This window comes from Specibacter sp. NPDC057265 (assembly GCF_042668835.1).
Lineage (GTDB): Bacteria > Actinomycetota > Actinomycetes > Actinomycetales > Micrococcaceae > Specibacter.
Genome location: NZ_JBHUYE010000003.1, coordinates 1 through 55,651, shown reverse-complemented (window position 1 = coordinate 55,651; position 55,651 = coordinate 1). Strand labels below are relative to the sequence as shown.

Genomic DNA, 55,651 nt, shown 5'->3' with positions numbered 1-55,651 from the left:
TTGCTCGGCGTGGGGCCGTGGATTTCGGCAGCCAGCAGCTGCACTCCCGTCAGAGCCCGGCGCAGCTGCGTGGCGCCGTCGTCGGCCGCCAGCGCCGTCACCAGTGTGACATCATGGCCGTCCGCCAGCAGCAGGGAGGCCACGAGCCCGGCGCCGCCGGCCCGGATCTGCTGCCGCTGCAGGTCAATCACGGGCACCGGCGCATCCGGGCACAGCCTGGTGGCCGCGCCGTCCCAGTCCTGATCCAGCAAAACGTCCCCCACCACACAGATCTTCATCGTGGCCCCCCGGGTCCGGTGCAGCCGAGACGTTCAATTTCGGCGTCAAAGCAGGCGCACAGGGCATGAATGGCCACCAGTTGGGCTTCCTGCACGCTGGCGCCCCTGCCCACCAGGGCCAGGTGCTGCCCGGCAAGCTCCGCCAAGGGATTGGGTGCCGGTCCGGTCATGGCCCAGGTCTGGAGCCCGCGCCGTTGTGCCTCCCGGGCGGCGTGCAGCAGGTTTTCGCTGCAGCCACTGGTGGAGAGCAGCATCAAAATGTCTCCGGCCTTTCCATGGGCTGCCACCTGGCGGGCAAAAACCTGTGCAAAGCCGTAGTCATTGCCAATGGCCGTCACCGCCGAGCTGTCAGCATGCAGGGCAATGGCCGCGAAGGCGGGACGGTCCTTGAGGTACCTGCCCACAATTTCGGCGCTCAGGTGCTGGGCCTCGGCGGCGGAGCCGCCATTGCCGGCCACCAAAAGCCGTCCCCCGCTCCAGAGCTGCTGCGCCAGGGCAGCACCCCAGGTGGCCAGCAGCCCGGACTGGGCGCTCAGGGACGCCAAGGTGGGGCCCAGTTCGCGCACATGCCTGTCCACCACTTCCTGCAGCGGCCGGGACAGGGTCAATGACGCCTGCTGGTCGATGCTCATTGGGCCCACCCTTCCCAGCGGATGCCCGCGGCCGCACCCTCGGCACGCACTGTGCCGCGGTGCCGGGCAGCCACCATGCGGGCATATATTTTCTCCGTTGCCGCCGCCACGTTTTCCCAGGCGTACCGGGAATTTACCCGTGCCACACCGGCGGCGCCGAGCTGTTGGGCCAGCGCCGGGTCCCCCAGGATGGCAGCGAGCGCCTGCGCCACGGCATCCGGATCACGCGGCGGCACGTGCAGACCCGTCCGGCCATGCACCACCGAGTCCTTCAAACCGCCCACGGCCGCAGCCACCACCGGCCGTCCGCAGGCCATCGCTTCCAACGGCACAATGCCAAAGGGTTCGTACCAGGGCGTGCAGACCACGGCATCGGCGCTGCGCAGCAGGGCCGGAATTTGGGACCGGGACAGCTGTCCACGCAGGGTGACCTGATCGGCCACGCCCAATTCGGCGGCCAGGTCCATTAACCGCCGGGCCTCCGGATCCGAGGCAATGCCGCCTTCGGCCCCGCCCACAATCATCAGTTCCACATCGGTGAAGCCCAGGGCCGCCAACGCGGCCAGGGCGCTGACGGCGGTTCCCACGCCCTTGCGCGGCACCAGCCGGCCCAGGGTGACAATGCGGTGGCTGCGGCCCCGCACCTCCTGGGCTCCCTGGGGTGTGAACAATGCGGTGTCCACTCCACAGGGCGCCACGGCAATGGTCTTGGCGGCCACACCCATGGCCTTGAGTTCAAAGACCTCGTCGGAGCAGGTGGCGATGGTCATGTCCACGGTCCGTCCCACCCACGGCTCCAGCTCCACCCGTTCGTCCGGGCTGGTGTCCGCCACGCCCTGGTGCCGGCGCTTGACGGTGCCCAGGGCGTGGAAGGTTTCCGCCACGAGGGGACGCTGCAGGCCGGCGCGTTGGCATTGCGCAGCCGCTTCAAGGCTGGCGACGCCCGACATCCAAAAATGGCCGTGGACTATCTCGGGCGGGCGCACCTGCCAGTGATCGACAATGCCGTTGGCCAACTCCTGCATCCAGGGCAGGAGTTCGTCCTTGGACAGCTGCCGCGCGGGCCCGGCGTCCACATGCACCAGTTCCACGCCCGGGCCAAAGCGGGTCACCGAGGGCAAATGCGGGTCATCGCGGCGGGTGAAGACGCTCACCTCATGCCCGCGGCGCACCAGGGCCGCCGACAGTTCCGCCACATGGACATTCTGGCCGCCGGCATCAACTCCCCCGAGCGCGGCCAGCGGGCTGGCGTGCTCGGAAACCATTGATATTTTCAAGGGAACCTCCTAGGTCAGGACAGTCATGACAGTCAGGCAAGCAAACGAAGGGGGCAAGGGGCGCCGGGGCCGGCGCTAGGTGCACTCATGCAGCAGCACATCCCAGTCCCGGAGGAAACGTTCCAGGGAATAATGGGCCAGTGCCGCTTCGCGGGCAATCTTGCCGCGCCGTGCAGCTTCCCCGGGGTCGTTGAGCAACAAGGTGGCGGCATTGAGCAGCTCCGCCATGTTGCAGGAGACCGCTCCGGCCTCGGGCGGGACGGCCCGGCTGGCCTCGGTGGCATCCACCACAATGACAGGCATGGCCAGCAGCATGGCCTCAATGAGTGACAGGCCCAGGGACGTCCAGCGCAACGGGTGCAGATACAGCCTGTGTCGGGCCAGTCCGGCATGCAGTCCACTGGCGGGCAGGTCCCCGCCCCAGCGCAGCCGGTGCTCCGGCAGCCCGAGGCTGCCGGCCAGCTGTTCCCCACCCATGCCGTAGACGGTCACCGGTGCCGCGGCCGTGAACTGTGGCAGCAGATCGGTGCCCGTGACCCGTCCGCGCCGGACCGGCTCATTGACCACCACCGCCTGTTCCGCCAACACCCCGGTGTACAGCGCGCCCGGATCCGGCACGCCATGTTCAATCACCACCGTGGGCGCCCGGCCCGAATACCACATCATTTGGTTGAAATGGGTCACGTGGGCCACCACGATCCCGCGCTGGTCCGCGAGCGGGTGGATGCTGTGCGGAACGGCGCCCTTGGGCGTGTTGTGTTCAACAAAGATCGCTGGCATGTCCCGTCCGGGACGGCGCCCGGTAAGAAGTTCAACGGCGTCCATCTCCTCCATCCGCTGCAGGACCACGACGTCGATTTCGCTGTGGCGCAGCTGCTCCACGGGAACTTCCTGCACGGTCTCCGGCCAGGGACGGCCCGCCCGGCCCAGACCCCACGGGCCGCCCCGGTCCGTGGTGGGCAAAAGGTAGTGATGGCCGCCGCGGACAAAGGCATCCATCCAGCCGCCGTGGACATGCCACACAAGAATCTTCACTGATCAACCTTTCGGGGTAGCCCCGTTGTTTTTCTCTGCAGGAGCAAAGCCTCCACGGCGGCAATGACCTCGTCCGCCGTGACATTGTTCAGGCAGGGATGGCCCGGGACGGGGCAGATGCGGGCACGGGAATTGCGGCAGGGCGCCTGCTGATCCCCCAGCACCGTCACCGGCACTCCATAGGGTGCCCACTTTTCGGCCGGAACCACGGGGGAGAACAAACTCACCACGGGGGTGCCCACCGCCGCCGCCAGATGGGCCGGGCCCGTGTTGCCCACCACCACGGCCTGCGCGCCCTGGAGCACCGCGGCCAGTGCCGGCAGGTCCAGCAGGCCGCCAAGGTCCAGGGCACTGTCCCCGGCCACGGTGGAGGTGAGCCGGGTTTCCTCTGCCGAACCCGTCACCACCACTGCATGGCCGCGCTGGGCCAGCAGGGCCACGGCCTCCCGGTGGGCCGAGGCGGCCCAGGCCCGGGCCTCGGCATCGGCGCCGGGGTGGACCACCACATAGGGCTTCGCGGGACGGAAGGGCTGCAGGGGTGGGATGCCGCGCACGGCCAGGGTCCCGGCGTCGTCCGGGGGCAGCGTAAATCCGGCCGCCTTTGCAATGGCCAGGGCCCGCAATGGTTCGGCGAGGTTTTCCGGGAAGTCCTCCCCCGGCCGCAGCCGCACATCGAGCAAGGTGCCGGGATAGTCCACGGAGGCGGCGGTGATGAGGTTGACGCCCGCCAGCCGCAGCAGCAGTGCCAGCGGAAGTGGGGACTGGTGGAAGGAGGTGAGGATGATGGCTTGATCCACGTCTTCCTGCGCCAGCAGGGCCAACAGGGTGTCCATGTGGTTTTGGGTGGCGGGCGGGGCCGGATCGGTGATCCAGGGCGCGTCCCAGACAATGATGGAATCCACTCCGGGCAACAGGGCTGCCGCGGCACTGCCCCGGGGCCCGGCCAAAAACGTCACATGGTCGGCGTTGGCGGCCACGGCACGCACTGCCGGGCCGGCCAGCAGCACATCACCCATGCTGTCCTGCCGCGCCACCAGCACCCGTCCGCCCCTCACACCGCAACCTGCTGCGACCGGGGCGTGGATGCGTTGTCCAGCAGTGCGGTGACGGCCGCGGTCAAATCAGCTGCCACCTGGGGTGCCCAGGCCACTTCCGTCTGCAGGGTCACAGCCGTCGGCACCAGCACTGAACGGCAGCCGGCAGCCTCTGCTGCGTCAATGTCCGCACCAATGTCACCAATGACCGCCAACGACTGCACCGCCAGGCCCCAGTGCGAAGCGGCCGCCAGCACCATGCCGGGCTGGGGCTTGCGGCAGGGGCAGCCGTCCTCGGGCACGTGCGGGCAGATGAACCAGGCATCCATGGGCCCCAGCAGTTCATCCACTCGGCGGTTCACCGCCCAGAGTTGTTCATTGGTGAACAGGCCCCGGCCAATGCCGGATTGGTTGGAGATGATGCCCACCTTCAAGCCGGCGGCCCGAAGGCGGGCGACTGCCTGCACTGCGCCGGGCATGAGTTCCACCAGATCCGGGTCCCCGTTGTAGGGAACGTCCTTGATCAAGGTGCCATCGCGGTCAAGTAGCACTCCATTGAGCTGCTGGACTGTGTTCTGCGTCATAAGTGTTTAGTTCCCCGCCCGGCAGCTTCTAAACAAAATTTTCCCCAGGCCTCAATCCGCGCCGAGCTGGGCGCGGAGTTTGGCCAGCAATGCTGCCAGCGCACGGGAGACCTGCATTTGGGAGATGTCGAGCACGGCGGCAATTTGCTGCTGGCTGAGGTCCTCCTGAAAGCGCAGGGCCAGCAGCTGCCGCTCCCAGGGGGTCAAGTCCCGCAGGGCACAGCGCAGGCTCAGCACCTCGTCAATCCGGGAGAATACATCCTCCGCCTGTCCCCGCCGGTCTGCCCAGGAGGAGCCATAGGCGGCGTTTTGGGCGTCGAGGGACTGTGGGGTGATGCTGTTTTCGCTCAGCAGCGCCTCTTCCACATCCTTCGTTTTCACTGTCAGGGCATGGGCCAGTTCGGCGCAGCTGGGTTCCCGTCCCAGCTGCTGGGTGAGTTCGGGGGTGAGGCGGAACAGGGACGCCCGGAGTTCCTGGACACGGCGCGGTGGACGGACGGCCCAGCCATGGTCGCGCAGGTGCCGCTTGATTTCCCCGCAAATGGTGGGCACCGCGAATACGGCAAAGGCGCGCTCAAAGCCGGGATCGTAACGCAGGGCCGCGTGCAGCAGACCCAAACGGGCAATCTGCTGCAAATCTGACCAGTCCGAGTTGGCCCTCCGGTAACGGCGTGCCAAGGCATCAGCCAAGCCCAAGTGCGCCAGCACCAGCTCCGTGCGTTCAGCACTGAGCCCCCGGGCCGGCGGGGGAACCTGGATTCCGGGCCTCGCCTGGGCGGAGGAAGATGTACCAACTTGTGTCATGACGGCCACCTACAACGTCATCGCAGTGGGCGCCATGGGCTTGACGCACTCTCCATAGGGAAACAGAAGCCCGCAGAAGAATCAAGGGTTTGACGCAGGGCACCCCCTGCGGCCCTGAAAGGGATCAGGCTGGGTTTGAGCTGGGAACGGGCTGGAATTCAGCTGCCCAAAAGTTCCCTGACGTCGGCCAGTACGGCAGCCACGGGCACCTCGTCAACGAAGGAGCCGTCGTGTCCGCAGGCGGGGGCCACGTGCCCGGCGGCGGGCGCGCCGCATTGCGGGCAGCGGGTGTCCCACGCGATCTGCACCCGGTGCCGCACCCGCTGCAAGGGGCCAGCATTGACCATGTTCGGAGCCCAAAAGACGGATGCCGTGGCCACGCCCAACGCCTGGGCCAGGTGCCGCGGACCGCTGTCATTGGCCACCAGCGCTGCACTGCTGCGCAACAACCCGCACAGGGTTCCCAGATCCAGGGTCCCGGCCACCGACCGCACCCATTTGGGCTCGATCCGGGCGGGCAGGAGCCTGCGGGCGGCACCGGCCACCTGCTCCGACAGTGCCGCCTCGGCACTGTCGCCCACCACCAGCACCTGGTGGCCATCCTGCACCAGCGCGGCGGCCACGGCCGCGAAATTGTCCCCCGCCCACCGGCGCCGGGGGTCCTGCGCCCCTGGATGCAGCAACACCAGCGGCCGTGCCGCACCGGCGGGCGGCAGCAGGGCCGCGGCGCGTGCGAGTTCCGCCGCGGTGGCCTGCCAATGCAGCTCCGGGGTGGTTTGTCCGGCACCGGCGAGCGCCACCACGTCAAAGCCGCGCATGGTCTCGTGCTGGAAATACTGGTGCGGCACGGTGCGTTCCAGGGCGCTGGCATCCGCGGCCCGGCTGCCCACCGTATGGCGCGCCTGCAGGCTGCGGATGAAGGGATTGGAGAACCTGCCCCCGCCGTGCAGCTGCACCGCCAGATCAAAGGCCCGGATGCGCATCCGCTGCACAAACCCCTCCAGTTCCGCCGCGTCGGGGCTGCTGCCGGTCTGTGACCTGATCCCCTCGGCCAGGGGCAGGACTTCCACCTCTGCGATGCAGCTGCTGCGGTCCTGCAGGATGGCCGCATGCGAAGGCATGCCCAAGAGGGTGATGCGGGCCTGTGGATACGTGCGGGCCAAGGAGTTCAGGGCCGGCATAGCCATGATCAAATCCCCCAGCCCCCCACCCCGGACCACCGCAATGCTCTTCACCCCGGGAAAGGGCGCGTGTGTCCGTGCGGCGTTCATGGACCGGCTTCCGGCGCCGGCTCAATGTGCACCACCGTCACCAGGGACATTTCATCCAGCAGTTCCGGGCCGTACCCAAAACCTGCTCCGCTGGCGCGCCGCGGCTGGGCCGCACCTCCCGGGGCGCCGCCAAAGACGTTGTTGATCTTCACGGTGCCCACGTCCAGGGCGGCCACTGCCTGCTGGGCGTGCAGCAGGCTTCCGGTCAAGACGCTTGCTGCCAGACCGTACCGCCCGCGGGCAGCGAGCTCCAGGCCCTGGGCAAAGCTGTCCACCACCTGCACGGGAGCCACGGGCCCGAAGGTTTCCTCCTGCATCACTGCCATTGTCTCGGTGCACCCGCGCAGGACGGTGGCCGGATAGTGGCTGCCCAGCTGCTGCGGCACGGCACCGCCCACCGTGGCGTGCGCCCCCTGGGCCACGGCGTCCTGCACCTGCCGGTGGACGTGGTCACGCAGACGCCCGTCCACCAAAGGCCCCAGGGACAGGGCGGCGTTGATTCCGCCGGCCTCCGCCTCCAACGCCTCAAGAAACGCTTCGGCAATGCCCTGGTGGACATAAATGCGTTCCACCGAGGTGCAGATTTGGCCGCTGTTGCTGAAGGCCCCAATGCTGGCCTGCCGGGCCGCCCAGACCGGATCGACGCCGTCGTCCACCACCAACGGGTCGTTGCCGCCGTTTTCCACAATCACGTGCGCTCCGGTGGTGGCGGCCAGCAGGCGAAGCTTCTCCCCCGTGGCGCTGGAACCAACATGCGCAATGACCCGCACATGGCTGTCCGCGGCCAGTGCCGCACCGGTGGCTGCGGCCCCTGTGAGTGTGAGCAGCACGTCCCCCGGAAGTTCCGCGGCCAATACGCGCCCCAGCTCCTGCCCCAGGTGCGGGCAGCGCTCGCTGGGTTTATGCACCACCGTGTTGCCCATCACCAGTGCCGCGCCAATCAGGCCGCAGGCCACCGCCACGGGGTCGTTCCAGGGGGTCAGCGCCGCCACCACACCGCGGGGCCGCTGCACCGTGTAGTCGGCGGCGATCCCCGCGCCCCGCAGGCTCTTGCCCCGATGCACCGGCCCCAGCTGGGCATACTGCTCCAGTGTGGCCACCCCGGCCAGCACGCCCTCCAGGGCTTCGTCAACGGCGCGGCCGGTTTCCAAGTGTTGGATCTGCGCCAGCGCGCGGGCTTGCTTTTCCAGGGCCTTGGCGCAGCGCGAGAGGGCCTGGCCGCGGTCCCTCGCACTTGTGGCCGCCCATTGTGCACCTGCTGCGGCCGCCGACCGGCACGCGGCGGCGACGCCTTCGGCGCTGCTGGGCTGCACTTGGCCCACCAGGGCTCCGGTGCGGGGGTTGGTCACCACCAGATCTTCCTCCGGCAGTGCCGGCGCCGGGTGGCTTGCAGGGCGGCTTAGGGGTTTCACATCAGGCTCCTAGGCGGTTCACAGTGCGGAATTTGACCTGTCAAACACCACAGCGTGCAGGGGGCCGTGGTGCTGGATGTGTACCCTGTTGCCGGCAGCTTCAAACGCCGGGCTTTAAAAGATCAAGTCGAAGATTCCCACAATGTGGCCCACAATGAACAGGATCAAGAGCAGCACCACAATGCCAATGAGGACCAGCCAGATGGTGTTCACGGCCTTTCCGGCCTTGCTGCCTTCGGCGTGCCCCTGGTCCCCACTCATGGAGCCTTCCCCCGGCGGGGTCTCACCCGGGGGGACGCCGCCGCCAGGCTCCAGGCCGGTGATGTTTTCGTTGAGGGGATCTGGATTGTTGCTCATGATGTTTGCCTCCTTGGAAAGCGTCCTCGGAACTGGACCTGTGCCGCTGATGCCGGAGCGGCCATCGCGTCCTTCTTCCACTCTTGCACAAGCTTTCCGCAACCAACAGCACCCCTTGACGGCTGCGGAGGCTGCAGGCCGGGACAATTGGGCCCGGGCCCGGCCGCGCAGGGGCGGCGTTGCGGCGTTGACGGCGTGCCGGCCGGTCTTGAAGGTGCGCGGAAAATACGTCATCATGCTCACAGGTCCGCCCACCATCTCAGGAGCCGCAACGTGCGCAGCAATCCACCCGCCAAGCCCACAGTTCTGGTGCTGCGGGCCTTGAAGCTTGGCGACCTGCTGGTGGCCGTTCCGGCGCTCAAGGGCATCCGCGCCGCGTTTGCCCACCACCAGGTGGTGTTGGCAGCGCCGCAGTGGCTGGGCCCGGTGGTGGACCTGATTCCCGCCGTTGATCAGCTGGTGCCCCTGGCCGGGCTCGAGTGCACGCTTCCGGAAGCGTTCGACGGCGTGGACGTGGCAGTCAATCTGCACGGCAACGGCGCCCAGAGCCGGGCCCTGCTGGAGGGCCTGCACCCGGTCCGCCGCGTGGGCCACGCCTCCCCGGGACGGGATGGCCCGGGGAGGCGTGGCCCAAAGTGGGATCCCGGGCTGCATGAACGGCGGCGGTGGGTGGAACTGCTGCGCTTTCATGGCATCGCCGCCCATGCCGACGACGTCGGTATTGAGCTTCCATCCCAGCGGCCGGCGCTGACCGGCGCCACCGTGATCCATGTGGGCGCATCCCACGGCAGCAGGCACTGGCCGGTGGAACGTTTTGCCGCCGTGGCACGCACCCTGGCTGGTGAAGGCCACACGGTGGTGTTGACAGGGGATGCCCATGATGCCCCGCGGGCTGCCGCGGCGGCCCGGCTGGCCCAGCTGCCGGAGGTCCGCAACCTGGCCGGCCGGCTGGGGCTTGGAGACTTTGCGGCCCTCATTGCAGCGGCCTCCGTGGTGGTGAGCGCCGACACCGGCGCCGCCCACCTGGCCTCGGCCTACGGCACGCCGTCGGTGGTGTTGTTTGGACCGGCACCCCCCTCGCAGTGGGGCCCGCCACCCGGGCCGCATCTGGTGCTCACGGATGGGCGGCTGCGCCGGGGCGAAGTTTTCTCCGCCGTCCCCGATCCGGCGCTTTTGGCCGTCCAAGTCCGGCAGGTGCTGGCGGCCGTGGCCACTGTGACCAGCCCGGTGGGGTGCTTGTAACTGTTATTTCCGCTCCTGTAAAGGCCCCCCCTGCGCGGCCCCGTTCCATGGGTCCCCTTATGACAGGACCCAATGCCGGGAGCCGCTGGCAGGTCATGTACTGTTTGGTCAACACCGTCGTATCCTGCATACGAGGTACGCACATTCACCAAAATTTTCACTGGAGGACGCATGGAAGTCTGGCCCGGAAGCGCCTATCCCTTGGGAGCCACCTTTGATGGCACCGGCACAAACTTTTCCCTGTTTAGCGAGCACGCCGAACGCATTGAGCTTTGCCTGCTCTCCGATGACCTGGACGAGGTCAGGGTTGAGGTGCAGGAGGTCGACGGCCACGTCTGGCACTGCTACCTCCCCGAAGTCCAGCCCGGACAGCTATACGGCTACCGGGTGCACGGACCCTACGCCCCCGAGCAGGGACACCGCTTTGATCCTTCCAAACTGCTGTTGGATCCGTACGCAAAATCCATCCAGGGCCAGATCGACTGGGACCCGGCACTGTTTTCCTACAAGTTTGACGACCCGGACGCCCGCCAGGAGGCCGACTCCGCACCCCACGCCATGTACAGCGTGGTCATCAATCCATTCTTTGACTGGGACAACGACCGCCAGCTGCGCATTCCGTACCACGAGTCTGTCATTTACGAGGCCCACGTCAAGGGCCTGACCCAGCTGCACCCGGAGATTCCCGAGCATCAGCGCGGCACGTACGCAGGCGTTGCGCACCCGGTCATGATTGAGCACTACAAGAAGCTGGGGATCACCGCCGTCGAACTGATGCCGGTGCATCAGTTCGTCAACGACGGCACGCTGGTGGAGAAGGGCCTGAGCAACTACTGGGGCTACAACAGCATTGGCTTCTTTGCCCCCCAAAACACCTACAGCTCCTCCGGCGAGCGCGAGCACGAGGTGCAGGAATTCAAGGCCATGGTCCGCGATCTGCACCGTGCCGGCATTGAGGTCATCCTGGACGTGGTGTACAACCACACGGCCGAGGGCAACCACATGGGGCCCACCCTGTCCTTCAAGGGCATCGACAACGCCGCCTACTACCGGCTCGTTGAGGATGACCAGCAGTTCTACATGGACTACACCGGCACGGGCAACTCCCTGAACGTCAGACACCCCCACTCGCTGCAGTTGATCATGGATTCACTGCGCTACTGGGTGACCGAGATGCATGTGGACGGCTTCCGCTTTGACCTGGCCTCCACCCTGGCCCGCGAGTTTTATGACGTGGACAAGCTTTCCACCTTCTTTGAAATGATCCAGCAGGACCCCGTCATTTCCCAGGTCAAGCTCATTGCCGAGCCGTGGGATGTTGGCCCGGGCGGGTACCAGGTGGGCAACTTCCCGCCGCAGTGGACCGAGTGGAACGGCAAGTACCGCGACACCGTGCGTGACTTCTGGCGCGGCGAGCCGGCCACCTTGGGTGAGTTTGCCTCCCGCCTGACGGGCTCGGCGGATTTGTATGAAAACTCCGGCCGCCGCCCGGTGGCGTCCATCAACTTTGTCACAGCCCATGACGGCTTTACCCTGCGGGACCTGGTCTCCTACAACGAAAAGCACAACGACGCCAACGGCGAGGGCAACAACGACGGCGAATCCCACAACCGCTCCTGGAACTGCGGCGTTGAGGGCCCCACCGACGACGACGGGATCCTCACCCTGCGTGCACGTCAGCAGCGCAACATCATTGCCACCTTGCTGCTCTCCCAGGGCGTGCCCATGGTGGTCCACGGTGACGAGCTGGGCCGCACCCAGCTGGGCAACAACAACACCTACTGCCAGGATTCCGAACTCAGCTGGATCAACTGGGAATCCATTGACCAGCCGCTGATTGAATTCACCGCCCAGGTCAACAAAATCCGCAGCGAGCACCCCATTTTCCGGCGCAGCCGCTTCTTTGACGGCCGCCCCGTGCGCCGCGAGGAGGGTGCGGAGCTGCCCGACATTGTCTGGCTCAAGGCCGATGGCACCGAGATGGAGCCCGAGGATTGGGACAGCGGCTTTGGCCGCAGCGTGGGCGTGTTCTACAACGGCTTGGGCATCCGCGAACCCGATGCCCGCGGCCGCAGCATCACCGACAAGAACTTCATGATGCTCTTCAACGCCGATGACAACACGGTGGACTTCAAGCTGCCCAACCGTGAGTACTCCCCCCACTGGGAAGTCCTGATCGACACTGCCAGCAGCACCGAGCCGCAACCGGTGAAGGCCGGAGAGGTGGTGGAGCTCCAGGGCAAGTCCACCATGATTTTGCGGGCCTACTCCGGTCCGGAGGAAGTGGTGGATTCCTCGGCCGCGGCGTCGCTGGCCGCCATGGCCGCGGACGACACCCCCGCCGCGGAGGCAACAGAACAGGCCACAGAACAGGCGACAGAACAGGCAACAGAAGGGGAAGCGCCGCAGACAGAAGGAGCAGCCCAGTGAGGACGCCGGCATCAACCTACCGTTTTCAGCTCAACGCCGACTTCACCTTGTTTGATGCCGCCGCGCAGATTCCCTATGTGAAGTCCCTGGGCATCGACTGGGTGTACCTGTCCCCCATTTTGACGGCGGAACAGGGATCCACCCACGGCTATGACGTCACCGATCCCACCACCGTCGACGCCGAACGGGGCGGCCCGGAGGGGCTTGCGGCCCTCTCCCGGGCCGCCCGTGAAGCCGGTCTGGGCGTGTTGGTGGATATTGTGCCCAACCACATGGGCGTGGCCACCCCGCGTCAAAACCCGTGGTGGTGGTCGCTGCTGCAAGAGGGCCGCCAGTCGCCGTGGGCCAAGGCGTTCGACGTCGATTGGGCAGCCGGCAACAACCGTGTCCGCATTCCCGTGCTGGGCAGCGCAGCTGACGTGGATGCCCTGGAAATTGTTGACGGGGAGTTGCATTACTACGACCACCGCTTCCCGCTGGCTGCCGGCAGCTTTGCCCCCGGCGACTCGCCCCGGGACGTCCACGACCGCCAGCACTATGAACTGGTGGACTGGCGCCGGGCCGACGTTGATTTGAACTACCGCCGCTTCTTTGCCGTGAACACCCTGGCCGGGGTGAAGGTGGAGGACCCGGACGTCTTCACCCACACGCATGCTGAAATCCTGCGTTGGTGCCAGGAGGGTCTGGTGGATGGCCTGCGCATCGACCACCCCGACGGGCTGGCGGACCCGGAGGGGTATTTGCGCCGCCTGCGGCAGCAAAGCGGGGGCAAGTACCTGCTCATTGAAAAAATCCTCGAACCCGGCGAGGCGCTCCCGGATTCGTTCGACTGTGAGGGCACCACCGGCTATGACGCCTTGGCGGACCTTGACAGGGTGTTTGTGGAGCCCGCCGGCCAGGCGGAGCTCGACGCCGTGGACGCCGCCCTGCGCGGCGGCCAGGTGCCGGACTATGCGCTCATGATCCACGACACCAAGCGCCGGATCACCGACGGCATCCTGCACTCGGAAATGCGCCGGCTGGGCCGGCTGGTGCCTGACAGCGCCGGCCTGGGTGTGGACGAGGCCGCCGATGCGCTCGCCGAAATCATTGCCGCCTTCCCCGTGTACCGCACCTATCTGCCGCAGGGGGCCGAAATCCTGCGTGAAGCCTGCGCCTTGGCGGGCCGGCGCCGTCCGGAACTGCAGGAGGCGCTGGCGAAGCTCCTGCCGCTGCTGCTCCAGGTGGGCCCCGGGGATGAACTGGGCATCCGCTTCCAGCAGACGTCCGGCATGGTCATGGCCAAGGGGGTGGAGGACACGGCTTTCTTCCGTTACACCCGCCTGGGCACCTTGACGGAAGTGGGGGCCGAACCCACCGAGTTCGCCATCACGCCCACACAGTTCCACGAGCGGATGCGCAGCAGACAGGAGAACATCCCCCTGTCCATGACCACCCTGAGCACGCATGACACCAAACGCAGCGAAGACACCCGTGCCCGCATTTCCGTCCTGGCGGAAGTGGCCCCGGAATGGGGACAGTTCCTGCAGCGTATGCAGCAGCTCGCTCCCCTTCCGGACGGGCCCCTGGCCAATCTGCTGTGGCAGGCCATCTACGGCGCCTGGCCGGCCAGCCGCGAACGGTTGGCCGGTTATGCCCAAAAAGCTGCGCGGGAAGCGGGCAATTCCACCGATTGGCTCAGCCCGAATGAGGAATTTGAGAAACAGCTGACAGCGGTGGTCGATGCCGTCTTTGACAACCCGGAAGTGGCCGGCGAGCTGGAGGTCCTGGTGGAGCGGCTGGATGCCTACGCCGCGTCCAACGCCCTCTCGGCCAAAATTGTGCAGCTCACCGCCCCCGGCGTGCCGGACGTCTACCAGGGCACCGAGTTTTGGGACAGGTCCCTGACCGATCCCGACAACCGGCGGCCCGTGGACTACACCGCACGCCAGGCGGCGCTGCGGGAACTTGACGAAGGCATGGTCCCGGCGTCGCCCCTGGCGCAGGAGAGCAAACTTCTGCTCACCTCCCGCGCCCTGCGGCTGCGCCGCGACCAGCCGGAACTGTTCAGCGGCTACCTGCCCATTGAGGCCGCCGGAAGCGCAGCCGAGCACCTCATTGCCTTCAGCCGCTCCGGCAGCGCCGGTGCCGGCGCCATGACCCTGGCCACCCGCCTGCCCCGCGGTCTGGAGCAAAAGGGCGGCTGGAAACAAACCCGGATCACTTTGGGCCTGGGCATGATCGACCAGCTCACAGGGGAAAGCTACGGTCCCGGCGAGGTTCTGGTGGAGCACATTTTGGGCAACTACCCCGTGGCCCTGCTGGTGCCCGCTGCCTGATGACGGCCCGTCCACCCATTGCCACGCTCAAGAAAGAAGGCTGATGTGACCATGCAGATTCAAGGCACCGGACGCTTTGACGTCTGGGCACCCCTTGCCACTTCCATGACCCTGGTGGTGGGGGATGCGGAATTTCCCATGTCCCCCCGCCCCGATCCGGAACCTGGGCGTGCGGGGTGGTGGATGGCTCCTGCCGCCCCCGCTGACGGTGACGTGGAGTATGGCTACCGGGTGGACGGCGCCGCCGCCGTGCTGCCGGACCCGCGCTCCCGGCGCCAACCACAGGGCGTCCATGAGCGCTCACGCACCTTCGACCCGGGCGCCCATCAGTGGTCGGATCAAAACTGGGCGGGCCGCGAACTAACCGGAGCGGTCATTTACGAGCTGCATGTGGGCACCTTCACCCCGGAGGGCACCCTGGACGCCGCCGCCGCGAAACTGGATTACCTGGTGGAACTCGGCATTGATTTTGTGGAGCTGCTGCCGGTCAACGGTTTCAACGGCACCCACAACTGGGGCTACGACGGCGTGCTGTGGTATGCGGTCCACGAAGGCTACGGCGGCCCCGCGGCCTACCAACGCTTTGTGGATGCCGCGCACCGGGCCGGGCTGGGGGTCATCCAGGATGTGGTGTACAACCACCTGGGGCCCAGCGGAAACTATTTGCCGCAGTTTGGCCCGTACCTGAAGTCCGGGGAGGGCAACACCTGGGGGGACTCGGTGAACCTGGACGGCCCGGGTTCGGACAATGTGCGGGACTACATCCTGGACAACGCGGCCATGTGGCTGCGCGACTACCATGTCGATGGCCTGCGCCTGGATGCGGTGCACGCGCTTAAGGATGAGCGGGCCAAACACCTTTTAGAGGAGTTCGGTGAACTGGCCGACAGCCTCCGTGCCGAAACCGGCCGCCCCATCACCATGATTGCGGAATCGGATCTGAACGACCCCCGCCTCCTTACGAACCGGGACAGCAACGGCTACGGCCTGAGCGGGCAGTGGAGCGACGACTTCCACCACGGTGTGCATGTCAATGTCAGCGGTGAAGCCACCGGCTACTACGCGGACTTCAACTCCGTGGGCGCCTTGGCCAAGATCCTGCAGCAGGGCTTTTTCCACGACGGCAGCTACTCCAGCTTCCGTCAACGCCACCATGGCCGCCCCCTGGATTCGGCATCCGTGCACCCGGCGGCACTGGTGGTCTGCAACCAAAACCATGACCAAATTGGCAACCGCGCCGCCGGTGACAGGCTCTCCCAGACCCTGAATTACGGGCAGTTGGCAGTGGCCGCGGTGGCCACCTTGACCTCGCCCTTCACCCCCATGCTCTTCATGGGCGAGGAGTACGGGGCGAGCACGCCGTGGCAGTTCTTCACTTCCCACCCGGAAGCTGAACTGGGCGAAGCCACCGCCACGGGCCGCTTGAAGGAATTTGAGGCCATGGGCTGGGATCCGGATCTGGTCCCGGACCCGCAGGATCCGCAGACCTTTGTGCGGTCAAAGTTGGATTGGTCTGAAGTGCACGACGGCGACCATGGCCGGCTGTTGGAGCTTTACAAGGCCCTGATTGAGCTGCGCAGGCGCAATCCCGAACTCAGCGGGCTCGGTTTTGCCGGGACGGCCGTGGAGTTCAGTGAAACTGAAAAGTGGCTGGTGTTCCAGCGCGGCGGACTCGATGTTGCCTTGAATTTCTCCGCGCAGGCGGTCCAGGTGCCGGTCCGCGGCGCCAAGGTGCTGCTCTCCACCGGCGACGCCGGGCTTTCCCCGGCGGGTGCGGGCGCCACCTTGCAGCTGCCCGCCCACAGCGCTGCCATCATCGGCGCCTAAACAAGCAGGGGGTCCGCAGCCCGCCGCGGCTGCGGACCCCCTGCTTGTGGCGGTGGCGGTTGGCTTGTGGCGGTGGCGGTTCAGCGGCGCGGGCCGTCATGCAATAGTGTCGATGGATGGCTACCACCGCAACGTCCCCCGCCTTTGTCCCCGCTGACCCCCACGGTCCCACCGGCTTTGTCCAGGTCCGGGGTGCGCGGGAGAACAACCTGAAAAATGTTGATGTGGATGTGCCGCGCGATGCCATCGTGGCTTTTACCGGAGTTTCGGGCAGCGGAAAGTCCTCCCTGGCGTTTGGCACCATCTTTGCCGAGGCCCAGCGCCGCTACTTTGAATCAGTGGCGCCCTACGCGCGGCGTTTGATCCAGCAGAGCAACAATCCGCAGGTCGAGTCCATCACCGGACTCCCACCGGCAGTGGCCATGGCGCAGCGGCGCGGCGCCCCCAGCGCCAGGTCATCGGTGGGAACCGTGACCACCCTGTCCAATTCCCTGCGCATGCTGTACTCCCGCGCCGGCCAGTACCCCCAAGGGGCGCCGATCCTGTATTCGGATTCCTTCTCCCCCAATACCGTCGCCGGGGCCTGCCCGGTGTGCCACGGACTGGGCACGGCCCACACGGTCACGGAGGAACTGGCTGTCCCGAACCCGAAGCTGAGCATCCGCGAAGGGGCCATTGCCGCCTGGCCCGGGGCCTGGCAGGGCAAGAACCTGCGTGACATCCTCACCCATCTGGGCTACGACGTCGACACGCCCTGGGATCAATTGCCGGCCAAGGACAGGGAATGGATTCTCTTTACCCAGGAGCAGCCGGTGGTGGAAATTACGCCGCAGCGGGACAGGGTCGCCAAACCGTACAAGGGCCGGTACTGGAGTGCGCGCAGCCATGTGCTGCATACCCTGGCTGATTCCAAAAGCGCCGCCATGCGTGAGAAGGCCCTGCAATTCATGCATTCGGGCCCCTGTGAAGCCTGCGGCGGCAGCGGCCTGACAACTGGCGCGTTGGCGGTGACCGTGGAAGGGCGCAACATTGCTGCAATGAATGATCTTCCTTTGAGCGAACTGGCGCCGCTGCTGCACACCCTGGCGCAGGCGCCGGCAGGGACCCCGGGCAGCCGGGAGGCGGTGGCCGGCGCCATTGCCCAGGATTTGTTTGGACGCATCAGCATTTTGTTGGAGCTGGGGCTGGGTTATCTCAGCCTGGGACGCAGCACCCCCACCTTGTCCCCGGGGGAAATGCAGCGCCTGCGGATTGCCACGCAATTGCGTTCGGGCCTCTTTGGCGTCATTTACGTGCTTGATGAGCCCTCTGCAGGCCTGCACCCGGCCGACGCCGAACCGCTGCTGAAGGTCCTGAAGCAGCTGAAGGGCTCCGGCAACACGGTGTTCATTGTGGAGCACAACATGGACATGGTCCGTCACGCCGACTGGATAGTGGATGTGGGCCCGGCCGCGGGTGAAAACGGTGGCCGGGTGCTGTACAGCGGGCCGGTGGCCGGGCTGGGCGCCGTGGCGGAGTCGGTGACGCGTCCTTTTCTGCTGCCCGGCGCGGACGGCGCGGCCGACGCCCCGCCGCGTTCCATCCGGGCGCCGCGGGACACGGGGCGGTGGTTGGAGTTGCACAACATCAGCAGGAACAACCTGCAGCATCTTGATGTGCGCCTTCCACGGGGTGCTTTGGCGGCCATAACGGGCGTCTCCGGTTCCGGCAAGTCAACCCTGCTCAATGCCCTCCACACGGTTGCCGACGCCCCCGCCGACACCACGGGGACCAGCTCCGGTTTTGAAGCGGTGGACCGCGTGGTGCAGGTGGACCAGCGTCCCATTGGCCGCACGCCACGGTCCAATCTGGCCACCTACACCGGATTGTTCGACGCCGTCCGCCGGGTCTTTGCGGGCACGGAGGAGGCCAAAAAGCGCGGCTACACCGCCGGAAGGTTCTCTTTCAACGTGGCCGGAGGGCGCTGCGAGACGTGCCTGGGCGAAGGCTTTGTGGCCGTGGAGTTGCTGTTCCTGCCCGGAAGCTACGGCCCGTGCCCGCAGTGCCACGGTTCCCGCTTCAATGATGAGACCCTTGAGGTGACTTATCACGGGCGAAACATTGCCCAAATCCTGCAGCTGACCGTGGATGCGGCAGCGCAGGCGCTGCCGGAGATCCCTTCGGTGTGCAGGGCCCTGGACACCTTGCGGGAAGTGGGCCTGGGCTATCTGCGGTTGGGCCAGCCCGCCACGGAGCTCTCCGGCGGGGAGGCCCAGCGCATCAAGTTGGCCACTGAACTGCAAAGGCTGGGACGCGGGCACACGCTGTACCTGCTGGATGAACCCAGCACCGGTCTGCACCCGGCCGATGTGCGGCTGCTCCTGCTCCAACTCAACCGCCTGGTCGACGCCGGAAACACCGTGGTGGTGGTGGAACACGATCTGGAGGTCATTGCGCAGGCGGACTGGGTGGTTGATCTGGGTCCCGACGGCGGCGCAGCCGGAGGCCGGCTCATGGCCACGGGAACGCCCCAGCAGCTGGCGGCGGAGTTGAAGGGAAAGACTGCACCTTATTTGGCGGCAGTCTTGGCGCAGGGCGGGCACTGAGTTCCTTGGGCGGTGCCGTGGACCCCGCTCAGTGGCTGTGATCGGCAGGGTCCGTCTCATCCGAGGTCAACAATGCCAGATACCGCAAATCCTCCGGATGCAGTCCTGACTGGCCGTGCAGGGATTCGGTCAGCAGTTGGACTTGGCGCCGCAACGGTCCAACATGTTCAGGATGGCCCTGTTCCTGAACATGCTCCATGAGCATGCGGAGAACCCGCAAAAGCGCTGCCGCCACCGGAGGTTGGGTGAGGCAACTTTGCCGCAGCTGTTCAAAGGCATGCTCAATGTATTCCTGATGGTCCAGGTTCCACGGTTGCATGAACACCCGGCCCGCACTGTCACCGAGCGTGGCAGGAGCCAGCGACGTGGTCAGCAGGGTCCGCAGGAGACTGCCCAGGCGCAGGATGATTTCCACTGCCGTGGTGGGATCGTTCACCGCCGGGCTCAGGGCCCGCAAGCCAATGTCCACCAGTTGCCGGATGGCGAAGTCAACGTCCTGCAACATGGTCCGCGCGTCCGCCACTTCCATGGTCTTGGCAAGCCTTTCCTGGCATCCTGCCGGTGGTGGCGGCCAGATGCTGAAGATGACCTCCCCCTTGTGGATGTAGGCGCCCACCCGGCTTTCCAGCCGCACGGTGGTGTTCGCGGGCACTGCACGCAAGGCCTGGGCCCGGTCCACCTGGCTGACCCAGCCGCTGGTTTCGCTCCGCACCACCGCCGCATCCCGGGGTGCGTGGCTCGCCTTTTCAGCAATTTGCCGCAGGCCCGCCGGTACGGTGTCGAAGCCCACCGCTAAATTCTGGCCCTCTGTGGAAATGACCCGGGCCAGGTTTCCCACCTGCAGCCCCCGGGATAAATGATCCAAATGGACAATGATGCCCAGCACCGTCACCAACGTCAGGATCAACGCCACCGTCGGGGACAGTGGCGGTGCCGGATCAGTGGCTTCCCCGCTGAGGCTGGGCAGAATGAGAACGCAATAAAAGAAGGTGGCAACCAGCAAGCCGATGACGCCCTGGCTGACCCGGTCCCGGATGAACGATCTCATGACCCTGGGCGAAAATTGCTCGCTGGCCAGTTGCAGGCTCACCACGGTGAGCGAAAAGACCACGCCCGCAGTGGTCATCATGGCCCCGGCCACCGTGGACAGCAGCCACATGGCGGACTGGCTGCTCATGGACAGTGTCAGCGGAAGGTCCGCAGCGGGTCCCAGCGCCTTGTCAATGGCTGTGGTGCCCAGGGCCAAAAGAATGCCGGCCACCATCATGAGCGCGGGAAAAAGGGCCAGGCTTTCCTTAAAGCGGTAGCGCGCAGCCGCGAGCCGGAGCCCCCAAACCAGTCGTTGACGGCGAATCATAGGGTGCTTTCCTCTTTCCGGGGTGGCTTGTGCGGTGGGAACCAGTCACGGGAACACATGCCCACAAGCATAATCATGGGATAAATGCCCCGGTGTTCAGTGGGCAGGACTGTGCACGGTTTGAAAAGAGGATTAGAGTCCATGGTAGCTTCCTTTTATGGCCCAGCAGCGGGCCAGAGTGCTCCAGCAGCGGGACACAGCGGCGCTGAGCAGCGACGGCAAGGCGGCAGTTGGCCCTGTCCACCTGTCATGGCACGGTGATGGAAAGAGCCGGAACTTGTTCCTGGTTTTCCCATGGTTCACAGCTAAAACCATCCCGGCCGCTAAACCGCAACAGCCTATTGCTGCGCCTGCACCGCAGTTGTTCCGCCCAATCGGGTCATTGACCCAACCAAGACGCTGTGGTTGAGTGAAATAAGTGGCATAACCACAGAACGATCCTAATGTTTTCACTTTGGGAGTTTGATATTGGCAGCAAGGAATCAATGGATTCAGCCAAGCCGTCACGGTCCGGCCGGAACTCGACAGCCATCAACCCCTGTCCGCAATATTGTTCAAATCGATGAAGGATACTGAAAATGTCGAATAACTTATTGGCCCGTTCCGTTCACGATCTCAGCGCCGCAGCCTGGTTTGGCGGCGCCCTTATGGGTGCCGTAGGCCTCAATGGAGCTGCCGCGGAAGCAAAAGACCCCACAGAACGCACCCGCCTGTCCAGCCTGGGTTGGAAAAAGTGGGCCCCGCTTCAGACGGCCGCCTTCGGTGCACATTTCCTGGCTGGCCTGCCGGTCATTGCCGACAACAAGGAACGCGTGATGAAGCAGGACGGGGTGGGTTCGCTGACGCTCCTGAAAACCCTGACCACCGTTGCAGGCGCCGGTGTCAGCCTGTACGCAGGTGTGCTGGGCAAGAAAGTGGACAGCCTCTCCGAGGAGGGATCCGCAGGTGCCACCGAACCGCACGCCGACGCCTCCCCGGAATTGAAAGCTGCCCAAAAGCAGCTCAAATACCTGCAGTGGGCCATTCCGGTCTTTGCGGGAGCCGTCATTGTCATGGGTGCCAAGCACGGGGAAATGCAGCGTCCCAACAACGTCATTGAAGGTCTCTTCAAGCATTAATCCAGCGGCGCCGCTTTATTGCAATAAGGGATATATGCGGCGTTTGCGACTTCTTCACCGAGAGCGCCAAAGCGGAATTCTGGACATGCCTAAAGCAGTTGAATCCCGCCCGGGAGTATGTTTAAGATTTATTCCGTAACCGTGCTTAATGTTTTCACTTGATTGTCCGGACGCCGCAAAGCTTCCAAACAATCCTTTTCGAAAGAGAGCTACGATGACCGAGAACACCTGGCCCCGCACCGAGGGCCTTGACCCCCTTGACACCGATTTTTCCACGTCCCAGGGCACTGCGGGATCGAGCGCCCAACACGTAGCTGTGCCGGCCGGCACCTCCTCCGGCACCCAGTCCACCAAGGAAACGGCGAAGGCTGAAGCCAGCGACATTGCCCATCACGCCTCGGATGCCGCCGCCAACGTCACAGGGACGGCCAAGGAAGAGGCGGCGAACGTCGCCGCCGAGGTCAAAACGAATGCCCGCGACCTCATGGCGCAGGCAAAGTCCGATCTGTCCGAACAGGCAGGCACCCAGCAGCAAAAGGTGGCCCAAGGCTTCCGCTCGGTCTCGGACGAGCTCCACGCCATGGTTTCCTCCGCCGAGGAGCCCGGCATGGCCACCGATCTGGTGCGTCAGGCAGCAGAGCGTGCCTCCTCGGTCGCCTCTTGGCTCGAAGGCCGCGATCCCAGCGGCCTGTTGGCAGACGTGAAGAGTTATGCCCGGCACAAGCCGGGAACCTTCTTGCTGCTGGCGGCGGGAGCCGGCATTTTGGCTGGCAGGTTCTCCCGCAGCCTGAAGGCTGGAGCGCCCCATGCTTCGCAAAAATCCTCGGAAGCAGGCACAGCCTCCACCGCCACGATCCCCCCGGTGCCGGTGGCACCTCCGGTGGTTGATGCACCAATTTTGGGAGTCCCCGACGCCTACCCGCCGAGCACGGGCGGAACAACCGCCGGAGCCGCTGCCGGATTCGGGCTGCCCGGGGAATTGGATACGGAGCCTGTGGCCACCGGCCCACTTCACACCAATGATCCCTTGGGTGACGACCCGCTGGCTGGTGGTCGTCAATGAGCACTGAAATGCCGTACACGGATCCGCACGCCAAGGCCGAAACCGCGTCCCTGGGTGAGCTGCTCGGTGACGTCACACGGGACATGTCCACTTTGATGCGTCAGGAAGTGGAACTGGCCAAGGTGGAGATCAAGGACTCGGCCACACGGGCGGGAAAAGGTGCCGGCATGCTGGCCGGCGCCGGAGTGGCCGGACACTTTGTCCTTCTGTTCCTCTCCATTGCACTGTGGCAGGCCCTCGGTGCCCTCATGGGTCTGGGCTGGTCCGCTGTCATTGTTGCCGTCATTTGGGGCATTGTGGCTGCAGTTCTGGCCTCGGTGGGCCGAAAGGAACTCAAGAGTGTCAAGGGCCTGCCCCAGACCGGTGAAACCTTGCAGGAAATTCCGCCCACCCTCAAGCCCAATTCTTAAGATCAGTGAGGAAAAATCATGAGCGAAAATCCCGATGTCATCCGAGCGGATATTGAAGCGACCCGCGCACGTCTTGGTTCCAATGTTGACGCTGTTGCGGACAAGGTCACGCCGTCGCACATTGTGCAGCGGCAAACCGACAAGGTCAAGGACGCAGTTTTTGGTGTAAAGGACAAAGTCATGGGAGCTGCCGACCACGCCGGCGAAAACCTCAGCAGCGCCGGTTCTTCATTCAGCGACGCCGGCGCGGCCATTGGTGATGCGCCCACCCAGTTGAAGAACAAGACCCAGGGCAATCCCCTTGCTGCCGGGCTGATTGCCTTCGGCGCCGGCCTGCTCATCTCTTCCCTGATTCCTGCCAGTGAGAAGGAACGGGAGGCTGCAGACGCGCTTAAGTCCGCCGCCGAGCCGTTGACCACCGAACTGACCGACGCTGCCAAGGAAGTGGCGGGCGGTTTGCGGGAGCCTGCGCAGGAAGCTTTCGAGAACATTAAGAGCACCGCCACGGAAGCGACCGAACACGTCAAGGCCGAGGGCCAGGATGCTGCCAGCGACGTCAAAGCCAGGGCCGCTGACGCCAAGGACAACGTCCAGCAATCCTGAACCGTGCATCTGGCCGGCCGTCCCTGATTTTTTCCTGGGGCGGCCGGCCGCTTGACTTAACCCCTAAGGAGCTTTTCATGGCGTCCACCGACTCCCACTCCCAGCAAAGCAGCACGGCCAAGGACCGCACGGCTCCTGCCCCCGACGACTCCCGCAAGCCCGATGGCCCCACCGAGGTGAGCAAACCCTCCTGGAAGTACATCACCAAAAAAACGGTCAGCGAATTCAGCAAGGATCAATGCACAGACCTCGCCGGCGCGCTGACGTATTACTCCGTGCTCTCCATCTTCCCGGCACTGCTGGCCATGGTGTCTTTGCTGGGCATCTTTGGCCAGGCGGAAAAAACCACCTCGGCACTGCTGGACATAGTTCAGGAAATTGCCCCCGGCGGCACGGTGGACAATGTTCGTCCCATAGTGGAAAGCCTTGCCAGCTCCCAAAGTGCCGGCTTGACACTGGTCATTGGTCTGGCGGCGGCCCTGTGGTCCGCCTCGGGCTACGTTGCCGCCTTTGGCCGGGCCATGAACCGCGTCTATGAAATTGATGAAGGCCGCGGATTCATTAAATTCCGGGGCACCATGCTGGTGGTCACCGTGGTCAACTTGTTGATAGTGGTGCTGCTGGGCGCGATGCTCGCCCTCAGCGGACCCGTGGCCCAGTCGCTCGGGGATCTCATCGGGGTGGGCGGGACCTTTGTGACAGTGTGGAACATCGCCAAATGGCCTGTCATGCTGGTGCTCATCATCTTGGCCATTGCACTGCTTTACTATGCAACACCCAATGTCCGCCAGCCCAAGTTCCGGTGGATGAGCATGGGTTCGGCCATTGCCTTGCTGGTTTTCCTGCTGGCATCAGTTGGCTTTGCCTTCTATGTGGCCAACTTCAGCAACTACAACAAGACCTATGGCGCCCTGGGTGGTGCCATCATTGCCTTGCTGTGGCTGTGGATTTTGAATCTGTCGCTATTGTTTGGCGCCGAATTTGACGCCGAGGTGGAACGCGGACGTCAACTCCAGGCGGGCATCAAGGCCGAGAAGACCATTCAACTGCCCCCCAAGGACACGAAGAAAAGTGAAAAGCTACAGGCCAAGGAAGAGGAGCAGGTCCGTCATGGCCGGGAGCTGAGGGAACAACACAACAATGATTCCGCCCGTGAATAGTTTCTAAGCCGCTTCAGCAGCCACCCCGCACGGCAGGTGCCTCCCCAGTGGGCACCTGCCGTGCTTTGTCCCAGCCCTGTGGATTGCTGCCGGGCCGGAAACCACGCTGAAGCACCATATGCCGGAACCGCGTGGGGCGGCTGTTCCCCCACCGCCCGAAACGGGGGCAGCGCAGACCAGCCGGCAGAGGTGCCCACAGCCTCCTGGGGTGGTTCAATGTTTTCGCCGCCCGAACTGCACCGGTACCTTGGCCGTGGCCCCCTGCTCCGCTCGCATGGCGGCCCAAGATTGTGGGACAGTAAATTCATGGTCATGTTTACACGCAAGCCCCAGTCCCCCACGCCGCAGGACCCCGCCGCTGGCTTGCCGCCCTCGGCTCCGGCGGTGCTCGCCGCAGTGGTGCGTGCCGGAGATGTGCTGCATTCAGCGCGCACGCGCATTGCCAATTCCGGCGGCGCGCTGCCCACGGTGGTGGGCTACACCGGTTACGGCAGCACCACGTGGGTGCGGGTGCTGGCCCGGGTGGTGCTGACACGCACCACCAGCGTCTCGCCCAGAGGCAAGGTCCGCGGCTGGCAGTCGTTCACCAGCGTCCCCGTGCGCAACAGTGAGGTCCAGGTGCACATCGGGGAGGCAAGCCACACCCTTCATGCCGATGCCGGCGGTCTGGTGGATGTGGTCTTGGAATGCTCCCTGGAACCGGGGTGGCACACCATCACACTGCAGGCCCCTGGTTCGGTGCGCGCGGAGGCCCGCATTCAAATTGTGGACCCAGAGACCACCTTCGGCATTGTCTCGGACATTGATGACACCGTCATGGTCACGGCCCTGCCCAGGCCGCTGCTGGCCTTGTGGAACACCTTGGTGTTGAGCGAACGCGCCCGCACACCCACCCCGGGAATGGCCGTCCTGTATGACAGGATCATGGCCCACAACCCCGGCACGCCCCTGGTGTACCTGTCCACCGGCGCTTGGAACGTGGCGCCGGCCCTGACCCGCTTCCTGGCCCGCAACCTGTACCCCGACGGCGCGTTGCTGCTCACCGATTGGGGCCCCGCCAAGCAGCACTGGTTCCGCAGCGGCCGCGACCACAAACGCAACAACCTGGCCCGCCTTGCCCAGGAGTTCCCGCACGTCCGCTGGCTCCTGGTAGGTGACGACGGTCAACACGATCCTGAAATTTACGCCGAGTTCGCCCGCGCGCACCCCGCCCAGACAGCCGCAATAGCCATTCGCCAGCTCTCCCCCAGCGAAGCCCTGTTGGCCGGTGGCCGGACCGTGGACGACGCCGACAGCGCCCACCTTGGCGGTGCCCAAAAAGTGTCCGCACCCGACGGTGCCGGCCTGGCCCAACAACTGGAACTGCACGGTTTCCTCTAAACTTCACTCCTGCTTTCCGCATCTAAGGACATCATGACCGAGCAACAACAACTATCCAAGCGACGTGCAGCCGTCGTCATCAACCCCAGCAAGGCAATTGACCAGAATTTCAAGACCGACCTGTTGCAGCTTTTTACGCAGGCGGACTGGGCCGAGCCCCTCTGGCTGGAAACCACCGTGGAGGATCCCGGAACGGGGCAGAGCAGGCAGGCCCTTGAAGCGGGCGTGGATGTGGTCATGGCCGCCGGCGGGGACGGCACTGTCAGGTGTGTGGCCGAGGTTTTGGCAGGGACCGGCACCGCCATGGCTTTAGTGCCTTTGGGCACGGGCAACTTGTTGGCCCGCAATTTGAACATTGAAATCAACAGTCCCCTCCGTGCAGCCGAGGATGCGATTTCCGGGACAGAGACAAAAATCGATGTGGTGCGGGCTGTCATCGACCATGGAAAACGTCAGCAGCTGTTCCTGGTGGCCGCCGGCCTGGGTTACGACGCGGCCATTATGGGCGGCACCGTGGACCAGCTTAAGGACCGTGTGGGCTGGCTGGCCTATGTTGAGGCCGGCATCCGCAATTTGCCAGGGAAGGCAGTCACCGCCACCATCACCGTGGACGGCAAACGCACCACCCACCGGCGGGTGCGCAGTGTGATGGTGGGCAACTGCGGCAGGCTCATGGGTGGACTGGAAATTTTCCCTGACGCCCTCGTGGACGACGGCATCCTGGACCTGCTCATTTTGGCGCCACGGGGCCGCTTGGGCTGGCTCCGCGTGGTGGCAGGGGTGTTCAGCAAAGGCAGCAGGGGCAACACCTCGGTTCAAAGCCTCACCGGCAAGGTTGCCGAGATCACCTTGGACCGCCCGCAGGAGTTCCAGCTCGATGGCGACCACGCGGAAACCGCCTCCCACCTGCGGGTGGCGGTTGATCCGCAGGCATTGACCGTCCGCAAGGCGCCGGCGCGGAAGTAGCTGGAGGAAGCCCACCGTCCAAGGCGCCCCCCGCCGCAGGGACCTGCGCTAGTCCGGTCCATCAATGAACGCCTGCGCATGGGCCACGGCCTTTTTAAAAGCGTCGTTGCGCAAGGTCACGTGGCTCTCCTCCGCGGATTCCAGGTAATCGGTGATGCCGGGGCGTAATAACCAAATATCACCGGCCGGTGGCAGGTAGAACACGGCAAAGGACCGCTGTTCCTCATGATTGGACCACACTGGCACCACGGCCAGGGCGGCTCCCGTGTCTGGATTTATCCATTGCGCCCGCGGCAGGGGCTCCTGGTATTCCGGATCCAAAAATGGCGCCGTGCCCTTGCCCCAGCGCTTTTCAAAACGTTCATGGAACGCCGGCAGCAAAGGTGAGTCATATCTGCGCCACGCACTCATGCGTCCCCTCCCCACGGTTTGTGCCCAATAACATCCCCAACAACTCGGACCGTGCCGGTTCGCTTGGCCCGTTGGGCGCAATGCCCGGCTCCAGCTTTGGAACCGGGCATTGCGGTGCAGCCACAGCCCACTTCGCCGCTAGGCGTTGATGGCTTGGCGTTCCCCAGCTGTGCCTTCAATGGAAATCTTGCGGGGTTTGGCCTTCTCGGCCACGGGAATCCGCAAGCTCAATACGCCATTGTCATAGCTGGCGTGGATGTGTTCAGTGTCAAGGTTCTCGCCGAGGACCAACTGGCGGTTGAAGACTCCCCGTGGACGTTCGGCGGCGAGCATTTCCCTCCCGCCATCCAGTGCCGGGCGTTCGGCACGGATGGTGACCACATTGCGCTCCACATCCAGGTCAATGGAATCAGGCTGCACACCCGGCAGGTCAAACTCCACTTGGAAGGTGTCGCCGTCGCGCCAGGCGTCCATGGGCATGGCTGCCGGGCGGGCGGCCGTTCCCAGGACCTGCTGGGCAATGCGGTCAAGTTCACGGAAGGGGTCAGTACGCATCAACATGGCTTCTTCACTCCTTTTCATGCCATCTGATACCGGTCATGGTGGTTTCATTATGCACTTGTGGAACCAGACAATCTATGTTGACTGGTATAGATTTTTTATAGCACGTCTGCCAGACTGGTGCAAGACCATTTATTCGCAGCCACAGCGGCTGACGTCAAAGGAGGCCAAGTGGCAGGGGAATCGCTGTCCCAGGGCGTGTACGCCATATCAGTGGCGGCTGAGCTGGTGGGCACGGGACAGCAAAACCTGCGCCTCTACGAACGCCGGGGTTTGGTGGAACCTGGCCGCACCGAGGGCGGAACACGCCGGTACAGCGACGCCGATCTGGTGACCCTGCGGCGCATTGGTGAACTGCTCACGGCAGGATTGAACCTTTCAGGCATAGCGCTTGTCTTGACCCTCGAAACGGAAAACGCAGCATTGCAGGCCGAACTCGACAGGCTGCGGCGCAGACGCCGGCCAGCTGAATCCACCGCCAACTAAAAACGCCCCGGAACGGCTGCCGCTGGCAGCGTTCCGGGGCGTGGGGGCCATACTGGGGCCGGTTTTCACGGCAGAACCCCCAGATCAAGGTTCCTGGGAGGATCAAGGTCCTGGGAATTTCCTTTCCTTTGCCCGGACTCCTTGCCCGGACAAATTTTGGAAACGGCGGCCTACTTGGTTTTCCCGTCACCTTCGTGGTGCACGGCGTCCCGGCCCTCCCGGCCCTCCCGGGCCACCTGCTGGACATGCGGTTCCTGCGGCAGATGATCCGGGCCATCCTGCTTTTGCGTCTCCCGGTGCGCGGGGGTGCTGGCTCCTGCAGCGTCGGAATGTTTCCCCGCCACCGCATCGGCCGGGCGCCGGTGGTGGCGCGCATCCGGATCCAGGCTTTGGGCCTGGGCCAATTTTTCCTCCGAACGCTTCTCCGCCAGGGCCGCGGCTTCGTGCTGCTGCTCCGATTCCAAGCGCATCCGTTCGGCCTTCACAGCCGCCTGCTCGGCATCGGCTGCAGTACGTGCAGCCATGGCGTGCTTTTCACGGGCATCGAGGTCGGCGGTTCTGGCGGAATCCCGCAGGGCCTCGGCCTTCACCCGGTTTTCCTTGTCCCGCTCCACCTTTTCCGCATTGCGGCGCTTCGTCACCACCGCCAACACTGCCACCAGCACAATCACGGCGATGACTGCTATGACAATCCATACCCACATTGAGGAATCCATTTGTACCAGCCTCCATTATTGGTTTCCACGTTTAGACGCCGTTGCCGGGCCTTTGTCCCATCATGCACGCTGGCGCAGCAAATTCACAGCGCCCCCTGCGCCTCGGGTGAAGCGGTGCGGGGCGGAACGTCCCGCATTTCGGACAGCACCGTGGACAGTGTCACCGGATCTGCCAGAATCCGAAAATGCCCCGCTGTGGGCAGCTGGATGTTCCGGGCCCCGGGCAGCACGCTGCCTTCGGGAATGTGCGGGTCGAAGGGGCCGTACAGGGAACTGATCCGGGCGTTGACCCGCTCTTCCTTCGCCATTTGCAAGGTCAGCGCGTCACGGGGGGAAAATATGCGCAGACTGGGAATGAGCAGGTACCGGGCATAGCGGGAGCCTGCAAAAGGCGTGCAGACGGCCACCATGTGGGTTATGCGCACCTCGCCATCGAACGCCACCATGAGATATTTGCCAATCAGCCCACCCTTGCTGTGGGCCAGCACCGCCACTTCGTCCAATCCCGCCTGCTGGATGTAACGGGCAACGATCCGGGCGCAGGAACGGACATCCAAACGGTTTCTGTGCAGCTCAGGGACCACGTGGACCGGATGCCCGGCCGCATGGAGGCCCGTGATGAGCGGGAGCATGAACTTCCAGCTTTCATAGACTCCCGGGATCACAACCACCGCTTTAAGTTCGCCGGTGCGAAACGACGCCGCCTGCGTGGTGGACACCGTGGCATGGATTTGTCCCGCCACAGCATAAACATAGTCGCGGATCCACCACCCGAGCTTGCGCAGGACACCGTTCATGCAGTGGCCTCCAGCGGTGTGGGGGGACTGGCCACAAACGCCTCAATGGCCGCAGCCACCTCTTCAGGGGCCTTGTGCTGAACCACATGGCCGCAGCCTGGGACCTCCTGCAGCCGTCCCGCGGGTGCCAGGCTTGCCAACTGTGCGCACCAGGGATGCGAAGCCACCGTGTCCCGCACTCCGCGAAGCACCAAAACGGGAACTGTGAGGGCCGTGATGCGGTCTTCGATGGGGTAGCCCAACATCACGGGAAGCTCCCTCAGGTACCAACGCGGACCGCAGCGCCAGTAATCGCTGAACACCATCCAATTGGCCTTCGGCGTCTCGGCAATGACCGAGTCCAGTGCCAGGTCCCAGCCCTGCCGGAGGGGGTTGCGGCGTCGAACATCGGTCACAGGTCCCATCAACACCAGCCGGGCCACCAGGGCAGGGCGCTGGAGGGCGGCCTCAAGCACAAATTGGGCGCCCATGGAATGTCCCACCAGGACGCAGGGCCCCACCTCCAACTGCGCCAACACGGCAAGGATAAAATCCGCATAGTCAGCTATGGAAAGCTGGCGTGGGGGTTTGGGGGTGCCGGCAAAACCGGGCAAATCAATGGAATAGGTGGCGCTTCCCCTGGCCAGGACACTGTGCAGCCGGGCAAGGTAGCGGTGCGAGACGCCTATGCCGTGGATGAGCACGTAGGCCACGCCGTCATGGGATCCCGGCGTCCGGGCCTCCCTGGGCCCTCTTGCCGAGGCGTAAACGCGCCCGGTCAGGCCGTGGGCGTGCACTGTGGAAACTACTGGATCGGCCATTAGCTGAGAATATCCGCCCGCGCGCGGCGACGCCACCGGCTGCGTTGTGCGCGGCCGGCCAAGCCCCGGCCAACCCAGGCCGGTCCGGTCCGCTGGCTTGGACAGTTTTGCCGCGAACGCACCGAGCATAAAAATGCCTTCTCAGTTAGAATAAAAGTTCTAAGACTATCGGCTGCATATATAGAAAGACTGACGCTCCATTGCCGTCTCGCTAGTCACCATTTCCCGGGGAAGCTACCACCGCGGCGAGTTTCCGCAGCCTCCCCAACAGTGCAAGCCAGGTTTATTATGTCCATTGACCGATCGCCCAGTTTCTTCAACGAGTCCGCGGAATCCTCCGCCACCACCATCAGCTGCACCACCTGTAATTCCGCCGAGAAACTCATTATTGAATCCCTCGACTTTGCGGGCCCCAAGCTCCTGGGCCGCCTGGCCCTAAGCTACAGCTGCGGCAACTGCCTCACGCCCTACGTCCACGAATCCACCCCCGTGGACGTGGCCCGGTTCCTGGCCAACCAGCCCGATCCGGCACCTGTGGCCCACTTGGGTGGCCACTACATCCACTGCGGCGAGCCCATGGCAGAGGGCGCGTTGCAGCTGACAGCCATGAAGGTCGACGACGACGACCTGGCCAGTGCCCCGGCGGTGGAAGTGGAAAGCACCGTGCTGCGCTGCCAGTGCGGCTTCCAAATGGCAGTGCCTGCCATCAGCCTCAACTAGCGGCTGTGTCCTGGGAACGGTTCATGGCTTGAGCTTGGAATCAGGGTTGTGGAAGTGGATGGCAGCCACCATTTCAGCTGCCTCCTGCGCGTCATCTTCAAATTCTTCCAGGTTTTCCACCGTCAGGCGCGGCTCGAATGTGGGCGGCTGGAAGTGCAGCCGGGCGCAGAAGCCCCTGCGGATGGTCACCTTGCCCATGGCGTCGAGGTCGGCCAGACTGTCCCGCCATGCCGCCAGGGCCCGGGCAGCATTTTTCCTGCTCTCGTCCAGCGGCACCTCCAGGCCATCGTCGTCGTTGGCACCGTCCTCAAAGTCATCGTCGGTGCCGGCAATGCCCACCGCATAGCTGAGCTGCGGATCCGAAGTGGATGCCCCAATGTGCACGGCCATTTCCGACAGCGGCCAGAGCTCAAGGTGGTCGGCCAGAAACGCCTCCCACGCCTTGGCCAGTTGCCGGCCAACTTCAACAGCCTCCGTGCGTTGCACGCCGGCAACGGTGAAGTTGCCGTAGCGACCGTCCACCGTCAGCGAATGGTTGGGCAACAGCGCCAGCAGGGCGTCATGACCCTGCACCAAGGAGTTGATGGCCTGCGGGCCGGGGTTCTGACCCGAGATGCGCAGCAGCGAAACGGCGCCCTTCCCCCCACTGCCGGTGGTGATGCGAAGATCCACCTCATCGAGCCGTCCCAAGCCGGCAAGGATGGGGGCGGTGCGCGCCAGCAGGATGGGGTATTCGGTGCGGTTGCCGTTCATGTGCAGTGTGTAGGCCGTGAAGATCCCGTCCCGCCCGGTCTCCACGGAAACCCCGGCGCCGGCCGGCAGCACTGCTTTGAAGTCCGCCACACGTTTGTCCATGGCCGCCTTTTCCGCCCGCGCCTGCGCGCGCTTGTCTGCGGAAAGGAAATCGAAGATCCCCATTAGAGCAGTCCCGCCAACGGGCCGGTGAGCAACAACCGGGCGGCGAGCAATACCGCCCCAGCGCCGGCAAACATCAGCAGCGCCGGGCTCACCCGGCTCCTGCGCAAAACCGTCCGTCCCGGCAATGCCGCAGCGGGGGTGCTGCCCGCAAAAGGCGCCAACCGCTCCTCAACGCCGGTGACCATGGCGGCCCCCACGCCAAACACCAGCTGGGAGAATTGTTCCCAGCTCTGGGTCGTGTGCAGATCAAGGTACTTTCGGGTGAAGAAGATGATTTGATCGTCTGCGGTCTCCACATCAAAATCCGGCGCCACGCGGCGGAGCATGTCCAGGACCCCCGGCGTGAACATCTGCAGCGCCTCGGGGGCGTGGCCGTCGGGGGCATACAGCTTGAAGTGGTCCTGCAGTCCATCGGGCAGCGGCACGAGCTGGGATGAGGCCAGACTTGCCGGCACGCTGGAAACCAGCCAGCGATCGTTCTTCTTGGCATTTAGCAAGGTCCGGGGCAGGGATCGGCCGGCCGTCAGGGCAAGATATGTCCAGTTGACCCGGGTGGAACGTTTGCTCCTGTCCCTAAGGACCGGACCTGTCCGGTAGGAATAACGGGCAATTTCAAATGGGAAAGGGTGGCCCGGACCGCTTCTGAACCGGACCTCCGAACGCGGCTCGTCGCCCTGCTCGAAAATGAACCCGGTCAGGCGCGGCCGTTTGGGGTCCTTCACGTACCGCAGGCCGTTGCGCTGCACAAAACGCTCCAGGCGTGCAAGCTGCAGTTCAGGGTCTTCGCCCCGGGACTGCAGGAAGAAACCGATGCCCGCGGCCAGGGCACCGGCAAGGAAGATATAGCTGCCAACGTTTAGAACCGGGCTCCGCAGTGAAAAGGAATCCACCGCCGCTTGGGCCATGCCCAGGGAGCACACCATCCACACGGCGAGGCATACCACCACCAAGGCCACCAGGGCCACACCGGAAAGGCGCTTTTGTGCACCCTGCGCCTGTTGCACGAGTGCCGCCACTTCCTGGGGCGGAATCTCATCGAGCAGTACGGAGGTGTCAAAGCTTGGGATCATGGATGAAGCTTATCGTCCATTCGATGGATTTATAGGACGGACTGCGTCGCTGGCTTGCGTCGGCGGGCAGCGCCGCTACTCCCAGCGCAACAGATCGCCCGGTTGGCATTCCAGCGCTTCACACAAGGCCTCCAGGGTGGTGAAGCGCACCGCCTTGGCACGCCCGTTCTTCAGGACCGCCAAATTGGCCGGGGTAATTCCTATCCGCTCGGCCAAGGAACCCACGGACATTTTCCGCTTGGCCAGCATCACGTCAATGTCCACCACGATCGGCATTAGATCACCTCATTGAGCTCGGAGCGCATGGAGGCCGCCTGAACCAGGAGCTTGCGCATCACCAGGATCACCAGTGCAATGCCGGCCACCAGCAGCGACAGCCCACAAATGAGCAGCACCACTCCCGGCGCCACAGCCTCCCCCGGGGCCAGCACAACGGCCAGGGCAAACACCAGGGCCGCGGCGGCGCCCACCGCAATGATGATGATGTCCACAAAACGGAAGGCCGCGCCACTAAAGACAGTGTCCCGTCCCACCATGGTCACCAGCCGCCAAACACAGGCCACGGTGACCTGCAGGCAGAGGATCCCCAGCACCACTATGAGCACAATCGGCACCACCACCAGTCCCGTGGGAGCCGCCGCTTCATGAAGGTCCACAACCAGCAGCGGAACCATCACCACCTGCACAAACAGGGACCCTGCGAGCGCCAGCGCCAGAACAATGCGCAGAGCCAGGATTGTTAACTTTCCCATAACCACCTCCTATTGAACGTCAATAAGAATGTATCGTTAAACGATAGGTAAAACAAGCGGCGCCGTGGCCGGGGATACCTTGCTGTTTACGCTGCGGCCTCCGCCGTGCCGGGCTCGTCCCCGTCGTCGTCGGTGATTGATTCCGCCAAAGCAGCGGCAGCAGTGAGCACAGCGGCACTGATGGCCATGACCATGCGGGGATTGTCCACCCCACGGCGCAGCAGAAACTGGTGAATGGCGCCATCCAGTGCGAATCCGGCCCTGGTGCCGGCGGCAAGCAGTCCACCCAGCCCCAATGCCACAAACAAGCGGGGCCGGACCCCCGTGGTGCCGCCAGTCCCGAGGCCCGCACCACACCAGGCCGCAAAGCCTCCTGCCGCGCCGGTGCCCAGAATCAACGACCACCGCGCCGTCGCGGAGAATTTTGCGGGGTCCACCAGCGTCACCAGCCCACCGGCCGCGCCGGTGACAAGGGCAGCGCCTACTTTGGATCGCAGATTGGACACGGTGGTTTGCGTTGATTTAGCCATGCCGCCAGCCTAACGGCAGGTGGCACCACACTGCATTGGCACCGGCACCGCCAGGGCGGCTGCGACTGCGGGTCAAGGCAGTGGGGTGCGGCAATCCTTGAAGGCACTGGACGTTCCCTGCCTACAATGGCTGGACAGTTGTTTCCCGGGGTGTCCAACTTCCAAAGGGGCATGTCCGTGCAATTTTCCGCACCCTCCCAGCTTGAAACCACCTATATTTTGCCGCTGCGCTGGAGCGGTGATGAGGGCTTGGCGGAACTGGCCCGCTATCTACAGCAACTAAGCGGGTGGATGCACGTGCTGGTGGTTGACGGTTCCGCCCAGGAACTGTTTGGCCAACATGCCAAGGCATTCGCCCCTCCCATCCGGCATGTGCCACCGCAGCCGCGTGCCGGCGCCAATGGGAAAGTCGCCGGCGTCATGACGGGAATCAAACTGGCAGCAACCGAGCTATTGATCATCGCCGATGACGATGTCAGATATGAATTCAGCACACTTGGACAGATCCTTGAGCTCCTGGCCGCCGCCGACATTGTCCGGCCCCAAAACTATTTTGCACCCCTGCCGTGGCATGCCCGCCTGGACACCGCCCGCACACTGATCAACAGGACGTTTGGCGCCGACTATCCGGGCACCTTCGGCGTGCGGCGCTCAGCGGTGCTGGCCACCGGTGGTTACGACGGCAATGTCTTGTTTGAGAACCTGGAACTGCTGCGCACCATCGAGGCCGCCGGAGGGCGGGAAAGGCAAGCCAGCGGGCTGTTCGTGCGGCGCCTGCCTCCCACCACCGCGCACTTCCTGCGCCAACGCGTCCGCCAGGCGTACGACGACTTTGCCCAACCCCGCCGGCTCCTGGTGGAGCTGATGTTGTTGCCCCTGCTCGTGGTGGTGCTTTGGCGTGCAGTTAAACACGGCAAAGCCGGAGCGCTCCTGCTGGCCCTGGCAGTGCCCTGTGTCCTTGCCGGGTTGGGCCGGTGCCGGAACCGTGGCACCGAGGTGTTTGCCAAAACCGCACCGCTGTGGGCGCCGCTGTGGGTGTTCGAACGCGCCGTCAGCGTCTGGGTGGCGGTGCACTTTCGCCTCCGCGGCGGGATGCCCTACGCCGGTGAAACGCTCTACCAGGCAGCCAATTCAATTAGACGGCTGCGGATCCTCCATGGCGGAAAAATCCGCTGAACCCGCCGCCATGGCGCGACGGGCCGGCTGCGCGTGCGGGCACCAGCCGCAGGGCAATGCCCAGCGCAAAGAAGGTTGGTGCGCAGTGTCCAATGGCCAATGGCCAATGAAGATTCCCCAGCCGTCAAACTGCGCACGGTCATCATCGGGCTGAGGCCCGGCCGAGGCCCGGCCGAGGCCCGGATGCTGCAGTTTTTGCAACATTGCCTCTCCCGCTGTCAGTTTCCCGCAGAGACGTCGGCCTTCGGGTCCTGCACCTGTTGCCGGGCAAAAATAGACCTTCAGGAAAGATCCATGGCCCCGTGGCGGGAAGGGGCTGCGGCGGCCGGGTCGCCGAGGCGGCCATCGCGCATGGTGGCCACGGCGTCGGCCAGCGGCACAAATTCAAGGTCATGGGTGACCATGATGGTGGCCACCGCAAAGTCGTCGGTCACCTGGCGCAGCAACCGCACAATTGAGTTGCTGCGTTCGTGGTCCAGGGCCGCGGTGGGTTCGTCCACAAGCAGGACCTTGGGGTCCCCCATGAGTGCGCGGGCAATGTTGACCCGCTGCCGCTGGCCCCCGGACAGCTGGTGTGGACGCTTGTCCACGCTGCCGGCAAGTCCCACCACATCCAGGCGTTCCAAGGCTTTCACCCTGGATTCCTTGATGTTGGCGCCGCGCAGGTGGTCGGCAAGGATGAGTTGTTCCACGGCTGTCAGCGAAGCCAGCAGGTTTGGCTGTTGAAAAATGATGCCAATTTTTTCCCTCCGCAATGTTGTCATTTCCTTGTCGCTGAGTCCGGTGGCGTCGGTGCCGTCAATGGTGATGACGCCATGGGTGGGGCGGACCAGTGTGGCGGCCACGGCCAGCAGACTGGATTTGCCCGATCCGGACGGACCCACCAGGGCCATCATTTGGCCCGCCTGGACGCTGAGGTCCACCGCATCCAAGGCAGTGGTGATCCCGTCCCCATCCGGGTATTGGAGGGTGACATTTGTGAGCGTCAACGGGTGCCGCAAAGAGGTCTGCAGGGTGAGGGGGTTGGCTGGTGAGGACATGGTGTTGCCTTTCAAAGAGGGGGTGGTCGTCTTAGCGCGTTGAGGAGATTTAGTTGCCGCCCAGGGCAATGAGCGCATCCACTTTGGTGACGCGGAAAACGGCTGCTGCTGATCCTGCCAAGCCCAGCACCACCACCCCCGCGATCGGCAGCAAGGTGGTGGCGGGAGTGACCAGGAAGGGTGCTGCCTGGGCGGCAATGAAGCCGCCCGCCACTCCAATCAAGCCACCTGCCCCCGCCCCGGCCAGCAAGACCATGGCAGCCTGGGTGATGGCGTCGCGCAGGATGTAGCCGCTGGATCCGCCCATGGCTTTCAGGACTGCAATGTCACGGGTGCGCTGCACCGTCCAAACAGTCAGGAACGCCACAATCACCAGGGCCGAAATGCCGTAGAGGAAGGCCTGCATCAGCATCAGGGAACCGTTCTCGCTCTTGTAGGAACCCAAGGCCTGGAAAGATCCTGTCCGGGAGGTGCTGACGGTGTTTGCGGCGTCGTTCACAGCTGCCTCGTCCACGGTTGCACCGTCCTGGTAGGTGATGGCGGCCACTGTGCCCAGCTGTTCCGGGTTGGGCAGGTGCGCCAGTGTGGACCATGTGGGCAGTGCCGTCCAGACCACAGCGGTATGGGAGTACCACTGATCGGCAACCACTGCACTGACCACCAGGTCAACTCCACCCACACTGACCTTGCCCCCCGCTGTCAGGCCCAGCTCCTTGGCCACGGTGTCGCCAATGACCACCGTGTCCGCCGTGACCGGTGACGGTGCGAGCCCTCCCTCCGCTGCCACGCCAAACACCGCAACGTTGGTGGTTCCGGCGCCTTCCCCCGTCTGGGCGTCTACAGCCTGCAGCCGGGTTTGGCTGATGCCCAAAGCCTCCGCGTTCAACACTCCCGCTGCGCGCTGCCAGTGCTCAAGCTGGGAGGCGGTAATTTCACTTTCGGTAAATGATGCCTTCGGCGCGCTGGTTCCGGCAGCACCAAAAGCAATGGCGTCCACCGCCTGGGCGACCCCATTGCCAGGATCGGATTCAAGCTTTTCAAGGGCCGACGTCGACTGGTCACCGAGCCCGGCCGTAAGCCCCGAGAGCATGACCAACAGCAGCGTGATGAGGGCAACCACGCCGCCCATCAGGGCGAAGCGGCCCTTGGCGAAGCGAATGTCGCGGATGGCTAAAAACACGGTGGTTCTTCTTTCAGTAAAGGATGGCTGGGGCCTCAAATGCCCTTGTTTCAACTCTCCCGCGGGAAGGCCCGCAGGCCATCGCGCAGCCGGTTGATCTATCCGGGAAGAATGGTTGATGCCCAGCTCAACCATTTGGTTGATGCCACCGCGGCCGGCGGCGCATAAGCTGATCAAATGCCCGCCACTGACCTTCCGACGCCGACGGAGCGGACCGGCACCACCGATGACCTGCTCCACGGATTGGATGCCGCGCCCTCTGCCGCGATCCTGAAGGTGCTGCGCGTGACCCTGCACGTGGGATTCGCGGTCCTGTTGGCCGTGGCCGTTGTGCGGATGCTGCTTTCGGCAGGTGCAGGTGCCCCGGAGTATCTCTGGACTGCCATCGCAGCGCTTTTGGCCGGCGTATACCTGGCCGGCACCACCGCTGAACAACGCTTTGCCACCGGGCGGACAGGCTTTGACCCGCGCCGCTACGGCATGCTGTGGCTGGGGCTGGTCACGGCACTGTGGGCGGTTCTGCTGGCCGGAAGCGCCGATTTTGCCTGGCTGGCCTTCCCCCTGTTTTTTCTGCAGCTGCACCTGCTGCCGCGGCGTCCGGCATTGCTGGCCATCAGCTTGATCACGGTGGCGGTGGTGGTGTCCCTGTGGTTGGCCAGCGGCCAGCCCGTGCCGCATTTGGCAGCCGTCCTGGGCCCCATGTTTGGCGCCGCGTTCTCCGTGGTGACCGGCCTGGCATACCAGGCGTTGTACAACGAAGCCCGGAACCAGCGCCTGGCGGCCGCGGAGCTGCGCCGCACCCGCGCCGAGCTGGCAGCGTCCCAGCACGACGCCGGTGTGCTGGCCGAGCGTGCACGGCTGGCCCGGGAAATCCACGACACCCTGGCACAGGGTTTTTCCAGCATTGTGTTGGTGGCCCGCGCCGCCGAAAAGTCGCTCAAGGACGGCGACGCCGCCACCGCCTCGGAACGCTTGGCGCTGGTGCAAAAAACGGCGTCGGAAAACCTGGCCGAAGCCCGGACCTTTGTCCGTGGGCTTTCCTCCCCGCAGCTGCAGGAGAGCACATTGATGGAGAGCCTGCACCGGTTGTGCGCCGCCACGGAAACGGGGGCCGCGGCGCGCGGCATCCCGCTGCGCTGCCGGCTGGAACTGGACGGGCAGGAAATCCAACTGCCGCAGCCTTACCGGGCGGCCCTGCTGCGCGCGGCCCAGGCCAGCCTCGCCAATGTGCAGGACCATGCAGGGGCGCACAACGCCGTCGTCAGTGTCTCCTTTCTGGGCACCGAGGTCACCATGGACATTTACGACGACGGTGTGGGCTTCGACCCCGCGGCGCTGGCAACACAGATGGCGGCACGGACCGATGGCAGCGGCTTCGGGCTGCGCTCGCTGCGGGAAAGGGTGGGCGCCCTCCACGGTTCCCTGGAACTGGAATCGGCGCCCGGAGAAGGAACCGTGGTGGCCATCCGGCTGCCCGTGGATGCTGCGGCTGTGGTGGACGGCGCAGCAAAGGGGGGAAGCAATGGATGAGGTTCGGATCCTGTTGGTCGATGACCATCCGGTGGTGAGGGCCGGGCTGCGGGCCATGCTCAGCGGGCTTGAGGGCATCACCATCGTGGCCGAGGCGGCCGACGGCGGCGCGGCCATCGAGGAACTGCAACGGCTCCGGGTTCTGGGCGAGCCGGTGGATGTGGTGCTCATGGACCTGCAAATGGGTGCCGGCATGGATGGTGTGAGCGCCACGGCGCGGATCAAATTGGCCGGGGATGCGCCCTCGGTGCTGATTTTGACCACCTATGACACGGATGCTGACATCATGGCCGCCGTGGAGGCCGGTGCCAGCGGGTACATGCTCAAGGACGCCCCGCCGGAGCAAATCCACCAGGCCGTGGTGGCTGCGGCCGCCGGGCAAACCGCCCTGACCCCCAGGGTTGCCGCGCTGCTCATGGACCGGGTGAGCAATCCCGCCCCCGCGGTGACGCCGCGTGAAGTGCAGCTCCTGGAGCTCTTGGCCACAGGGCTTTCCAACCGCGCCATCGCCAAGCACATGTTCATTTCCGAGGCCACCGTCAAGACCCACCTTGTGCACATTTACGCAAAACTCGCAGTGGACAACCGCACGGCGGCCATTGCCGTGGCCAGCCAGCGCCGCATCATCCGCATTCAGGAGCGCTAACGGGCCGGCACCCCGTGGTGCAGCAGCTGCCGGAGGGTTGACGCCCGCCTGCGGCAGTGCCATCGTGGGTTGGGGGTTCCTTGGAGTCCCCGGCACCGCTTTGTCCTTGTAGACCTTGAACGTAGGGAGCAGCAATGACCACGAAATCCCCCGACGACACCCAGGGCGGGTACGGCACCCCTGCACCCGAAGATGAAGTGCCCGATGCGGGCCAAGGTGGGCAGCAAGGCGGCACGGAGTTGGATCCGGAGGCCTTGGGGGCCAACAATGGCTTGGACAAGGCGGGAAATGAAAGCACCGATCCCATCCTGCAGCCCCATGAGGCCTCGGACGGGCACTTGGAAACCGACGGGGTCTCCGAGGACGATTTGAAGGAATCCACCAGCGTGGAGCCGCCGGATTGACGGACCCGGCTGGCAGCTGCCCCACCCCCTGCCTGATTGATTGGCAGCCGGACACATGCCGCCGGGCTCCCGGCACCGCAGGCGTCAAAGTCCTGCCCGGGCAGTGGCTGGCGGGCGTGCCCGTGCAGCACCCCATCGATCTTCGGTGGCTGCCGTTCGGGCGGGCCTCAACCGTGGCCCCGCGGTGGCACGGGCCTTCCCGGATTGCGCACCACACGGCCTTGGCGCCGATGGCGCAGCCACAGCAGCGCGGCAATGATGAGGGGCAGTTGCGTGAGCCCGTACAGCAGATGGAAGGCATAGTGGAGCACTGACTGTTCCGGGCTGAAGGGCAGTGCTGCCAGCGGCAGCACCGTGACAATGGCACCGGCGAAGTTCAGCAGGGCCCATGCCAGCATCATGGCAGTGGCGGCGCCCCGGCAGGGTGTAAACCAGGCCACCACAAGTGCCACGGTGATCAGCAGCGGGAGCAATGACTCCGAACTGGAAATTGTGTGCGCGGGCAGATCGGCAAGATTATGAATAAACAGCCCGGCCCAGCTGACCATTGCCCACGCCGGCAGCCACCGGGACATCAGTGGAGCCGGCTGGCGCTTGCCACCACCGCGGCGCCCAAGGCGAGCAGTGCCAAGGTGTTTGCCGCAACCCGGAGGCCGAAGAATCTTTCCCAGCCGGTGCGCACCGCACGCCAGTGAGGCGGCGGACTCTCCACCGACCAGTGCGCCATCTCCCTGTTGATGGGAAGGTCACCGCGGACAATGGCCCACAAGGTCACCAGCAGGGCCAAAAGCGCGGCAATGGCGGCAAATTCCACGGCGGGGATGAACTCAAGGGCACCGGCTGTGATGGCAGCTGCCGTAAGGGCCAAACTGGCGAGCATCAGCGGCTTGGCCAAACGCGGTGCTGTGTTGTCAACGCTTTGCTTCACGGGGATGTAGAGCGCCGCTTCCAGGCGCCGCAGGGCCGGATTGAGAATCAGGTAGCCCGTCAAATGCACTCCCAGCAGAAGCGCCACCAACACCAGGGCCATGAGGGAGAAAATGAATGCGACCATGACCGGATGCTCTTTTCGCTGCCGCTGTTTGCGCCTTGTGGCCAGAATGAATGAAATGCCCGTTCCTGTCAATGACAAGCAGCGGCCCGCTCTCTAGCATGGTTCCATGGAGCTGCGTCCTGAGAAGGTCTTGCTGCACTCTGTGGTCCACGGTGACGGCGTGCCACTTGTTGCCCTGCACGGTGCCGGTGTCGATCACCGTGAAATTGCGGCGGCGCTTGAGACCCTGCCAACGGTGGCGCGCTGCCGGCGGATTTATCCGGATTTACCCGGGATGGGGCAATCGCCAGCGGGAGATCTGGGGAGCAACAATGAGGTGGTGCTGCGCTTGGCTGACTTTATTGGGCAGCTGGGACTTGGCCCCGTTTTACTCCTTGGCCATTCCTACGGGGCGTATTTGGCCCAGGGGGTGGCGGCACGGCGGCCGGATCTGGTGCTGGGTCTGGCCTTGATCTGCCCCCTTGCCGCCCAGCCGCGTGATGTGCCTGCGCACCACGTGGTGCACCAGGAAAACGGGGCCCATGATGTTCTTTTGCCCGGGCTGCGGAAGGGCTTCAATGACTACTTTGTGGTGCGCACCCCGGCCACGGCGCGCCGCTACCGCGACCATGTGGTGCCGGGGATGGAACTGGTGGATGAGCGCGCGCTGGCTCGAATCTTCTCGCACTGGGAGCTTGATTCCGGCAGCTGCGAGGCTCCAACACTGATCGTTGCCGGCCGCAGCGACTCCACCGTGGGGTACCGCGACGCCCTGGAGTTGCACCGGCAATACCCACATGCCACCTTGGCCATGGTGGATGGCGCCGGTCATGCGCTCATGCACGAACGGCCCGGGCTGTTTGCCGGATTGCTTGCTGACTGGCTTGATCGGGGATTCCTGGCAGCAGTTCCAAAACCGTGAGGATCTTGGCTGGGATGCATTGCTGCCACGGGCGGGCAGTGACATGCTGGAAGCTCCACGAGGAGGAAACATGCAACGGATTGTGCCCAACATCTGGTGCCAAGGCAACGCATTCGAGGTCGGAAAGTTTTATGCCGCGGTGCTGCCGCAAACCTCCAGCGAAGTGGCCATGAGCTACCCCACGCAGGACCTGCCGGATTTCCAACGCGATTTTGCCGGCAAGCCCCTGGTGGTGGATGTGAATCTTGGCGGCTGCCTGCTCCGCCTGATCAATGCCGGAAACCAGTTTCTGCCCACTCCGGCGCTGTCCCTTATTGTGAACCTGGACCCGCTGCTGTTCGACGGCGGCGAGGAGGAGGCGCGCGCTTGCCTCCACAGCATTTGGGACGCCTTCGTTGACGGCGGAGAGGTGCGCATGGAGTTGGGCGGGTACCCCCACAGTGCGCTCTACGGCTGGGTGGAGGACCGTTTTGGGGTGAACTGGCAGCTGATGCTCAGCGATCCGGCGGCCGAACGGCGGCCCATGGTGATTCCGCAATTCCTGTTCACCGGACCCCAGGCCCAGGCCCAAGCGGCCATTGAGCTGTACACCGGACTCTTCCCGGACTCCAGCCTTGGCATGAGCGTGCCCCAGGCGGCGGGCGCGGACGGCCTCATGTTTGCCGAGTTCACGCTGGCCGGGCAGTGGTTCTCCGCCATGGATGGCGGCACGGACCATGACTTCACGTTTTCCCCGGGCCTGTCCCTGGAAGTTGCCTGTGCCGACCAGGAGGAAATTGACACCCTGTGGCAGGCCCTGTCCAGTGTGCCGGAGGCCGAACAATGCGGATGGGTGGTGGACCGTTTTGGGGTCAGTTGGCAAATTGTGCCGGCCAACATGGACCAGCTCATGCACAAGCCCGGCGCCTATCAGCGCATGCTCGCCATGAAAAAAATCATCATTGCCCAATTGTGACGGCGCGGCGCATGATCTGGCCCACAGCCCGGGGCCCCCGGTCCCTGGACGGGATAAAGTTGGCGGTGGTGCCTGCTGCCGTGCACCTGCCGCCCCGGGCAGAGATTGCCGGCAGCGGACGCCGCAGCATGCTCCACTTCGCAGCTAATGCAGGAAGAAGCTCATGACTCACGCGCGCCCCTTGTCCCCCCGGCTGTTGCCGCTCGCTGCGGCGTTGGCCGCCGGCCTTGCCTTGGCTGGCTGCACCTCCGGCGGCACGGATTCAACGTCCCCTGACGACGCCGGCACCCCTGTCACCGGGGGCACGCTGGTCTACGCCTCCGGTGATGCGGAGCCCAGCTGCCTGGATCCACACGTGGGCGGCAACTATCCGCAGGCCCTGGTGTCCTCGCAATACCTTGAGACGCTTTACACCAAGGACGCCGACGGCCAGCTGGTCCCCTGGCTGGCAGAGGACTCCACCGTCTCCGACGACGGGTTGATCCGCAACGTCAAAATCCGTTCCGGCATCAGCTTCACCGATGGCACGGCCCTGGATGCCGCTGCCGTCAAAGCCAATTTTGAGCACCTTTTGGACCCCGCCACGGCCTCCTCCACCGGCTATTTGGCGCTGGGGAAAATTGAGTCCATGACGGCCGTGGATGCCAGCACCCTGGAGTTGAAGCTGACAAGCCCGGACAACGCCTTGCTTGAGTCCTTCTCCATGCCGTGGGTGGCCATTGAATCCCCCACGGCCCTGAAGCGCAGTCAGGCGGAAAATTGTGAATCGCCCGTGGGCACCGGACCGTTCAAGGTCGAGTCCTGGGACAAGCAGGATGCGGTGAACCTGGTCCGCAACACCGGCTACACGGTGCCTGATCCGGATGCAACGCACCAGGGGGCCGCCTATCTGGATGGCATCACCTGGCGTTTCATCCCCGAGGCGGCAACCCGCTTTGCGGCGTTGCAGGCCGGTGAAGTGCAGATCATTGACAACGCCCAGCCGGACACCATTGCCGCCGCCGCAGCCACCTCCACCATCAAGCACTTGGACGCCCCCCGACCGGGAGCGGCCAACCGGATTGAATTGAACTCCGCCAAGGCACCCTTTAATGACATTAAAGTCCGCGAGGCGTTTGTGCATGCCGTGAACGTGGATGCCGGCATTGACTCGCTGTTCTTTGGCACGGCCACCCGCTCGTACTCGCCGTTGTCCAGTGTGGAGCCTTTGGCGTACTCGCAGGAATCACTGTTCGCCTACGACGCCGCCAAGGCTGCAGAGCTGCTGGACGCCGCCGGCTGGGACAGCCGTGACGCGGACGGGTACCGGGTCAAGGACGGCGTCAGGCTCTCCCTGACCTTCCCGGTGAGCACCAGCCAGTCGATCCCGGCCGAGCAGTCGTTGTTTGAGCAGCTGCAGGCCACCGCCAAGGAATCGGGCTTTGAAATCAAAATCAACCTGCTGGACATTTCCAGCTGGTACGGGCAGTTGGCCAAGAATGACTACAATCTGGTTTCCGCCCCGTACACCAAGGTGGGCCCCAGTGTGCTGGCCATCCTCTTCCACTCCGATTCCACCATCCCCGCACCCTCGGGCTACTTCGCCAACCTTTCCCAGGTCAAGGATCCCGAGCTCGACGCGCTGCTGGACAAGGCCGGGGCCACCGAGGACGAGGCCCAGCGCAAGGATCTGTACACCCAGGCCCAGCAAAAGGTGTTGGCGGGCTATTACCTGCTGCCGCTGTACGATCAGCAAAACCACTTCCTGCACTCTGATGCCCTGCAGAACGTGGGCGCCACCACGGCCGTGGCCAGTCCCACGTTCTTTGACAGCTGGCTGGCCAACTAGCACCAAGAGCCACACAGTCCCATGAGCACCCCACCCGCCCCGCCCGCACGGCCCTCACCTGGAAGGTCCGTGCGCTGGCTGCTGGGCAAACTGGGTGGGGGCTTGTTTGTCCTGTGGGCTGTGGCCACGGCCATTTTCTTCGGCATCCGGCTGATCCCCGGTGACCCCGCGGAGGCGATCATGGGCGGCCCCGGCTCCCAGGCTTCGGCGGAGGCCCTCGCCGCGGCGCGTACCCAGTACGGCCTGGACCAGCCGTTGATCATGCAGTACCTCGGCCAGCTGGGCCGTTTGGTGACGGGCGATCTGGGGACTTCCTATTCGCTAAAAAGCCCCGTCCTGGAGGTGCTGGGCGAACTGGTTCCGCCCACCCTCACCCTTGCGGTGCTGGCGCTGCTGCTGGCATGGGCGTTGGCCCTGCTGCTGGCGGTCCTGTCCACCCGAAGCGGAGCAGTGGGGGCTGCCATTGCCTCCGGCATGGAAATTGTGGCGGCCGCAGTGCCGCACTTTTGGCTGGCCAGCGTCCTGATTCTGCTGTTCTCCACCATGCTGGGCTGGCTGCCGCCTGTCAGCACCGCAACAGCGGCGGGTCTGGTCCTGCCGGTGCTCACCTTGGCCTTGCCCCTGGCAGGATTCTTGGGACAGGTCATGCGTGACACCATGGCGGAGGCGCAACGCTCGGCCTTCGCCCTTTCCGCCAAGGCACGCGGGGAATCGGAGACCGGCGTCCTGCTGCGGCATTCGCTGCGGCACGCCGCGCTGCCCGGCATTGCCCTCTCCGGTTGGGCCTTTGGCTCCCTGCTCTCCGGTGCCGTGGTGGTGGAGTCCATTTTTGCCCGTCCGGGGTTGGGCCGTTCACTGCTGTCGGCCGTCACGGCGCGGGACATCCCACTGGTCACAGGCGTGGCACTGCTCTCCGCGGCCGCGTATGTGCTGATCATGGCCGTCTCCGACGTGGTGGAGCGGCTGGCCGATCCCCGGATCCAGGCACCATGAGCGTGGACAAGGCGCAGCTGCCGGCCGGGGATCCGGTCTTGGCCCAGCCGGTGCGCAGCCCATCCCGGCGCACCAGCACCAGGACCGCAAGCTGGGCCGCGCGGATCCCGGCGGTGCTGGCCGGCGTCGTCCTGATCTTTTTTATGGCAGCAGCCATTGCACCGGAACTTTTGGCGCCGCTGGACCCGCTGGCCATCAGCCCCGCCGACGCCTTCGCCGCTCCCGGCGCCGGGCACGTGCTGGGAACTGACGAATCGGGACGCGACATTTATTCGCGGATCATCCACGGCGCCCGGCCCTCACTGCTCATTGGCGCCGCCGCGACGGCCATCGGCTTGGGGCTGGCGCTGGTGCTGGGAACCTTGGCCGGTTTTGGCGGCCGCTGGCTGGATTTTGGCATTGGCCGCGTCCTGGAAGTCCTCTTTGCACTGCCCGGGCTGTTGCTGGCCCTGGTGTTCATTGCCTTGGCCGGGCCCGGTGTGACCACCACGGTGGTGGCGGTGGGACTGACCAGCGCTCCCGGCTATGCCCGTTTGATCCGTGGACAGATCATTGCGCTGCGCACCTCCCCCATGGTGGAGGCCGCCACTGTGCTGGGCCGCAGCCGGATGAAGGTTCTTGGCGTCCACATCCTGCCCAATGCCCTGGCACCGCTGGCCGTGCTGGCCACACTGGGCTTGGGGCAGGCCATTCTATGGGCCGCTTCGCTGAGCTTTCTGGGTCTGGGTTCCCCGCCGCCGGCACCTGAATGGGGCACCATGCTCTCGGCCGGACGCACGTACCTGTCGCTGGCGTGGTGGATGACAGTCTTCCCCGGACTGGCCATTGTGCTGGTGGCCGCGGCGTCCACCGTGCTCTCGCGCGCGTTGAAGTCCGGGGGCAGGCCGTGAGCCGGATCAAGGATCCGCACCCCGGGGGTCCCGTGGTGCGGGTGGAGGACCTGAACGTCTCCTTCGATGGGCGCCAAGTGGTGCAGGGGCTGTCCTTCACCGTGCACCCCGGGGAATGCCTGGCGCTGGTGGGTGAATCCGGTTCCGGCAAGTCGGTAACGGCCAGGGCCCTCATGGGCTTGGCCGGGCCAGGTTCCGTGGTGCAGGCCGGGGCCTTGGAAGTGGCCGGCCGCGATGGCCGCGCGCTTTCGCAGCGGAACTGGCGGGAACTGCGCGGGAACAAGGTGGGGCTCATCCTGCAGGATGCCCTGACCTCGCTGGATCCGCTGCGCACGGTGGGCAGGGAGATCGATGATGCGCTGCGTCTGCACTCGAAAATGTCCGCATCGGCGCGGGCCGCACGGGTGATTGACCTGCTGGAGTCCGTGGGCTTGGACGATCCTGCCCGCCGCGCCAGGCAACGCTCCGGGGAGCTTTCCGGAGGCATGCGCCAGCGGGCCCTGATTGCCTCGGCGCTGGCCCTGGACCCGGCGCTGATCATTGCCGATGAGCCCACCACCGCCCTGGATGCCACCATTGCCGCATCCGTGATGGACCTGCTGGGACAGCTCCGGCAGGCGGGCTCGGGCATGCTGTTGATCAGCCACGATCTGGCAACAGTTGCCGCCGTGGCCGACACCATAGCCGTAATGGCAGCCGGCCGGATTGTGGAGCACGGGCCCCGAACCCAGCTTCTGGAAGATCCACAACATCCCTACACGCAGGCTCTGCTGGCAGCCGTCCCGGCCGGCAAGCCGCGCTTCATGCGCCTCTCCCCGGCCCCGCCGGCAACACCGGGAGCACCGGGGGCGCCGGCTTCCGGTGCGAAGGGCCCCGCCACAGCGGTGCGGACCCAAACAACGCCCGTCCTGCGCGCCAGCGGCCTTGTTAAGAGCTTCCGCACGGGTAAATCCACCGACTTTCCCGCTGTGCGCGGCGTGGACTTTGAGTTGCTGCCAGGGCGCACCCTGGGGGTGGTGGGGGAATCCGGCTCGGGAAAAACCACCACCGCACGCATGGTGCTGGGGCTGCTCACTCCGGACGCGGGCACGGTGGAACTGTTTGGCAAGCCTTGGAGCGGCGTGCCTGAATCAGCACGCCGCAGCCGCCGCTCGGAGTTGGGTGCCATTTATCAGGACCCGCTGTCATCTTTTGACCCGCGCTTTTCCGTGGCGGCGCTGCTCGCCGATGCGCTGAGCGGCGGGGCCACCCGCAATCCGCGCGCTTGGGCGGGGCAGATCACCGAGCTGCTGCAGCTGGTGGGTTTGACCCCGGAAACAGCCGACCGCCGCCCCGCCACCCTTTCAGGTGGGCAGCGTCAACGGCTGGCCATTGCCCGCGCCCTGGCCCCGAAGCCGCAGCTGTTGATTTGTGACGAACCGGTCTCCGCGCTGGACGTCTCCATCCAGGCCCAGGTGCTGGACCTGCTGGATGCACTGCAGCAGCGCCTGGGGCTGAGCTACTTGTTCATCTCCCACGATCTTTCCGTCATCCGGCACATGAGTGACGACGTGCTGGTCATGCGCGCCGGGGAAGTGGTGGAGTCCGGAGCCACCGAAACGGTGTTCAACAATCCACAGCACCAGTACACCCGCGCCCTGCTGGGCGCAGCACCTTTGGAACACCCGCGCGGACACTGACTCGCCACAGCCGCTTCACGGCGGCCGGAAAAGCTGCCCAATGCTCCGCCGTCCAGGGCTGGAATGCTCCGGGCATGGGCGCAGGATCGTCTCCCTGGAGCAGGCGGACCTTGCCGGCACCGGCGTGAACACCGGGTCCACGGTGAACCGGGGAACTCCGCCGGCCGGGGCATCATTTACAGCAGCCGGTGGCGTGGTGGAATCAGCCCTGCGTTGCTTGCCAAAATCCGCTGAGGGAACTTCCAAGGATTTTCACTTCCCGCAGCCGGTGGGCAATCATGATGCAATGACCAATTTTCAAACAATCACGTCAAAAACCCCCCTGCACCGCACCGCCCCGCTGCTCCTGGCACTGCTGGGCTTGTCATTGTCCGCCTGTTCCCCGCAGGCCGCCCCCGCCGATCCCGCCACGGAGGACGCCCCGGCTGTGGCGGCGCCCACCACCGCGGAGGCCCCGGCCGCCTCCGCTTCCGGTTCCCCGGACGTTGCTGCGCCCGCCGCCGGGTCCGCCGGCGGGAAGGCCGTCACAGTGAACGTTCAGGGCAGCCGCAGCGAGGCTTTGGTCAAGACAGTGATTGTCAGCGCCGAAGGCAAGGAAAGCGGCGGCGAAATGAACACTGAAAAACTTCCCTACAACCAAGAGCTCACCTTGCCCGGCGATTCCACCTTCACCAAGATCATTGTGGTGGCCAAGTACGCCAACGGTGCCACGGCGGACCTGTCCTGCTCCATCACCATTGACGGCAGCTCCGTCGCCAGCGATTCCAGCAGCGGCCACAAGCCAGCGGAATGCTTGTTCGTGGAGGAAAACCACAAGTAGGCAGCCTCGGCCCCATGGCAGGGCAGATGAACGCCCCGGCGTGGTGGAATCCCAGTGATTCCACCACGCCGGGGCGTCAATTTAAGCCGCGCAGCGGCATTTTTATGCTGGCCGGTTGTGCAGGCCGGCGGCGGGAGGCTGGTGCTACAGGCCCAATTCGGTGCGCAGCCGGGCAACATGGCCGTCGGCATTGACGTTGTACTCCGCGCTGCGGACCGTCCCGTCGGCGTCGACAATGACGGTGGAGCGCAAGGTGCCCACCATTGCCTGGCCGTTGACTGTCTTCTCACCCCAGGCCCCCCACGCCTCAGCCACTTGATGGTCCTGGTCCGAAAGCAGCGGGAAGGTCAGCTGATGGTCTTCAATGAAAGCCTGCAGCGCATCCTGGGGGTCGGTGGAGATTCCCACCACGTCCACTCCTGCAGCGTGCAAGGCCGGGAGGCTGTCGCGGAAATCGCAGGCTTCGGTGGTGCAGCCGGGGGTGGCAGCCTTGGGGTAAAAGTAGACAATGACTTGGCGTCCGGCATAGTCGGACAAGCTCACTGCAGCGCCCTTTGCATCGGTCAAGGTAAAGTCGGGGGCCTTCTGGCCGGTTTTCAGCTGAGGTGACATGTCAGTCCTTTTTTCGTGATGTGGAATTATAATTTTGAAGTATGAAATGATTTTAGTTTCCGCAGGTCCGGGCGTCAATGTCGCCGCCAGGAGCGGCCCGGCGGACTTCATACTTTGAACTCGAGCAGGATTGTGTTTGACATCTCAGTTGTGATGCTATTCACTATTCATATGCTGAAATAACAGTTCCACGATGCGAAAGAAACTTTTTGCATAGCGTACACCGTGGATGCCAGCGCCGACACGCAAGGACTACAAGCAATGCTGCTTGCACACTTCAATGAAGCTGAGCCAACAGAATTACTGACCGCGCTTCGACCCTGCCTCGACATTGAACGATGGGCGCAGGAAATCATAGCCGCCCGGCCGTTCGCCGATTTGGACGAACTCCTCAACACCGCAACAACCGCTGCCGCCCCCTTCACCCCTGAAGAGGTGGCCTCGGCAATGGCACACCACCCCCGCATCGGCGAAAAAGCCTCGGGGGCAAGTGCCGAAGCGAGCCTCTCCCGCAAGGAACAGGCTGCCGTTGATCCCGCCGATGCCGCCGTCATCCAGGCCTTGGCAGAAGGCAACCGCGCCTATGAGGAACGGTTCGACCAAGTCTTCCTGATCCGGGCAGCGGGACGTTCACCCCAGGAAATCATCGACGTCCTGCACCAACGGCTGGAAAATTCCGCTGCTGAGGAAGAACTCATTGTTGCCCAGCAACTGCGTGAAATTGCAGTCTTGCGACTCGAAGGAGTGATGAGCGCGTGAGCGTCTCCCATATAACCACCCACATTCTGGATACCGCGGCAGGACAACCCGCCGCAGGTGTCGCCGTCGAGCTTTACGCCCGCGACGGCGAGGCATGGTTCCAGATTGCGACGGGCACCACTGATGCTGACGGGCGGGTGAAAGATCTTGGCCCGGAAAAACTGCAAAGCGGAAACTACCAATTGCGGTTTGACACCGGAGCCTACTTCGCCGGCATCAACACGGACACCTTCTTCCCGGAGGTATCCCTGACCTTCACAGTCAAGGAAAGCCAGGACCACTATCACGTGCCCCTGCTGCTCAGTCCCTTCGCCTACTCAACTTACCGAGGAAACTAGTCATGACCAACAACAACATCATTTTGGGTGCCAACCAGTTCGGCAAGGCAGAAGTCCGCCTGGTCAAGATCACCCGCGACACCGACCGCCACGAAATCGAAGACCTGAACGTCACCTCGCAGCTGCGCGGAGACTTCCAGGCCGCGCACCTCGATGGCGACAACGCCCACGTGGTCCCCACCGACACCCAGAAGAACACCGTCTACGGCTTCGCCCGTGACGGCGTGGGCTCACCGGAGGCCTTCCTGCTGCGTCTGGGCACCCACTTCACCTCGGAGTTCGACTGGGTCACCGGTGGCCGCTGGGCCGCGGAATCCTACGCCTGGAACCGCATCCAGGCCAAGGGCCAGGAGCATGACCACGCCTTCGTCAAGAGCAACCAGGAAATCCGCACGGCCGTGGTGGTCAAGGATGGCGGCAAGACCCACGTGCTGGCCGGCCTGAAGGATCTCACAGTCCTGAAGTCCACGCAGTCGGGTTTCTCCGGATTCCCCGTTGACAAGTACACCACCTTGGCCGAGACCAGCGACCGCATCCTGGCCACCGACGTCGCAGCACGCTGGCGCTTCAACCCCGAAGCGGTCGACGGCGACTTCGACTTCAACGCCTCCTACGAGGACGTCAAGGCGCTATTGCTCGAAGGCTTCAGCGAGAACTTCTCCCACGCCCTGCAGAACACCCTGTTCGAAATGGGTCAGAAGGTCTTGGCGGCACACCCGGAGATTGACGAAATGAAGTTCTCCATGCCCAACAAGCACCACTTCCTGGTTGACCTGTCCCCCTTCGGCCAGGACAACCCCAATGAAGTCTTCTTCGCAGCAGACCGCCCCTACGGCCTGATCGAAGCGACAGTCACCCGCGAAAACGCCAGCGATGCCGGCAACGTCTGGGAAGGCGTTGCAGGTTTCTGCTAGAAACACCCGGCATTTCCGCCAGCACTAAGCAGGCAGGCGGGGGACCCACTCCCCCGCCTGCCGCGGCAACACCCCCAGTGCGTTGCCGTTTTACCAGGGTAAGCAGACAAGGAGGTCCGCTATGACCAAGAATTCACGATCCGCAGCCGTAGTTTCCACCAGGCCAGAGGATAAAAAACTAGGAATCGGGGCAAACTTTGCCTATGGATTCCAGCACGTTCTAACCATGTACGGCGGCATCGTGGCCGTGCCATTGATTGTTGGCCAGGCCGCGGGCCTGGCATCGGCGGACATTGGACTGCTTATTGCCGCGTGTCTATTCATGGGCGGCCTCGCTACCCTCCTGCAGACCATTGGTGTACCGTTTTTCGGTTCCCAGCTCCCCCTCGTCCAAGGCGTCTCATTCGCCGGCGTGGCCACCATGGTGGCGATTGTCAACGGCGGCGGAGGATTGCAAAGCGTCTTTGGTGCAGTGATTGTCTCCTCGGCGGTCGGCCTGCTGATCACGCCCATCTTCTCCAAGATCATCCGCTTTTTCCCCCCGGTGGTCACCGGCACGGTCATCACCGTCATTGGCTTGTCGCTGATGCCGGTTGCCGCAAACTGGGCCATGGGCGGGAACAGGACAGCTGAAAACTACGGCAGTGTCGCCAACATTGGCCTCGCCGCCGTCACCTTGGCCATTGTGCTGCTCCTGAGCAAGGTTGGCAGCAGCACCATTTCACGGCTTTCCATCCTGCTGGCCATGGTCATCGGCACACTCATTGCCCTGGCAGTGGGAATGGCTGACTTCTCCAAGATTGGCGAGGGCTCGATTGTTGCCTTCCCGACCCCCTTCCACTTGGGCATGCCCACCTTCCACATTGCCGCCATCATCTCCATGTTCATTGTTGTGCTGGTGATCATGGTTGAAACTTCGGCCGATATCCTGGCAGTTGGCGAGATCGTGGAAACCAAGATCGACTCGCGCCGCCTTGGCGATGGCCTGCGCGCCGACATGGCCGCCAGCGTTGTTGCCCCCATCTTCGGCTCCTTCACCCAAAGCGCCTTCGCCCAGAACGTGGGTCTGGTGGCCGTCACGGGAATCAAGAGCCGCTTTGTGGTGGCCGCCGGCGGTGTCATCCTGGTGGTGCTGGGTGTTCTTCCCATCATGGGCCGCGTTGTGGCAGCAGTGCCCACGCCTGTGCTCGGTGGAGCCGGCATCGTCTTGTTCGGCACGGTGGCTGCCAGTGGCATCCGCTCGCTCTCCTCCGTGAGCTACAAGAACAACATGAACATGATCATCGTTGCCACGGCCATCGGCGCCGGCATCATCCCCATCGCCGCACCCACGTTCTACGACAAGTTCCCCAGCTGGTTCGCCACCATCTTCCACTCCGGCATCAGCTCTGCCGCCGTCGTGGCCATCCTGCTGAACCTGCTGTTCAACCACTTGAAGTTCGGCAACTCTGAGAACCCCTCGGTCTTTGCCGCCGGAACTGACCGGCAGGTCAGCCCCGAGGTGCTTGAATGCCTCCTGGATGGCGACCGTTGCGAAAACGGCAAGCTCATCGATGCCAACGGCAACGAGGTGCTCATCACCAGCCAGATTCCCACCACGCCCGCGGCGGCCGGTTCCACACAGGAACGTGCCTCCGCCTCGCCCCCGCTCCCTGCGGAGACGGCGGCCAAGCCCAACGCCAAGCATTAGCGTTTTCCCGCCCTGAGTGGGCCGGCGGTTGCCTCCTTTGGGAAGGCGGCCGCCGGCCAACTTGGGGCCTTGGCTGTGCTTCCTGGGGGCTAACCGCGGCCCACAAACGGCATCCCGGCGGCTGTAATGACCAATTGGCCAATGCTGGCGCTGGCCGGAAGCCCGGCCATGAACAGCACTGTCCGGGCCGCCTCCTGAACGGGGAAGGTCGGCTCCACCACCAGGCTGCCGTTGGCTTGCAAAGCACCGGTGGCGACATCGAGCTCGGCCATGATCTCCGTCTCTGTGTTTCCAATGTCGATCTGGCCGGCACTGATCCCAAAGGCCCGGCCATCGAGCTCAAGGGACTTGGTCAAACCGCTGATGGCATGCTTGCTCACGGTGTAGGCCACGGATTGTGGACGTGGCGAGTGGGCGGAAATGGAGCCATTATTGATAATCCGGCCTCCCTGAGGTTCCTGGGTCTTCATGGTGCGCACGGCTTCGGCAGCACAAAGCATGGAGCCCGTGAGGTTGACCGCCAAGGTTTCATTCCAACCGGCCAGGGAAATCTCATCAACGGCCCCCGAGGGGCCGAAGATGCCGGCATTGTTGAAAAGGACGTCCACCCGGCCAAAATGCTGCAGGGCGCGGGCAAAAAGCGCCTTCACCTGCTCGGGGCGGGTAACGTCCGTGGGAACCAGCAGCACCTTCGGTCCACTTGCAGCGCTGGCTTGAAGTTCCGATTCCCGCCGGCCCGCCAGAACCACCCGGTAGCCGGCAGAAATGGCTTCACGCGCCACGGCACGGCCAATTCCTGATCCAGCTCCGGTGATCAGCATGACTTTGCCGTTGCTGGACGCTAAGGGCCCCCCGTTGCTGGTTGACCCGTGATCGTTGTTCACTTGCACTCCTCGCTGGCGGCAGTTTCCCCCACCTTTGCCTCCGGGAGAAAAGTCCAAGGAGGGATAATTAGTTCTTGCTATATGAAAGTCACAGTAGAAGTCCGGTTAATCAGAGTCAAGATGACTCCTTCGTGACGGTTGGGGGATGCGCTCCCCCGTCCCCTAATGTCACAATATTCTCAACAGACAATATTTATTTTTCGTAGGACGATAATTTTACGAGACTTCTGATCCCAGACAGTCTCCCCAGCCTGCCCCGCCTGCCAGTAAACCCTGACAGGCATGACAACGCCGCCTCACTCTCACGGCGGCATGCGAATGCAATGTGGAAAGTGGTAACAATGCTTCAGCGAGACGAAAATTCCCATATCCGTAGTGGGTTGACCAATCAGCTGCCTGATCGTGATCCGGAGGAGACGGCCGAGTGGCTTGAGTCTTTGGATGCGTTGATTCA

57 protein-coding genes (1 of these 57 cut by a window edge) are annotated in these 55,651 nt (G+C 64.4%); 30 read left to right on the top strand and 27 right to left on the bottom strand.

Annotated features, from left to right (window positions below; all coding sequences use genetic code 11):
* From rfaE2 to ACFUCV_RS03335, 10 genes are all read right to left on the bottom strand, one after another.
* A protein-coding gene (rfaE2, locus tag ACFUCV_RS03380) for a D-glycero-beta-D-manno-heptose 1-phosphate adenylyltransferase (protein WP_380812026.1) crosses the window boundary here: on the bottom strand, positions 1-278 show its start. Its footprint begins 1,153 nt before the window's first position; 278 of the gene's 1,431 nt are visible here — the first part of the coding sequence; it begins with the start codon at positions 276-278; the stop codon falls past the left edge of the window.
* Positions 275-910, bottom strand: coding sequence for an SIS domain-containing protein (locus ACFUCV_RS03375; RefSeq protein WP_380812024.1), 636 nt, complete (start codon positions 908-910; stop codon positions 275-277). The genes rfaE2 and ACFUCV_RS03375 overlap by 4 nt, the downstream gene beginning before the upstream one ends.
* Complete coding sequence (locus tag ACFUCV_RS03370) at positions 907-2,187, bottom strand: glycosyltransferase (RefSeq protein ID WP_380812022.1); 1,281 nt, start codon at positions 2,185-2,187, stop codon at positions 907-909. The genes ACFUCV_RS03375 and ACFUCV_RS03370 overlap by 4 nt, the downstream gene beginning before the upstream one ends.
* A gap of 75 nt (positions 2,188-2,262) precedes the next feature.
* Entirely contained in the window at positions 2,263-3,222 is a 960-nt protein-coding gene (locus tag ACFUCV_RS03365; protein ID WP_380812020.1) for a glycosyltransferase, read from the bottom strand.
* Positions 3,219-4,238 carry a glycosyltransferase family 9 protein gene (locus ACFUCV_RS03360; RefSeq protein WP_380812358.1) on the bottom strand — a complete coding sequence of 340 codons (1,020 nt, stop codon included), beginning with the start codon at positions 4,236-4,238 and terminating at the stop codon, positions 3,219-3,221. Before ACFUCV_RS03360 ends, ACFUCV_RS03365 begins: the two co-directional genes overlap by 4 nt.
* A gap of 35 nt (positions 4,239-4,273) precedes the next feature.
* Positions 4,274-4,840, bottom strand: coding sequence for a D-glycero-alpha-D-manno-heptose-1,7-bisphosphate 7-phosphatase (locus ACFUCV_RS03355; protein WP_380812018.1), 567 nt, complete (start codon positions 4,838-4,840; stop codon positions 4,274-4,276).
* Positions 4,841-4,891: 51 nt separating this feature from the next.
* A complete protein-coding gene (locus ACFUCV_RS03350) occupies positions 4,892-5,644 on the bottom strand; it encodes a sigma-70 family RNA polymerase sigma factor (protein WP_380812016.1) in 753 nt (250 codons plus the stop codon).
* A gap of 158 nt (positions 5,645-5,802) precedes the next feature.
* Positions 5,803-6,831 (bottom strand): glycosyltransferase family 9 protein, encoded by a 1,029-nt coding sequence (locus ACFUCV_RS03345; protein WP_380812014.1) that lies wholly within the window; start codon positions 6,829-6,831, stop codon positions 5,803-5,805.
* Between the two features lie 80 nt (positions 6,832-6,911).
* On the bottom strand, positions 6,912-8,327 hold the full coding sequence (locus ACFUCV_RS03340; protein WP_380812012.1) for an aldehyde dehydrogenase family protein: 1,416 nt from the start codon (positions 8,325-8,327) through the stop codon (positions 6,912-6,914).
* Positions 8,328-8,441: 114 nt separating this feature from the next.
* Positions 8,442-8,687, bottom strand: a complete 246-nt coding sequence (locus ACFUCV_RS03335; protein WP_380812357.1) for a DUF6480 family protein — start codon at positions 8,685-8,687, stop codon at positions 8,442-8,444.
* Between the two features lie 270 nt (positions 8,688-8,957).
* On the opposite strand from ACFUCV_RS03335, the gene ACFUCV_RS03330 reads away from it, so the two are divergent.
* From ACFUCV_RS03330 to ACFUCV_RS03310, 5 genes are all read left to right on the top strand, one after another.
* Positions 8,958-9,926 (top strand): glycosyltransferase family 9 protein, encoded by a 969-nt coding sequence (locus ACFUCV_RS03330; RefSeq protein ID WP_380812010.1) that lies wholly within the window; start codon positions 8,958-8,960, stop codon positions 9,924-9,926.
* Positions 9,927-10,097: 171 nt separating this feature from the next.
* A complete protein-coding gene (gene glgX / locus ACFUCV_RS03325; protein WP_380812008.1) occupies positions 10,098-12,356 on the top strand; it encodes a glycogen debranching protein GlgX in 2,259 nt (752 codons plus the stop codon).
* Complete coding sequence (treY, locus tag ACFUCV_RS03320; RefSeq protein WP_380812006.1) at positions 12,353-14,674, top strand: malto-oligosyltrehalose synthase; 2,322 nt, start codon at positions 12,353-12,355, stop codon at positions 14,672-14,674. Before glgX ends, treY begins: the two co-directional genes overlap by 4 nt.
* Positions 14,675-14,725: 51 nt before the next feature.
* Positions 14,726-16,501 (top strand): malto-oligosyltrehalose trehalohydrolase, encoded by a 1,776-nt coding sequence (gene treZ / locus ACFUCV_RS03315; RefSeq protein WP_380812355.1) that lies wholly within the window; start codon positions 14,726-14,728, stop codon positions 16,499-16,501.
* Between the two features lie 116 nt (positions 16,502-16,617).
* Positions 16,618-19,086 (top strand): ATP-binding cassette domain-containing protein, encoded by a 2,469-nt coding sequence (locus ACFUCV_RS03310; RefSeq protein ID WP_380812004.1) that lies wholly within the window; start codon positions 16,618-16,620, stop codon positions 19,084-19,086.
* Between the two features lie 28 nt (positions 19,087-19,114).
* Here the strand turns inward: ACFUCV_RS03310 and ACFUCV_RS03305 are convergent, their stop codons facing one another.
* Entirely contained in the window at positions 19,115-20,443 is a 1,329-nt protein-coding gene (locus ACFUCV_RS03305; RefSeq protein WP_380812002.1) for a DUF2254 domain-containing protein, read from the bottom strand.
* Positions 20,444-21,021: 578 nt separating this feature from the next.
* Between ACFUCV_RS03305 and ACFUCV_RS03300 the strand changes: the two genes are divergently transcribed.
* The 7 genes from ACFUCV_RS03300 to ACFUCV_RS03270 all read left to right on the top strand — a co-directional run bounded on the left by ACFUCV_RS03300 (position 21,022) and on the right by ACFUCV_RS03270 (position 27,143).
* Complete coding sequence (locus ACFUCV_RS03300) at positions 21,022-21,561, top strand: hypothetical protein (RefSeq protein WP_380812000.1); 540 nt, start codon at positions 21,022-21,024, stop codon at positions 21,559-21,561.
* A gap of 214 nt (positions 21,562-21,775) precedes the next feature.
* Positions 21,776-22,624: a hypothetical protein gene (locus tag ACFUCV_RS03295; RefSeq protein ID WP_380811998.1), complete on the top strand. Its 849-nt coding sequence runs from the start codon at positions 21,776-21,778 to the stop codon at positions 22,622-22,624.
* The gene (locus tag ACFUCV_RS03290; protein ID WP_380811996.1) at positions 22,621-23,034 is read left to right on the top strand and encodes a phage holin family protein; all 414 of its coding nucleotides are present in this window, start codon (positions 22,621-22,623) and stop codon (positions 23,032-23,034) included. The genes ACFUCV_RS03295 and ACFUCV_RS03290 overlap by 4 nt, the downstream gene beginning before the upstream one ends.
* Positions 23,035-23,052: 18 nt before the next feature.
* Positions 23,053-23,637 (top strand): DUF3618 domain-containing protein, encoded by a 585-nt coding sequence (locus ACFUCV_RS03285; protein WP_380811992.1) that lies wholly within the window; start codon positions 23,053-23,055, stop codon positions 23,635-23,637.
* A 77-nt stretch (positions 23,638-23,714) separates the two neighbouring features.
* On the top strand, positions 23,715-24,797 hold the full coding sequence (locus ACFUCV_RS03280) for a YihY/virulence factor BrkB family protein (RefSeq protein ID WP_380811990.1): 1,083 nt from the start codon (positions 23,715-23,717) through the stop codon (positions 24,795-24,797).
* A 312-nt stretch (positions 24,798-25,109) separates the two neighbouring features.
* Complete coding sequence (locus ACFUCV_RS03275) at positions 25,110-26,177, top strand: App1 family protein (protein ID WP_380811988.1); 1,068 nt, start codon at positions 25,110-25,112, stop codon at positions 26,175-26,177.
* 33 nt (positions 26,178-26,210) lie between these two features.
* A complete protein-coding gene (locus tag ACFUCV_RS03270) occupies positions 26,211-27,143 on the top strand; it encodes a diacylglycerol/lipid kinase family protein (protein WP_380811986.1) in 933 nt (310 codons plus the stop codon).
* Between the two features lie 48 nt (positions 27,144-27,191).
* On the opposite strand, the gene ACFUCV_RS03265 is transcribed toward ACFUCV_RS03270, so the two are convergent.
* Positions 27,192-27,554, bottom strand: coding sequence for a hypothetical protein (locus ACFUCV_RS03265; protein ID WP_380811984.1), 363 nt, complete (start codon positions 27,552-27,554; stop codon positions 27,192-27,194).
* Positions 27,555-27,692: 138 nt separating this feature from the next.
* Positions 27,693-28,115 carry an Hsp20/alpha crystallin family protein gene (locus ACFUCV_RS03260; RefSeq protein WP_380811982.1) on the bottom strand — a complete coding sequence of 141 codons (423 nt, stop codon included), beginning with the start codon at positions 28,113-28,115 and terminating at the stop codon, positions 27,693-27,695.
* Between the two features lie 171 nt (positions 28,116-28,286).
* On the opposite strand from ACFUCV_RS03260, the gene ACFUCV_RS03255 reads away from it, so the two are divergent.
* The gene (locus tag ACFUCV_RS03255) at positions 28,287-28,601 is read left to right on the top strand and encodes a MerR family transcriptional regulator (RefSeq protein ID WP_380811980.1); all 315 of its coding nucleotides are present in this window, start codon (positions 28,287-28,289) and stop codon (positions 28,599-28,601) included.
* Positions 28,602-28,771: 170 nt separating this feature from the next.
* Here ACFUCV_RS03255 and ACFUCV_RS03250 read toward each other — a convergent pair whose 3' ends face one another.
* The 3 genes from ACFUCV_RS03250 to ACFUCV_RS03240 all read right to left on the bottom strand — a co-directional run bounded on the left by ACFUCV_RS03250 (position 28,772) and on the right by ACFUCV_RS03240 (position 30,914).
* Positions 28,772-29,317 (bottom strand): hypothetical protein, encoded by a 546-nt coding sequence (locus tag ACFUCV_RS03250; RefSeq protein ID WP_380811978.1) that lies wholly within the window; start codon positions 29,315-29,317, stop codon positions 28,772-28,774.
* Positions 29,318-29,400: 83 nt separating this feature from the next.
* A complete protein-coding gene (locus tag ACFUCV_RS03245) occupies positions 29,401-30,114 on the bottom strand; it encodes an esterase/lipase family protein (RefSeq protein WP_380811976.1) in 714 nt (237 codons plus the stop codon).
* The gene (locus ACFUCV_RS03240; protein ID WP_380811974.1) at positions 30,111-30,914 is read right to left on the bottom strand and encodes an alpha/beta fold hydrolase; all 804 of its coding nucleotides are present in this window, start codon (positions 30,912-30,914) and stop codon (positions 30,111-30,113) included. The genes ACFUCV_RS03245 and ACFUCV_RS03240 overlap by 4 nt, the downstream gene beginning before the upstream one ends.
* A 288-nt stretch (positions 30,915-31,202) precedes the next feature.
* Between ACFUCV_RS03240 and ACFUCV_RS03235 the strand changes: the two genes are divergently transcribed.
* Positions 31,203-31,634, top strand: coding sequence for a hypothetical protein (locus ACFUCV_RS03235; RefSeq protein WP_380811972.1), 432 nt, complete (start codon positions 31,203-31,205; stop codon positions 31,632-31,634).
* 21 nt (positions 31,635-31,655) lie between these two features.
* On the opposite strand, the gene ACFUCV_RS03230 is transcribed toward ACFUCV_RS03235, so the two are convergent.
* From ACFUCV_RS03230 to ACFUCV_RS03210, 5 genes are all read right to left on the bottom strand, one after another.
* Positions 31,656-32,552 (bottom strand): hypothetical protein, encoded by an 897-nt coding sequence (locus tag ACFUCV_RS03230; protein ID WP_380811970.1) that lies wholly within the window; start codon positions 32,550-32,552, stop codon positions 31,656-31,658.
* Positions 32,552-33,622 (bottom strand): hypothetical protein, encoded by a 1,071-nt coding sequence (locus ACFUCV_RS03225; RefSeq protein WP_380811968.1) that lies wholly within the window; start codon positions 33,620-33,622, stop codon positions 32,552-32,554. Before ACFUCV_RS03225 ends, ACFUCV_RS03230 begins: the two co-directional genes overlap by 1 nt.
* A 75-nt stretch (positions 33,623-33,697) precedes the next feature.
* The gene (locus tag ACFUCV_RS03220) at positions 33,698-33,898 is read right to left on the bottom strand and encodes a helix-turn-helix domain-containing protein (RefSeq protein WP_380811966.1); all 201 of its coding nucleotides are present in this window, start codon (positions 33,896-33,898) and stop codon (positions 33,698-33,700) included.
* Positions 33,898-34,374: a DUF2975 domain-containing protein gene (locus ACFUCV_RS03215; protein ID WP_380811964.1), complete on the bottom strand. Its 477-nt coding sequence runs from the start codon at positions 34,372-34,374 to the stop codon at positions 33,898-33,900. Before ACFUCV_RS03215 ends, ACFUCV_RS03220 begins: the two co-directional genes overlap by 1 nt.
* A gap of 86 nt (positions 34,375-34,460) precedes the next feature.
* Entirely contained in the window at positions 34,461-34,904 is a 444-nt protein-coding gene (locus tag ACFUCV_RS03210) for a hypothetical protein (protein ID WP_380811962.1), read from the bottom strand.
* 171 nt (positions 34,905-35,075) lie between these two features.
* Here ACFUCV_RS03210 and ACFUCV_RS03205 point away from each other — a divergent pair, with 171 nt between their 5' ends.
* Positions 35,076-36,080, top strand: coding sequence for a glycosyltransferase (locus tag ACFUCV_RS03205; RefSeq protein ID WP_380811960.1), 1,005 nt, complete (start codon positions 35,076-35,078; stop codon positions 36,078-36,080).
* A 281-nt stretch (positions 36,081-36,361) separates the two neighbouring features.
* Here ACFUCV_RS03205 and ACFUCV_RS03200 read toward each other — a convergent pair whose 3' ends face one another.
* Positions 36,362-37,120 (bottom strand): ABC transporter ATP-binding protein, encoded by a 759-nt coding sequence (locus tag ACFUCV_RS03200; protein WP_380811958.1) that lies wholly within the window; start codon positions 37,118-37,120, stop codon positions 36,362-36,364.
* A 49-nt stretch (positions 37,121-37,169) separates the two neighbouring features.
* Positions 37,170-38,300, bottom strand: coding sequence for an ABC transporter permease (locus tag ACFUCV_RS03195; protein ID WP_380811956.1), 1,131 nt, complete (start codon positions 38,298-38,300; stop codon positions 37,170-37,172).
* 39 nt (positions 38,301-38,339) lie between these two features.
* On the opposite strand from ACFUCV_RS03195, the gene ACFUCV_RS03190 reads away from it, so the two are divergent.
* From ACFUCV_RS03190 to ACFUCV_RS03175, 4 genes are all read left to right on the top strand, one after another.
* The gene (locus ACFUCV_RS03190) at positions 38,340-38,468 is read left to right on the top strand and encodes a hypothetical protein (RefSeq protein ID WP_380811954.1); all 129 of its coding nucleotides are present in this window, start codon (positions 38,340-38,342) and stop codon (positions 38,466-38,468) included.
* 9 nt (positions 38,469-38,477) lie between these two features.
* Positions 38,478-39,830, top strand: coding sequence for a sensor histidine kinase (locus tag ACFUCV_RS03185; protein ID WP_380811952.1), 1,353 nt, complete (start codon positions 38,478-38,480; stop codon positions 39,828-39,830).
* Complete coding sequence (locus ACFUCV_RS03180) at positions 39,823-40,476, top strand: response regulator (RefSeq protein WP_380811950.1); 654 nt, start codon at positions 39,823-39,825, stop codon at positions 40,474-40,476. The genes ACFUCV_RS03185 and ACFUCV_RS03180 overlap by 8 nt, the downstream gene beginning before the upstream one ends.
* Positions 40,477-40,610: 134 nt before the next feature.
* Positions 40,611-40,880 (top strand): hypothetical protein, encoded by a 270-nt coding sequence (locus tag ACFUCV_RS03175; RefSeq protein ID WP_380811948.1) that lies wholly within the window; start codon positions 40,611-40,613, stop codon positions 40,878-40,880.
* A gap of 167 nt (positions 40,881-41,047) precedes the next feature.
* On the opposite strand, the gene ACFUCV_RS03170 is transcribed toward ACFUCV_RS03175, so the two are convergent.
* Entirely contained in the window at positions 41,048-41,455 is a 408-nt protein-coding gene (locus ACFUCV_RS03170) for a hypothetical protein (RefSeq protein ID WP_380811946.1), read from the bottom strand.
* Entirely contained in the window at positions 41,455-41,934 is a 480-nt protein-coding gene (locus tag ACFUCV_RS03165) for a hypothetical protein (RefSeq protein ID WP_380811944.1), read from the bottom strand. The genes ACFUCV_RS03170 and ACFUCV_RS03165 overlap by 1 nt, the downstream gene beginning before the upstream one ends.
* A 106-nt stretch (positions 41,935-42,040) precedes the next feature.
* Here ACFUCV_RS03165 and ACFUCV_RS03160 point away from each other — a divergent pair, with 106 nt between their 5' ends.
* The 7 genes from ACFUCV_RS03160 to ACFUCV_RS03130 all read left to right on the top strand — a co-directional run bounded on the left by ACFUCV_RS03160 (position 42,041) and on the right by ACFUCV_RS03130 (position 50,000).
* Positions 42,041-42,835, top strand: a complete 795-nt coding sequence (locus ACFUCV_RS03160; protein WP_380811942.1) for an alpha/beta fold hydrolase — start codon at positions 42,041-42,043, stop codon at positions 42,833-42,835.
* Positions 42,836-42,905: 70 nt separating this feature from the next.
* The gene (locus tag ACFUCV_RS03155) at positions 42,906-43,790 is read left to right on the top strand and encodes a VOC family protein (RefSeq protein WP_380811940.1); all 885 of its coding nucleotides are present in this window, start codon (positions 42,906-42,908) and stop codon (positions 43,788-43,790) included.
* Between the two features lie 163 nt (positions 43,791-43,953).
* Complete coding sequence (locus ACFUCV_RS03150) at positions 43,954-45,618, top strand: ABC transporter substrate-binding protein (RefSeq protein ID WP_380811938.1); 1,665 nt, start codon at positions 43,954-43,956, stop codon at positions 45,616-45,618.
* Between the two features lie 21 nt (positions 45,619-45,639).
* On the top strand, positions 45,640-46,611 hold the full coding sequence (locus ACFUCV_RS03145) for an ABC transporter permease (protein ID WP_380811936.1): 972 nt from the start codon (positions 45,640-45,642) through the stop codon (positions 46,609-46,611).
* The gene (locus tag ACFUCV_RS03140) at positions 46,608-47,501 is read left to right on the top strand and encodes an ABC transporter permease (RefSeq protein WP_380811934.1); all 894 of its coding nucleotides are present in this window, start codon (positions 46,608-46,610) and stop codon (positions 47,499-47,501) included. The genes ACFUCV_RS03145 and ACFUCV_RS03140 overlap by 4 nt, the downstream gene beginning before the upstream one ends.
* Positions 47,498-49,180, top strand: coding sequence for a dipeptide ABC transporter ATP-binding protein (locus ACFUCV_RS03135; protein ID WP_380811932.1), 1,683 nt, complete (start codon positions 47,498-47,500; stop codon positions 49,178-49,180). The genes ACFUCV_RS03140 and ACFUCV_RS03135 overlap by 4 nt, the downstream gene beginning before the upstream one ends.
* Positions 49,181-49,466: 286 nt before the next feature.
* Complete coding sequence (locus tag ACFUCV_RS03130) at positions 49,467-50,000, top strand: hypothetical protein (RefSeq protein WP_380811930.1); 534 nt, start codon at positions 49,467-49,469, stop codon at positions 49,998-50,000.
* Positions 50,001-50,144: 144 nt separating this feature from the next.
* On the opposite strand, the gene bcp is transcribed toward ACFUCV_RS03130, so the two are convergent.
* Positions 50,145-50,612, bottom strand: coding sequence for a thioredoxin-dependent thiol peroxidase (gene bcp, locus ACFUCV_RS03125; RefSeq protein WP_380811928.1), 468 nt, complete (start codon positions 50,610-50,612; stop codon positions 50,145-50,147).
* Between the two features lie 261 nt (positions 50,613-50,873).
* Between bcp and uraD the strand changes: the two genes are divergently transcribed.
* From uraD to ACFUCV_RS03105, 4 genes are all read left to right on the top strand, one after another.
* On the top strand, positions 50,874-51,371 hold the full coding sequence (gene uraD / locus ACFUCV_RS03120; protein ID WP_380812353.1) for a 2-oxo-4-hydroxy-4-carboxy-5-ureidoimidazoline decarboxylase: 498 nt from the start codon (positions 50,874-50,876) through the stop codon (positions 51,369-51,371).
* Positions 51,368-51,709 carry a hydroxyisourate hydrolase gene (uraH, locus tag ACFUCV_RS03115; protein WP_380811926.1) on the top strand — a complete coding sequence of 114 codons (342 nt, stop codon included), beginning with the start codon at positions 51,368-51,370 and terminating at the stop codon, positions 51,707-51,709. Before uraD ends, uraH begins: the two co-directional genes overlap by 4 nt.
* 2 nt (positions 51,710-51,711) lie before the next feature.
* A complete protein-coding gene (gene pucL / locus ACFUCV_RS03110) occupies positions 51,712-52,623 on the top strand; it encodes a factor-independent urate hydroxylase (RefSeq protein WP_380811924.1) in 912 nt (303 codons plus the stop codon).
* A gap of 121 nt (positions 52,624-52,744) precedes the next feature.
* Entirely contained in the window at positions 52,745-54,313 is a 1,569-nt protein-coding gene (locus ACFUCV_RS03105) for a nucleobase:cation symporter-2 family protein (RefSeq protein WP_380811922.1), read from the top strand.
* An 89-nt stretch (positions 54,314-54,402) separates the two neighbouring features.
* On the opposite strand, the gene ACFUCV_RS03100 is transcribed toward ACFUCV_RS03105, so the two are convergent.
* Positions 54,403-55,134 carry an SDR family oxidoreductase gene (locus ACFUCV_RS03100; protein WP_380812351.1) on the bottom strand — a complete coding sequence of 244 codons (732 nt, stop codon included), beginning with the start codon at positions 55,132-55,134 and terminating at the stop codon, positions 54,403-54,405.
* Positions 55,135-55,651 lie beyond the last annotated feature (517 nt).

Coding starts and splice junctions, on each gene's coding strand:
- ACFUCV_RS03375 (WP_380812024.1), bottom strand. CDS start 910: ATGAGCATCGACCAGCAGGCGTCATTGACCCTGTCCCGGCCGCTGCAG.
- ACFUCV_RS03350 (WP_380812016.1), bottom strand. CDS start 5,644: ATGACACAAGTTGGTACATCTTCCTCCGCCCAGGCGAGGCCCGGAATC.
- ACFUCV_RS03260 (WP_380811982.1), bottom strand. CDS start 28,115: ATGTTGATGCGTACTGACCCCTTCCGTGAACTTGACCGCATTGCCCAG.
- ACFUCV_RS03165 (WP_380811944.1), bottom strand. CDS start 41,934: ATGGTCGCATTCATTTTCTCCCTCATGGCCCTGGTGTTGGTGGCGCTT.
- ACFUCV_RS03180 (WP_380811950.1), top strand. CDS start 39,823: ATGGATGAGGTTCGGATCCTGTTGGTCGATGACCATCCGGTGGTGAGG.
- ACFUCV_RS03355 (WP_380812018.1), bottom strand. CDS start 4,840: ATGACGCAGAACACAGTCCAGCAGCTCAATGGAGTGCTACTTGACCGC.
- ACFUCV_RS03250 (WP_380811978.1), bottom strand. CDS start 29,317: ATGGATTCCTCAATGTGGGTATGGATTGTCATAGCAGTCATCGCCGTG.
- ACFUCV_RS03175 (WP_380811948.1), top strand. CDS start 40,611: ATGACCACGAAATCCCCCGACGACACCCAGGGCGGGTACGGCACCCCT.
- ACFUCV_RS03290 (WP_380811996.1), top strand. CDS start 22,621: ATGAGCACTGAAATGCCGTACACGGATCCGCACGCCAAGGCCGAAACC.
- ACFUCV_RS03145 (WP_380811936.1), top strand. CDS start 45,640: ATGAGCACCCCACCCGCCCCGCCCGCACGGCCCTCACCTGGAAGGTCC.
- ACFUCV_RS03265 (WP_380811984.1), bottom strand. CDS start 27,554: ATGAGTGCGTGGCGCAGATATGACTCACCTTTGCTGCCGGCGTTCCAT.
- ACFUCV_RS03220 (WP_380811966.1), bottom strand. CDS start 33,898: ATGCCGATCGTGGTGGACATTGACGTGATGCTGGCCAAGCGGAAAATG.
- ACFUCV_RS03190 (WP_380811954.1), top strand. CDS start 38,340: ATGCCCTTGTTTCAACTCTCCCGCGGGAAGGCCCGCAGGCCATCGCGC.
- uraD (WP_380812353.1), top strand. CDS start 50,874: ATGCTGCTTGCACACTTCAATGAAGCTGAGCCAACAGAATTACTGACC.
- ACFUCV_RS03185 (WP_380811952.1), top strand. CDS start 38,478: ATGCCCGCCACTGACCTTCCGACGCCGACGGAGCGGACCGGCACCACC.
- ACFUCV_RS03215 (WP_380811964.1), bottom strand. CDS start 34,374: ATGGGAAAGTTAACAATCCTGGCTCTGCGCATTGTTCTGGCGCTGGCG.
- ACFUCV_RS03310 (WP_380812004.1), top strand. CDS start 16,618: ATGGCTACCACCGCAACGTCCCCCGCCTTTGTCCCCGCTGACCCCCAC.
- ACFUCV_RS03160 (WP_380811942.1), top strand. CDS start 42,041: ATGGAGCTGCGTCCTGAGAAGGTCTTGCTGCACTCTGTGGTCCACGGT.
- ACFUCV_RS03210 (WP_380811962.1), bottom strand. CDS start 34,904: ATGGCTAAATCAACGCAAACCACCGTGTCCAATCTGCGATCCAAAGTA.
- ACFUCV_RS03295 (WP_380811998.1), top strand. CDS start 21,776: ATGACCGAGAACACCTGGCCCCGCACCGAGGGCCTTGACCCCCTTGAC.
- ACFUCV_RS03150 (WP_380811938.1), top strand. CDS start 43,954: ATGACTCACGCGCGCCCCTTGTCCCCCCGGCTGTTGCCGCTCGCTGCG.
- pucL (WP_380811924.1), top strand. CDS start 51,712: ATGACCAACAACAACATCATTTTGGGTGCCAACCAGTTCGGCAAGGCA.
- ACFUCV_RS03235 (WP_380811972.1), top strand. CDS start 31,203: ATGTCCATTGACCGATCGCCCAGTTTCTTCAACGAGTCCGCGGAATCC.
- ACFUCV_RS03105 (WP_380811922.1), top strand. CDS start 52,745: ATGACCAAGAATTCACGATCCGCAGCCGTAGTTTCCACCAGGCCAGAG.
- ACFUCV_RS03280 (WP_380811990.1), top strand. CDS start 23,715: ATGGCGTCCACCGACTCCCACTCCCAGCAAAGCAGCACGGCCAAGGAC.
- ACFUCV_RS03245 (WP_380811976.1), bottom strand. CDS start 30,114: ATGAACGGTGTCCTGCGCAAGCTCGGGTGGTGGATCCGCGACTATGTT.
- ACFUCV_RS03300 (WP_380812000.1), top strand. CDS start 21,022: ATGTCGAATAACTTATTGGCCCGTTCCGTTCACGATCTCAGCGCCGCA.
- bcp (WP_380811928.1), bottom strand. CDS start 50,612: ATGTCACCTCAGCTGAAAACCGGCCAGAAGGCCCCCGACTTTACCTTG.
- ACFUCV_RS03305 (WP_380812002.1), bottom strand. CDS start 20,443: ATGATTCGCCGTCAACGACTGGTTTGGGGGCTCCGGCTCGCGGCTGCG.
- ACFUCV_RS03170 (WP_380811946.1), bottom strand. CDS start 41,455: ATGTCCCGGTGGCTGCCGGCGTGGGCAATGGTCAGCTGGGCCGGGCTG.
- ACFUCV_RS03205 (WP_380811960.1), top strand. CDS start 35,076: ATGTCCGTGCAATTTTCCGCACCCTCCCAGCTTGAAACCACCTATATT.
- ACFUCV_RS03240 (WP_380811974.1), bottom strand. CDS start 30,914: ATGGCCGATCCAGTAGTTTCCACAGTGCACGCCCACGGCCTGACCGGG.
- ACFUCV_RS03270 (WP_380811986.1), top strand. CDS start 26,211: ATGACCGAGCAACAACAACTATCCAAGCGACGTGCAGCCGTCGTCATC.
- ACFUCV_RS03345 (WP_380812014.1), bottom strand. CDS start 6,831: ATGGCTATGCCGGCCCTGAACTCCTTGGCCCGCACGTATCCACAGGCC.
- ACFUCV_RS03130 (WP_380811930.1), top strand. CDS start 49,467: ATGACCAATTTTCAAACAATCACGTCAAAAACCCCCCTGCACCGCACC.
- ACFUCV_RS03275 (WP_380811988.1), top strand. CDS start 25,110: ATGTTTACACGCAAGCCCCAGTCCCCCACGCCGCAGGACCCCGCCGCT.
- ACFUCV_RS03155 (WP_380811940.1), top strand. CDS start 42,906: ATGCAACGGATTGTGCCCAACATCTGGTGCCAAGGCAACGCATTCGAG.
- ACFUCV_RS03140 (WP_380811934.1), top strand. CDS start 46,608: ATGAGCGTGGACAAGGCGCAGCTGCCGGCCGGGGATCCGGTCTTGGCC.
- ACFUCV_RS03200 (WP_380811958.1), bottom strand. CDS start 37,120: ATGTCCTCACCAGCCAACCCCCTCACCCTGCAGACCTCTTTGCGGCAC.
- glgX (WP_380812008.1), top strand. CDS start 10,098: ATGGAAGTCTGGCCCGGAAGCGCCTATCCCTTGGGAGCCACCTTTGAT.
- ACFUCV_RS03285 (WP_380811992.1), top strand. CDS start 23,053: ATGAGCGAAAATCCCGATGTCATCCGAGCGGATATTGAAGCGACCCGC.
- treZ (WP_380812355.1), top strand. CDS start 14,726: ATGCAGATTCAAGGCACCGGACGCTTTGACGTCTGGGCACCCCTTGCC.
- ACFUCV_RS03225 (WP_380811968.1), bottom strand. CDS start 33,622: ATGATCCCAAGCTTTGACACCTCCGTACTGCTCGATGAGATTCCGCCC.
- ACFUCV_RS03100 (WP_380812351.1), bottom strand. CDS start 55,134: ATGCTGATCACCGGAGCTGGATCAGGAATTGGCCGTGCCGTGGCGCGT.
- ACFUCV_RS03230 (WP_380811970.1), bottom strand. CDS start 32,552: ATGGGGATCTTCGATTTCCTTTCCGCAGACAAGCGCGCGCAGGCGCGG.
- ACFUCV_RS03360 (WP_380812358.1), bottom strand. CDS start 4,238: ATGGGTGATGTGCTGCTGGCCGGCCCGGCAGTGCGTGCCGTGGCCGCC.